The sequence below is a fragment of the Pseudomonas sp. MWU12-2319 genome (assembly GCF_023242525.1).
Lineage (GTDB): Bacteria > Pseudomonadota > Gammaproteobacteria > Pseudomonadales > Pseudomonadaceae > Aquipseudomonas > Aquipseudomonas gingeri_D.
In genome coordinates, this window is record NZ_JALJES010000023.1 from 57672 (window position 1) to 101395 (window position 43724).

Here is a 43724-nt window from a genome sequence, read left to right on the forward strand (position 1 = left end):
GCCAGCGTTGCACGGCGTCCAGCCGTTTGATCGTCACCGCCGGGATTCACGACAAGTTCGTCGAAGCCATGGCCGAGCGCATGCGTTCGATCAAGGTCGGCCACGCCCTCAAAAGCGGTACCGACATTGGTCCCGTGGTGTCCCAGGCGCAACTGGAGCAGGATCTGAGCTACATCAACATTGGCCAGTCCGAAGGCGCACGCCTGGTCTCCGGCGGTGAGCTGGTGACCTGCGATACCGAAGGCTATTTCCTCGCGCCGACCTTGTTTGCCGACAGCGAAGCCTCGATGCGCATCAGCCGTGAAGAAATCTTCGGCCCGGTGGCCAATATCGTCCGCGTCGCCGATTACGAAGCCGCGCTGGCCATGGCCAACGACACCGAGTTCGGCCTCTCCGCCGGTATCGCCACCACTTCGCTGAAGTACGCCAATCACTTCAAGCGCCACTCCCAGGCCGGGATGGTGATGGTCAACCTGCCGACCGCCGGCGTGGATTACCACGTGCCGTTCGGCGGGCGCAAAGGTTCGTCCTACGGTTCCCGCGAGCAAGGTCGCTACGCCCAGGAGTTCTACACCGTGGTCAAAACCAGCTACATCGGTTCGTAATCCGCTTTACCCGCACGGGGCTCTTGCCTGAAGCCTCGTGCGGTACATCACTGAATGTTTTACCCGCGTAAAAAAATAAAGAGTGGGAGTACATCTACATGCAAGCGACCAAGCAGACACATGTCCGCTATTTGATTCTGCTCATGCTGTTCCTGGTGACCACGATCAACTACGCCGACCGTGCCACCATCGCCATTGCCGGCTCCAGCCTGCAAAAAAGCCTCGGCATCGACGCCGTCACCCTCGGTTATATCTTCTCCGCCTTCGGCTGGGCCTATGTGCTCGGGCAGATTCCCGGCGGCTGGCTGCTCGACCGTTTCGGCTCGAAAAAAGTCTACGCACTGAGCATCTTCACCTGGTCGCTGTTCACCGCCATGCAAGGTTATGTCGGCGAGTTCGGTGTCTCCACCGCGGTGGTCGCGCTGTTCATGCTGCGCTTCCTGGTGGGCCTGGCCGAAGCGCCATCCTTTCCCGGTAACGCCCGTATCGTCGCGGCCTGGTTCCCCACTGCCGAACGCGGCACCGCCTCGGCGATCTTCAACTCCGCGCAATACTTCGCCACCGTGCTGTTCGCACCGCTGATGGGCTGGATCGTGTTCACCTTCGGCTGGCAGCATGTGTTCCTGGTGATGGGTTGCCTGGGCGTGGTGTTCTCGCTGATCTGGCTGAAAGTTATCCACAGCCCGCGCCAGCACCCGATGATCAACGACGCCGAGTTCAACCATATTGCCGAGAACGGCGGCATGGTCGACATGGACCAGGGCAAGGCCGCCGGTGGCGGTCCGAAGTGGGACTATGTGCGCCAGTTGCTGACCAACCGCATGATGCTCGGTGTCTACCTCGGCCAGTACTGCATCAACGGCATTACTTATTTCTTCCTGACCTGGTTCCCGGTGTACCTGGTGCAGGAACGCGGCATGACCATTCTCAAGGCTGGTTTTATCGCCTCCTTGCCGGCCATCTGCGGTTTTATCGGCGGCGTGCTGGGCGGGATCATTTCCGATTACCTGCTGCGTCGCGGCCATTCCCTGACCTTTGCCCGCAAGGCGCCGATCATTGGCGGCCTGTTGCTCTCGACCACTATCGTCGCCTGCAACTACGTGGACATCGAATGGATGGTGGTGGGCTTCATGGCCCTGGCCTTCTTCGGCAAGGGCGTGGGTGCGCTGGGCTGGGCAGTGGTTTCCGATACCTCGCCGAAGCAGATTGCCGGTTTGAGTGGCGGCCTGTTCAACATGTTCGGCAATATCGCCTCCATCACCACGCCGATCGTGATCGGCTACATCATCAGCGCCACCGGTTCGTTCAAGTGGGCCCTGGTGTTTGTCGGCGCCAATGCGTTGTTGGCGGTGATCAGCTATGTGGTGATCGTCGGTGAGATCAAGCGCGTCGAACTGCGCGATCCGCCCGCCGGTCCCAAGCTCAATAGCGAGCCCCGTCTGTCCCAAGCCCATTCCTGAGGAGCGGCGTCATGCAGTTGATTGAACATTCCGACTCGCCGCGCTATATCCGCCTGCACGAGCGGGACAATGTGGTGATCGTGGTCAATGACCAGGGTGTACCGGCCGGTACCGAGTTCCCGGACGGCCTGGTGACCCGCGAGCACATTCCCCAGAGCCACAAGGTGACGCTGGTGGATATCGCCGAGGGCGGCGAAGTGATCCGCTACGGCCAGGTTATCGGTTATGCGTTGCTGCCGATTCCCCAGGGCAGTTGGGTCAAGGAAGATCAACTGCGCATGCCTACCGCGCCGCCGCTGGACAGCCTGCCGCTGTCCACCGATGTGCCGGCGGCCCAGGCGCCGCTTGAGGGTTTCACCTTCGAAGGTTATCGCAATGCCGACGGTACCGTCGGTACGCGCAATATCCTCGGCATCACCACCACGGTGCAGTGCGTCACCGGTGTGCTGGACCATGCGGTCAAGCGTATCAAGGATGAATTGCTGCCCAAGTACCCCCATGTCGATGACGTGGTGGCATTGACCCACAGCTATGGCTGCGGCGTGGCGATTACCGCGACCGATGCCTATATCCCGATCCGCACCGTGCGCAACCTGGCGCGCAACCCGAACCTGGGCGGTGAAGCGCTGGTGATCAGCCTGGGCTGCGAGAAGTTGCAGGCCGGCCAGGTGATGCACGAGGGCGACAGCTCGGTGGATCTGAGTGAGCCCTGGTTGTATCGGCTGCAGGATTCCAGTCACGGGTTTACCGAGATGATCGAGCAGATCATGGCGTTGGCGGAAACCCGTCTGAAGAAGCTCGATCTGCGGCGTCGGGAAACCGTGCCGGCGTCGGAGCTGATCCTCGGCATGCAGTGTGGCGGCAGTGATGCGTTTTCCGGGATCACCGCCAACCCGGCCTTGGGTTATGCCTCCGACCTACTGCTGCGGGCCGGGGCGACGGTGATGTTTTCCGAAGTGACGGAAGTGCGTGATGCGATCTACCTGCTGACCTCGCGGGCAGAAAACCTGCCGGTGGCCGAGGCGCTGGTGCGTGAGATGGACTGGTACGACCGCTACCTGGCCAAGGGCGAGGCGGACCGCAGCGCGAATACCACGCCGGGGAACAAGAAGGGCGGGTTGTCGAATATTGTCGAGAAGTCCCTGGGCTCCATCGTCAAGTCCGGCAGCAGTGCGATCAACGGCGTGCTTGGCCCTGGCGAACGTTTTACGCGCAAGGGCCTGATTTTCTGTGCGACGCCTGCCAGTGATTTTGTCTGCGGTACCTTGCAGCTGGCGGCCGGGATGAACCTGCATGTGTTCACCACCGGGCGGGGTACGCCTTATGGGCTGGCGATGGCGCCGGTGGTGAAGGTTTCGACCCGTACCGAGCTGGCACAGCGTTGGCCGGACCTGATCGATATCGATGCCGGGCGGATTGCCACCGGGCGGGCAACGATCGAGGACCTGGGTTGGGAGTTGTTCAACTACTACCTGGATGTCGCCAGCGGCCGGAAAAAGACCTGGGCCGAGCAGCACAAGCTGCACAACGACATTACCTTGTTCAATCCGGCGCCGATTACCTGAGTCTCAAGGACGCCATCAATCCTGTAGGAGCATGGCTTGCCAGCGAAGGGGCCCGTAAAATCGCCAAAAGCTTCGCGGGCAAGCCCTGCTCCTACAGGTTATTTGGCGTTTTCAATATCTCACTTCCTTAACTGACTGGTATTTGAGCAACCCCGCTCGCCACATTGTGGTGTTTTTAAAACACCGACCAACCAATCCGCTCGCTCAGCAGCTCCAACGCCGCCATCCCCACCAACGAGTTGCCCGCCACATTCAGCTCCGGTGCCCAGACGCACACGGTAAAGCGTCCCGGCACCACCGCGACAATCCCTCCACCGACACCGCTCTTACCCGGCAAGCCGACGCGATAGGCAAAGTTCCCGGCCTCGTCATACAGCCCGCTGGTGGCCATGATCGAGTTGACCTGCTGGGTCTGGCGCCGGGTCAGGATCTGCTCGCCGCTGTGCTTGCAGAAGCCGTCATTGGCCAGGAAACCGAACGCCCGCGCCAGGTCGATGCAGTTCATGCGCAGGGCGCAGTGGCTGAAATAGCTGCGCAGCACGGCTTCGACATCGTTGTGAAAATTGCCGAATGACTGCATCAGATAGGCCATGGCCGCGTTGCGCGCCCGGTGCTGGTACTCCGACTCGGCCACCTTGCCGTCCACCATGACCTGCATATTGCCCGACAGGCGCCGGGCGAAATCGCGCATCGACAGTGCCGGCGCGGCGAAGCGCGATTGATTGATATCGCAGATCACCAGGGCGCCGGCGTTGATAAACGGGTTACGTGGGCGACCGCGTTCGAACTCCAGCTGCACCAGCGAGTTGAACGGCTGTCCGGAGGGTTCATGGCCCAGCCGCTCCCAGATGGCCTCGCCGGAGTGGTTGATCGCCTGCACCAGGCTGAAGACCTTGGAAATACTCTGGATCGAGAACGGCGTCTGTGCGTCGCCGGCGCAGAACATTTCGCCGTCGTTGCCATACACGGCAATACCCAACTGATTGGCCGGCACATCCGCCAGCGCCGGAATGTAATTGGCCACCTTGCCCTGGCCGATCAAGGGCCGGACTTCATCGAGGATCTCGTTCAACAGCGCTTGCATGCTCGGGCTCGCAGTCACTTCCCGCCGGGTTGCGGGGCTACATGCTGCTAGACGCCGCGTGCGGGCTTCGGAGCACAGTTTTTACGCTCGGGGTTGAGCCGTTGGCGCCTGTGTGGACCGGATCAGTTCGTACTCGTTGAGACCGGAGCAGAGGCGGGGGTAAACTGCCTGCCCCGTGTAATGTCTGTTGGCTGGAGCCGGTAATGCGCAAAGATAAGAAACAGGTGATTGGTGACGAGATCGGCGATGCGCAGATCAAGTTGTTTCTCGATTTCGAGCCGGTCGACGCCACTTCGCCGTCCCTGCACAAACTGATCAAGGCCTACCGTGGACTGCGTATCGACGATTTCGAGCGCTTCCTGGGGTTCTTCAAGGAAGCCGGTTACGACCTCGACGGTAAAGACGAGCACGGCCAGGACTTCGTGAGCCTGATCCGCGACCAGCGTAATGCCGGCGACTATATCGAGTTGATCGACAAGGCTCGCGGGTAAGATTCAAGACCGCGTTGCCTGCATCGCGAGCAAGCTTGCTCCTACAATGCTGCGGCGAACCGACATTTCGCGTACGGCGCCATTCCTGTAGGCGCAAGCTTGCTCGCGATGAACGATAACGCGGGCTTTCGTTGAATCCTGACCAAAAAAAACGCCCCGCTCTTCAACCGAAGAGCGGGGCGTTTTTTGTCAGCGATCACCTCAAGCGTAGCTTTCGGTCTCGCTGCTCGGCTCAACCAGTTCCAGGCGGACGTTGTTCTGCGCATTGATCTGGCGATACAACGCTGCATCCGTCTCCAGGACTTTTTCCCGTGCCGGGAAGATTTCGTGGAGCTTGGCTGCCCACTCACCCTTGGCCTTGTCCGCGAAGCAGCGCTCGATCAGTTCCAGCATGATCGACACGGTCACCGAAGCGCCCGGCGATGCACCGAGCAGGGCGGCCAGCGAGCCGTCCTTCGCCGCCACCAGTTCGGTACCGAACTGCAGGACGCCGCCTTTCTTCGCGTCTTTCTTGATGATCTGCACCCGCTGGCCGGCCGTTTCCAGGCGCCAGTCCTCGGCTTTCACCTCCGGGTAGAAGCGGCGCAGGGATTCCAGGCGCTGCTCCATGGACTGCATCACTTCGCTGATCAGGTACTTGGTCAGGTCCATGTTGTCACGGGCCACGGCCAGCATCGGGCCGATATTGCCGGCGCGTACCGACAGTGGCAGGTCCATCAGCGAACCGTGCTTGAGGAACTTGGTGGTGAAACCGGCATAAGGCCCGAACAGCAGGGATTTCTTGCCATCGACCACGCGGGTGTCCAGGTGCGGCACGGACATCGGTGGCGAACCCACGGCGGCCTGGCTGTAGACCTTGGCCTGGTGGTGCTTGACCACATCCGGGTTGTCGCAGCGCAGCCATTGGCCGCTTACCGGGAAGCCGCCGAAACCCTTGCTTTCCTCGATGCCCGAAGCCTGCAGCAGCGGCAGCGCCGCGCCACCGGCACCGAGGAAGACGAACTTGGCATCGACGTCACGGCTGTTGCCGCTGTTCACATCCTTGATGCTTACGGTCCAGCCGGCGCCATTGCGCTTGAGGCCGGTGACGCGCTTGCAGTACTTGACCTGGGCATCGGGTGTGCTGGTCAGGTGCTTGAGCAACTGATTGGTCAGGGCGCCGAAGTTGACGTCGGTGCCTTTCATCACGCGGGTCGCGGCAATCGCCTCGTCGGCCGCGCGGCCCGGCATCATCAGCGGCATCCACTCGGCCATCTTCGCGCGGTCTTCGGTGTACTCCATCTCGGCGAAGGCATGGTGCGGATGCATGGCTTCAAAGCGCTTCTTGAGGAACTCCACGCCTTTTTCGCCCTGGACGAAACTCAGGTGCGGCACCGGGCTGATGAAGGATTTGCACGAGCCGAAGGTGCCTTTCTGGGTCAGATAGGCCCAGAACTGCTTCGACACCTCGAACTGGGTGTTGATGTGCACGGCTTTCTTGATGTCGATGGAGCCGTCAGCCGCCTGCGGCGTGTAGTTCAGCTCGCACAGCCCGGCATGGCCGGTGCCGGCGTTGTTCCACGGGTTGGAACTCTCCGCGGCACCGGAATCCATCAGCTCGACGACTTCCAGCTTGATCGCGGGGTCGAGCTCCTTGAGCAGCACCGCAAGGGTGGCACTCATGATGCCGGCCCCAACCAGGACCACATCAACTGCTTCGTTATGCGCCATTAACGCGTCTCCAAAATCTGCAGCACCACATTGACGGCATGGCTGCCGGGCATGGGCGGGGCACGTTTGACGTTAGCCCAGCAATGACCCGACCAGGATGGCCATGTCCGATTCTTCGCAATTTCTTGCAACTTCAGCGGACGCTGCCGGTGGGCCCAAGGTGCGTATGAACGCATGTGTGGGCAACACGGGCAATTCGACTTATGGTCAAGAGCGTCCGATTCGTGCAACCAAATCCGTAAGCGAACAGGCGTCAAGCACCTGTCGGGGTGTATCGGGTCCTGTGTGATGAGGCCGTTGGGGACGCTGATGGTGCCTGTTCAGACGCGAAACTATTCATTTGTTCGCCACACTCTCGTGAAGTTGTGAAAACCCGTTTTTTCACGCTCTTTTGAAGACGTGAACCTCAAAAAAGGGCTGCCGCGGTCTGTCACCGGGCCCGCGGTGCGAATACCCGCCGGGAAGGGCAGGCGGCACGGGCCAACAACTCAGTGAGCGAGCACAAGGGCAGCTCTGGCAGATTCGCTGAAAACGGTGGTTTGCGCAGGTAACAGCAAGCTCGCCGGCTTCACTCGATCTGTGTGGGCGGCTCTCTGTGGGCAATACGAAGGTGCCGATGCAAGCGCATTGGCGGTGCTGCGAGGCCCGATCAGGAGACGTCCTTATAATCGGGGGGAGATTGTAACTAAGAAACGGGGGGAAATGGTCGTGTTTAATGACTTTTATTCGACATCTGGTCAGATGCCGGGCAGCGGCATCGTTCAGAGGCCGTGCGCAGGGTTGCAGAACCCTGTGACAGGCTTGTGACGGGAACGCTGGCCGGCCGGGTTTGTCAGACTTTTCAGCAAGCCGTGGTGGCGCTGGTGAGCGACGCCCGGGCCCCGCTATACTCAGCGTCTGAATGATGCCTGGTCCTTGGAGAGATGAGCATGTTGCAACGCCTGTTGTTCGGTTTGATCACTGTAACCAGTTTGACACTTGTCGGCTGTGCCAACAGCCCGCAACAACTCAGCCCGCAGCCCACGCTCACTACTCAACTGGCGCCGGTCGGTCATGGCCAGCCGGTGGTGGTGCGGGTGGTGGACGGTCGTCGTTCGCCGGTATTGGGCACGCGGGGCGGTCTGTACCCTGAAACCAGCGCGATTACCGTGCAAGGCGCCGACCTGATCCCGAAACTGCAGGCCCAGGCTGAAGCGGCCGTGCGCCTGTTGGGTTTTACCCCTTCGCCGAATGCGATGAATGCGCCGACCCTGACCGTGACCTTGTCCGACCTGACCTATCAGTCGCCGAAAGAAGGCGTCTACGTGACCGAAGCGACCATCGGAGCCAACTTCCGCTCCGATGTGACCAACGCCAACCGTCGTTACAGCGGTAGCTACGGGGCGTCGTTGAACCAGCGTTTCGGCATGGCGCCGAACGAAGAGTCGAACACCAAGTTGATCAGCGACGTGTTGAGCGATGCGCTGACCCGGGTGTTCAAGGACCCGAAAATCGGCCAAGTGCTGAGCGAGTAAGCTGAGTGGTGTGGAGCCGGCTCACGCCGCCTCCACATAAAGATCCAGCATGCTCACTCCGGTCAGCAGATCGGCTTCCGGCAGGTCGGCGTGCTGGTGCCCGCCCAGGGCGCAATAGACCAGCCAATGGCGGTCCTGGACATTGAACGACATGGCGTCCACCAGGGCTTGCTGTTCGTCACTGGGGGCGATCAGATAAAGCCGATCCTGGTTTTCTGCGTGCAGCATGACAAGCTCCGTGGGCTATCGAGGGGCGACAGACTGGCTTGTTAAGGTGACGTTCCGGTGACAACGGAAATTAACCCGACCAACAGAAACAACAACGGCGCCCGTGGGCGCCGTTGTTGTTTGCAGATCGTGGCTATGGAAGCCCCAGACCGGCTTTGACCCGATACTGATTACGCACCGGCGTGGCGTATTGCTGCACCAGGTACGGACGGTGCTCGACCGGGCAGGCGTCCAGGCGTTCCTGCCATTGCGCCTGGGCCTTGGCCAGTTCGTCGGCGGCAAACACCTGGGCGGCGCCCGGTACCTGCAATTGCGGATCGGCGTTGCTCCACTGGGCATACGCCAGGTAATGCACCGGGAACAGGCGATAACCTTCGAGGATCTGCCGGTCCATTTCCGTGGCCAGGACCTTGGTGTCCTCGAACTCACCGGTCAGTGGCGCGGCGAAATTCACATGGACCCGGCCCTTGTAGCCGGTGATGCCCTTGGCGATGCTGACGTCATCCTCGCCTGGCGCCTTGGTGTAGCTGCCGGTGGTGGCGCGGATATACAACTCGCGGGCCTTGGCCTGGTCGCAGGGATCATATTCGTAGCTGATGGACACGGGAGTCAGGTTCAGCGAACGGATGACCTCGGCGAACGGCTCGTCCTTGCGGCTCATGTGGAACATTTTCAGGATCGCCGATTCGGTACGGTCATCACCGTCCTTGGCCCGGCCTTCGGCCTGGGCGATCCAGATCGACTGGCAATCATGACGGATCGAATGGTTGATATAGGCCGAGAGCAATTGATAGGCGGCCATCTTTTCCCGCCGTCCGGCGATCGAGCGGTGCACGATAAAGCTCTTGTTCAGGCGCATCAGGTCGCTGACAAACGGCTTCTGCAGCAGGTTGTCACCGATGGCGATACGCGGTGTGGGCAAACCGGCGTGATACACGGCATAGTTGACGAACGCCGGGTCCATCACGATGTCCCGGTGGTTGGCCAGGAACAGGTAGGCCTGGCCTGACTTGAACTGTTCGACGCCGGTGTAGGTGACGCCGTCGGTGGCGCGCTCGATGGTCTGGTCGACGTAGACCTCGACCTTGTCCTGCAAGGTGGCGACCGAGGTCACGCCGGCGAACTCACGGCGCAGGCGGTGGGCGATCAAGGGTCTGAGCAGCCAGCCGAAGGCACCGGCCAGGCGCGGGAAGCGGAAGTGGGTGAGGATATCTAGAAACGCCTGGTCGCCGAACAGCCGGGCCATGACGGCCGGTACTTCACTGTCGTCGTAAGGTCGGATGGTATCGAATTCGCCCATATTCTCTCTTGTTGGAAACGGCTAGGGTAAGTAGAGGTTTGAGTGATAAATAACAAAGCCCGGTCTGGAAAATAAAGCCCAGACATAAAATAGCCTTGCAAATAGACCGGCGATTATACGCACAAGTCACTTCGGAGGCCGCGATGCTGGAAACTGAGCGTTACGAATGTCCCTATTGTGGTGAAATCGGTGAGGCGGTCCTGGATCTGACTGGCGGCGACCAGAGTTATATCGAGGACTGTGCGGTGTGTTGTCGACCGATCACCTTTGTCCTGCAGACCGATGGCGAGGAATGGATGCTCGACGTTTACAGCGAGAACGAGCGATGAGGGCGCCCCCATGCAGCGTATCTACGAGCCGGAAAACCTGATGGAAGGCGAGCTGCTGCAAGGCATGCTCGCCAGTGAAGGGATTCAGGCGCACCTGGCGGGGCGTGACTTGCTGGGTGGGGTGGGAGAGTTGCCGGTCTTCGGCTTGCTGGCCCTGGCGGTGGACAATGACCAGGCGCAATGCGCGCGGGAACTGATCGCCGCGTACAATGCGGCGTTGCCGCTGGCCGGCGACGAGCCGGAGAGTTTTCCGGATGTGCTGGTCTGTTAGTTTCTTGAAAGCACCGCGCACCTTGTGGGAGCCGGCTTGCTGGCGATGGCGTCCGTCAGGGCGCTGCAAGGCTCAAGGGCCTCATCGCAGGCAAGCCAGCTCCTACAGGGGCTGTGTTGTACCTTGATTGCCCCGCGTTTTTGAAAAGAGCCGTATTGCCCCATGTGTGGACGTTATGCCCTGTTTCGCTGGAACCCCACCTTCGCGGCCTTGCCCGGCTTTCCCGCCGACCAGCAGGCGCAGTGGAATATTTCGCCCAATGATTCGGTGCTGATCCTGCGTGTCGCCGAGGGGCAGCGTGAGCTGGCCCGTGCCCGCTGGGGGCTGACCCCGGCGTGGCTGACCGATCTGTCGAAGACACCGGCCCATGCCCGGGCCGAAACCCTGGCCGAGCAGCCGATGTTTCGCCAGGCGTTCCGCGAGCGGCGTTGCCTGCTGCCGGCCAACGGTTTCTACGAGTGGCGCGGAACCCAGCGCAAGCGGCCTTATTGGCTGACGCCGGCGGAAGGGTCGAGCCTGTTTTTTGCGGCGATCTGGGAGGCCTATCCGGTGGATGGGCATGTCTGGTTGAGCACCGCGGTGGTGACCCAGGCGGCGTCGAATCAACGGCGGCCGCTGATCCTGGATGCGGCGGGGCAGGAAACCTGGTTGTCGGCGCAGGCCTCCATGACGGATTTGCAGGCGCTGCTGGCCAGCCCCCAGGCGCCCTTGCGCGAGCGGGTGCTGGCCAATCTGGTGAACGATCCGAAGCTCAATGCGCCGGAGTGCCTGACGCCGGGTTGATTCGGTGAAGTCCTACACCCTGAACTGATTGATCAATCGCCGCTGCTGCTCCGCCAGCTTGGTCAATTGCGCACTGGCCGCGCTCGACTCGTCGGCGCCGCCCGCTACTTCATTGGCCACCTGGCCGATATTGATCACGTTGCGGTTGATGTCGTCGGCCACCGCGCTCTGTTCCTCGGCCGCGCTGGCGATCTGGGTGTTCATGTCGTTGATCACCGACACCGCCTGGGTGATGCTTTCCAGCGCCTGGGCCGCCTTGGCCGCGTGCTGCACGCTTTCGTCGGTCTTGGCCTGGCTGTCTTCCATGACCTTGACCACGTCGCGGGTGCCTTGCTGCAACTGCTGGATCATCGACTGGATTTCTTCCGTGGCCTTCTGGGTCTTCTGCGCCAGGTTGCGCACTTCATCGGCCACCACCGCAAAGCCTCGACCCTGCTCGCCGGCCCGGGCGGCTTCGATGGCGGCGTTGAGCGCCAGCAGGTTGGTCTGTTCGGCAATGCCGCGGATGGCCGTCAGGATTGCATTGATGTTCTCGCTGTCCTTGGCCAGGGTCTGCACCACGCTGACCGCGCGGCCGATCTCCAGGGCCAGGGCGCCGATGGAGGTCGAGGTGTCCTTGACGATGCGCATCCCGTCGCTGGCGGCCATGTCGGCATGGCTGGCGGCCTGGGCCGCCTGGGTCGCATTGCGCGCCACGTCCTGGGCGGTGGCGGTCATTTCCTGCACGGCGGTGGCCACCTGGTCGATCTCGGCCATCTGCTTGTGCACGCCCTGGTTGGTCCGGATCGCGATATCCGCGGTGTGTTCGGAGGAGTCGCTGACACTCTGCACCGAGGTCACCACCTGGGTGATCATCGCCTGCAACTTGATCAGGAAGGTGTTGAAACCCTTGGCGATCGAGCCCAGTTCGTCGGCACGGTCGCTGCTCAGGCGCCGGGTCAGGTCGCCTTCGCCCTGGGCGATGTCGTCGAGCATGGCGACCATCTGCTTGAGGGGACGGGCGATGCCGTGGCCCACCAGCCAGATCACCAACAGTCCCAGGCCAGCGATCACCAGGCCGACCATGGCCATGCCGAAGACATCGGCCTTGCGCTGGGTGTCGAGGTCGCCTTGCAGCTTGTGCAGGTCAGCCATGACGGCGTCCAGCGGCAGCTGCATCATCAGGGTCCAGCGCGCGTCGGTCTGGCCGATGCCGAAGGGCAGGTAGAGCTCGATGGTGCCTTTGTCCTTGTCGACGTTATAGGTCACTTCGCCGCGATTGAGCTTGCCCATGGTCGCGACCTTGTCGGCCCCGAGCACGTCCCCGGCCTTCTCGCCGAATTTGCTTGAGTCCTTGGTGTAGGCCACCAGGCGACCATTGCTGCCCACCAGCGCCATGTTGCCGGCACCGCCATAGAGTTTCTGGTTGGCGGCCAGCAGCATGTCCTGAATGAAGTTCACCGACAGGTCGGCGCCGACGATGCCCTGGAACGCGCCGTTGAGCAGGATCGGCTGGATAAAGGAGGCAAGCATGACCATCTTGTCGCCGACCTTGTAGGGCGCCGGGTCGATCACGCAGGACTTCCTGGTTTCCTTGGAGCACAGGTAGTACTCGCTGGCGCGGATGCCGGTGGAGAGCAGTTTCTGGTCGTCCACATCCACCAGGCTCGACTCGCCGAGGGTGCCGTCGTCGTTACGGAACCACCAGGGCAGAAAGCGGCCGTCCTTGGGGTCGATACCGGCGACCTTGGTGTCGACATAGGCGGCGTCGTTGTGGTCCAGGGCGTTCTTTTCCCAGCCGATATAGGTGCCGAGGATCTTCGGGTTCTGCTGGACGTTTTCCTTGACCAGGCTGATCAGTTGTTCGCGGCTGAGGCTCAAGGCGGGCTTGCCGTCGGCGCCGGTGGTGCCGATCAGGCTGTTGACCCGGACCAGGCCGCCGGCAATCAGCAGCGGCGCTTCGAGTTCGCGCTGGATCTGGCTGACCTGGGTGCGGGCCAGCGCATCCAGGCGCTGCTGGATCACCTGTTCGAATTGCGCCTGGGTGCGCTGTTGCACCATGTCCTGGGTCCTGGCCCCGGAAAACAGGGCGTAGACCACCAGGGCCCCGACCACGCTGAGGATAATGGCCCCGGCCAGGGCCGCGACGGAAAACTGGATCGACTTGAATTTCATGGGAGCCCCGGACGCAAGGAGTGACATCTGCCAATTTGTATCGGCTGCATTTTTCACGAGCATGAGGGGCCAGTGACGAAATGACTGCTTTGGATGTGTGCAGGTCGCAAATGGATAGGTACGCAGGCCCGCTCCGCGCGGCTTTGTCGGATTTATGAATCTTTTCCTACGGGAGGTGCGTGATGTATCCGAAATTGATGTGCTACACGTCGTTTGTATCTGGCATTGATACAAATCACCGCCTAGGATAGCCGCAGTTTTCAGGGAGAGTGTTCATGGCTAGAGCTTGGGTGTTGGGCGCGTTGAGCGCGAGTTTGCTGTTGGGCGGATGCCAGGCTGTTAACACCACCAACGCGGGGGCGGTCGGGGTTGAGCGCAAGCAGTACATGTTCAGCCTGCTGTCGAGCCAGCAAGTCGACCAGATGTACGCGCAGTCGTATCAGAAGACCCTGGGGGAGGCGGGTGGCAAGGGTGTTCTGGACAAGACCAGCGCCAATGCCAAGCGGGTCCAGGCGATCGCCAAGCGCCTGATCGCCCAGGCGCCGACCTTCCGTCCGGATTCGGCGCAATGGCAGTGGGAGGTCAATCTGATCAAGAGTGACGAGCTCAATGCCAACTGCGGTCCTGGCGGCAAGATCATCTTTTACAGTGGCCTGATCGATAAGCTCAAGCTGAGTGACGACGAGATTGCCGCGGTGATGGGCCATGAAATTGCCCACGCCTTGCGCGAGCACGGGCGTGAAGCGATGTCCAAGGCTTATGGGGTCGAGATGGCGAAGCAGGGCGCGGGCGCCTTGTTCGGCCTGGGACAGGACAGCCTGGCGCTGGCCGATACCGTGGCCAACTACGGCATGACCTTGCCCAACAGCCGGGCCAATGAGAACGAGGCGGACCTGATCGGCCTGGAGCTGGCGGCTCGCGCCGGCTACAACCCGAACGCGGCCATCAGCCTGTGGAACAAGATGGGCAAGGCGGCTGAAGGTGCGCCGCCGGAGTTCATGAGCACCCACCCGGCGTCCGATAGTCGTATTGCTTCGTTGGAGGCAGCGATTCCGAAGGTGATGCCGTTGTATCAGCAGGCCAGGAAGTCCTGACCCTGTGTAGCGAGAGGGCAAACCCTCTCGCCACAAGGAACCTGCTTTAGATCCAGCCGCTGCTCTGCATCGCCTTGTACACCGCGACCACCGCGAGGATGAAGAACGCTGTCGCCGCCAGGCGACGGATCAGGGTCAGCGGCAGCTTGTCGGCGGCGAAGTTGCCCGCCAGTACCACCGGGACGTTGGCAATCAGCATACCCAGGGTGGTGCCGATGATCACCAGCCACAGCTCCGGATACTGCGCCGCCAGCATCACCGTGGCGATCTGGGTCTTGTCACCGATTTCCGCGAGGAAGAACGCGATCAGGGTCGTCAGGAACGGGCCGAACTTGCGCGCCGTGGTGGTCTCGTCATCGTCGATCTTGTCCGGCACCAGGGTCCACAGGGCGGTGGCGGTAAAGCTCGCCGCGAGGATCCAGTGCAACACCGCATCGGAGAAGAAACTGCCGAACCAGGCGCCTACCGCGCCGGCTGCCGCATGGTTGGCCAGGGTCGCCGCCACGATACCGGCAATGATCGGCCAGGGCTTGCGAAAGCGTGCAGCCAGAATGAGCGCGAGCAACTGCGTCTTGTCGCCGATTTCGGCCAAGGCAACGATTGCGGTGGGGACGAGCAGGGAATCCAGCATCAGGTTTTCCTAAGGGGCGGGTCGACACGGCTATGACACGTACAGCCTCCCCGCCCCGGGTAAGGTGTTCGTGTCATAGGTCTTGTCAAACCCCGGGCCCGTCTGTGCGGACCGTGGGTCGCATGCGCCATGGCCTGTTGACCAAGTATGTTGACGCATGCCGGACGAGCGTGGCGCTCGTGGGAGACTACTCCCCTAGGACGGAGCGGATTCTGCCTAGGCGGAATCCATTGCGCAAGCCTTCTTTTTCAACCGCGCTTGGCGCTGTAGACCCGGAAGCCCTGTCCCTCGGCCTTGGTCACGCAGCGTCCGAGATGCTCTTCGATCAGTGGCTGATAACGTAGGAAACTGTTCGCCACCAGCCGAAGTTCGCCGCCGTTTTTCAGATGTTTTGCTGCTTTTCGCAACAAATTCTCCGTCGCCAGGTAATCGGTGTGAACCCCGACATGGAACGGCGGATTGCTCAGGATCGCACTCAAGCCCATGGGCGCGGCGTCGATACCGTCACCGGTCAACACCTCGGCGTCGAGGCCGTTGGCGGCCAGGGTCAGGCGACTGCTGGCGGTGGCAAAAGCGTCGACGTCGAGCAGGATCACGTGGTTGTGCGGGTAACGCCGCTTCACGGCCGCGCCGAGGACACCGGCGCCGCAACCGAAGTCCAGCAGGTTGCCGCTCGGCAGTTTGTCCAGGTGTTCCAGCAACAGGGCACTGCCGCGATCCAGCCGGCCGTGGCTGAATACCCCGGGCAGGCTGACCACCTTGAGCGACCCTTCGGCCAGGTCCAGCTGGTAATGTTGCGCCAGGCTTTCCAGCGTTTTGGCGACCGGTGCTTCGGCCACGGTGACCTGCCACAGCTGGCAATGTCGGGCGCTGTCGAGCTTGCGCGGCTTGCCGAAGGGGTTGAGCTGCTTGGCCGCGCCTTCGATACCGCTGCGTTTTTCCCCGACCAGGAACACCTCGCCACCCGGCAGGCGCGAGGCGATGGCGTTGAGCAGGTAGTCGGTCAGGTCCTTGGACTTGGGCAGGAACACCACGGCGCTGTCGAACGGGATCTCGGGGATATGCACGCCAAAATGGCTGCGGCCTTCGAAGCGCGCCTCCAATGCCGCCTGATCGCCGGCGTGCCAGCACCAGCCGTGGGCGTTGGGCAGGCGTCCGAGCAGGTCGTCGGCGGGCAGCCCGGCGAGCAACAGCTTGCCCTGGAAATAATCGGCCTGACGAAGCAGTACTTCACTGCGCGGATCCATGGTCTGCTCCCTGAAAAAAGTGCCGCAGTCTATCAACTGACAACCCGCAACGCTGCCCCGTTGAAGAAACCCAGGGCGTTTTCCGCCAACTGGCCGACAATTCGTTGCCGGGCCTCGCGGCTGCCCCAGGCGTTGTGGGGGGTGACGATCAGGCGCGGAATGTCGCCGGCCAGCAGCGGGTTGCCGTTGGTTGGCGGTTCGACGCTCAGCACATCGGTGGCGGCGCCGCCCAGGTGGCCGCTGCGCAGGGCGTCGGCCAGGGCCAGTTCGTCGATCAGGCCGCCGCGGGCGGTGTTGACCACAAAGGCCCCGGGCCTGAGCTGCGCGAGTTCCGAGGCACCGATAAAGTGGCGGGTGTATTCGTTGAGCGGGCAGTGCAGGGTCAGCGCATCGACCTGCGGTAGCAATTGTTCCAGCGGTACGCGATCGGCCCGGGCCGGGCGACCGGGAATCTGCCCGAGCAATACACGCATGCCGAAGGCTTCGGCGAGCCGCGCCACCGCGCCGCCGAGTTCGCCATGGCCGAGCAGGCCGAGGGTCTTGCCCTCCAGTTCGACAATCGGGAAGTCCAGCAGGCAGAACTGCTTGGCCTGCTGCCAGCGGCCTTCACCGACGGCTTTCTGGTAATCGGTCAGGCGCGTGGCCAGGGCCAGCAGCAACATCAGGGTGTGCTGGGCCACCGACGGCGTGCCATAACCCTGGCAGTTGCTCACGGTAATGCCCTGGGCGCGGGCGGCGGCCAGGTCGACATTGTTGGTGCCGGTGGCGCTGATCAGGATCAGCTTCAGCTCGGGGCAGGCGGCCAGGGTGGTGGCGGTCAACGGGACCTTGTTGCTGATGGCGACGCTGGCGCCTTTCAGGTGTTCGATGACCGTCTCCGGCGTGGTCGTGGCATACAGGCACAGCTCGTCGAAGCAGGCCCGCAGCGGATCGAGGTCAAGATCGCCGAGATCCAGGGAAGGGTGATCGAGAAATACCGCGCGGCGGGAGTTGCTCATCAACTGTACCTTTTGTGCTATTGGATGAACGCGTAAGGTGACGAGCCTAACAGACATATTCAGTTACCGAGGAGCCCATCGCCGTGTCCATCTACCTGACGGAATTCCTGACCGTTGCCCTGATTCACCTGCTGGCGGTGGCCAGTCCCGGCCCGGACTTTGCCGTGGTGGTGCGCGAGAGCGTGACCCATGGTCGACGTGCCGGCACCTGGACCGCGCTGGGCGTCGGCACGGCGATTTTCCTGCATGTGGGCTACTCGCTGCTGGGGATCGGCCTGATCGTGTCGCAATCGATCGTGCTGTTCAACGCCTTGAAATGGCTGGCGGCGGCCTACCTGCTGTACATCGGTTTCAAGGCCATCCGCGCCAAGCCGGCCCAGCCGGTGAGCGACGAGCTGGCCTTGCAGGTCGGTGAGCGCACCGCGCGCGGCGCCTTCACCTCGGGCTTTGTGACCAATGGCCTGAACCCCAAGGCCACGCTGTTTTTCCTCTCGCTGTTCACCGTGGTGATCAACCCGCACACGCCGCTACTGGTCCAGGCCGGCTACGGCGTTTACCTGGCCGTGGCCACCGCGCTGTGGTTCTGCCTGGTGGCGATGCTGTTCAGCCAGCAGCGTGTACGCGCCGGTTTCGCCCGCATGGGCCACTGGTTCGACCGGACCATGGGCGCGGTGCTGATCGCCATCGGCGTGAAGCTGGCCTTCACCGAGATGCATTGATCGAACTGAACTGGTTCAGGGCATTCAGGTAGTCCCGCGGGTTGTCGCCAAGCAGGCGACGAAACATCGAACTGAAGGCCCGGGCGCTGCCATAGCCCAACACCTTGGCCACGTGCTGCACGCTTTCCCCGGCGATCAGGCGTGGCAAGGCCTCCATCAGGCGCAGTTGCTGGCGCCAGGCATTGAAATTCATCCGCACTTGCTGCTGGAACAGCCGCGCCAGGGTCCGGGTGCTGGCGCCGACCTGCTGTGCCCAGTCTTCCAGGCTGTTGGGGTGATCCGGGGTTTCCAGCAGGGCCAGGCAGATCCGTTGCAGGCGCCTATCCGTTGGCATCGGGATATGCAGCGGCAGGTTCTCCAGGGCCGCCAGCTCCTCCAGCATCAGTTGCTGGATCAGTGGGTTGCTCGCCTGTTCCGGCCCTTGCACCGCACGCACGATCAACTCCCGCAGCAACGGCGTCACCGCCAGCACACAGCAACCGTGGAGGTTGGCCGGGGAATACTCGGCGGCGATAAATAACGACCGCATGCGCACTTCGCCGCTCATGAAAATCTCATGCTCGACCCAGGGCGGAATCCACACGGCGCGGGTTGGTGGGATGATCCACGCGCCTTCGGCGGTGACCAGGCGCATGACCCCGCACACGGCATAGAGCAACTGCGCTTCCTGATGGACGTGCAGTTCCTGGTGTGCACCGTCGACGTAGTCGCGGGGATAGGCGCTGACTGGGCCGTGTAGGAAGTGGCTGATTAGCATGTCTGATTCTACAAGTCTGTCTGGTTTGATGAGTTTGTTGGCAGAAATGCGTTTTGCCGCCAACTTAGCATAACGGACCGATAACAATCCTGACGTGTGTGCCGCGATGAACCAACCCCGAAACGTAATCCGCTACATCAATGCAGCTCATGTGATCGACCACATGTTCATGCTGATTTATCCCGCCGCCGTGCTTGGCATGGGCCAGGCCTTTGGTCTCGACTTCGCCCAGATGATCGGCCTGTCCCTGGGCGGCTTCATTGCCTTCGGCGCCTGTTCGCTGCCGGCCGGCTGGCTGGGGGACCACTGGAGCCGGCGGAGCATGATGCTGCTGTTCTTCTTCGGCATCGGCGCCGCATCGATCTTTACCGGCCTGAGCAGCACGGCACCGATGCTGACCCTGGGGCTGACCCTGGTGGGCGTCTTCGCCGCGATCTACCACCCGGTGGGCACGGCGATGCTGGTCAGCTACGCGCAGAACCGTGGCCGTGAAATCGGCGTCAACGGCATGTGGGGCAACCTCGGCGTGGCGTTTTCGGCGCTGGTCACCGGCTTTCTGGTGGCGCAGTTCGGCTGGCGTTCGGCGTTTATCCTGCCGGGGGCGGTGTCGATCATCCTCGGTGTGCTGTTTGCCTTGCAGGTGCGCGAAGAACCGATCCCGCTGCAGCCCCATGTGAAACTGCGCAACGCCAGCGGCCAGCAGATTTCCATGGTCATGGTGTTCAGCGTCCTGGCACTGGTCACGGCCACCGGCGGGGTGGTGTTCAATGCCACCACCATGACCTACCCGAAACTGTTCCAGGAGCGCCTGCATGAGTGGCTCGCTTCGCCGCAGTTGCTCGGGGTGATCGTCAGCCTGGCCTACGCCTTTGGCGCGGTGGCGCAGTTGAGCATCGGGCGGATGCTCGACCGCATGAGCCTGAAGTGGCCGTTCGTGGTGCTGACCCTGTGCCAGGCACCCTTGCTGTTCGGCCTGGCCTACGTCGACGGCCTGTCGGTGATGGTCCTGGGCGCGGCGCTGATGTTCGTGGTGTTCGGCCAGGTAACGGTGAATGATGCGATGGTCGCCAATTTTGTCGCGCCGCAGTGGCAATCGCGGGTCTTTGCCTTGCGCTACTGCCTGTCGTTCGGGGCCAGCGCGACGGCCATTCCATTGATCGCCTTTGTCGAACCGCGCCAGGGTTTTGCCGGCCTGTACCTGATCCTCGCGGGCTTTGCCGCACTGACCTTTGTCGCCGCGCTGGTGTTTCCGCGCACCCCGGCCCAGCAGCCCGCCGGACAGCCGGCCTGAGTCTTGGCGGAGGTTCAAGTGGGTGCTGGCTGTGAGCTAGCACTCACGTTCGTCTGCAAATCATTCCTTTGGGTGATTTAGTGGATGCGCGGTGGCTCTAGAGTGCCTATCTTTAGCTTCGACCGTGCAGACAGACCAAGGAAGCTCCATGTTGCAGACTCGTATCATTCCGCCCGCCGAAGGGGCTTATCAATACCCCCTGTTGATCAAGCGCTTGCTGATGTCCGGCAGCCGCTACGAGAAAACCCGCGAGATCGTCTATCGCGACAAGCTGCGCTACAGCTATCCGACCTTGAGCGAGCGCGTCGCCCGCCTGGCCAACGTACTGACGGCGGCGGGGGTCAAGGCCGGCGACACCGTCGCGGTGATGGACTGGGACAGCCATCGCTACCTGGAATGCATGTTCGCCATCCCGATGATCGGCGCGGTGATCCACACCATCAACGTGCGCCTCTCGCCCGAGCAGATCCTCTACACCATGAACCACGCCGAGGACCGCTTCGTGCTGGTCAACAGCGAGTTCGTCGGCCTGTACCAGGCGATCGCCGGGCAACTGACCACGGTGGACAAGACCCTGCTGCTCACCGACACCGAGGACAAGAGCGCCGAGTTGCCGAACCTGGTGGGTGAATACGAGCAACTGCTGGCGGCGGCGAGTCCGGTCTACGACTTCGAGGATTTCGACGAGAACTCGGTCGCCACCACCTTCTACACCACCGGGACCACCGGCAATCCGAAAGGCGTGTACTTCACCCATCGCCAACTGGTGCTGCACACCATGGGCGTGGCGACCATCATGGGCAGTATCGACAGCGTGCGCCTGCTGGGTACCAACGACGTCTATATGCCCATCACCCCGATGTTCCACGTGCACGCCTGGGGCCTGCCCTATGTGGCGACCATGCTCGGGCTCAAGCAGGTCTATCCCGGCCGCTACGACCCTGAGCTGCTGGTGGAGCTGTGGCGCAAGGAAAAGGTCACGTTCTCCCACTGCGTGCCGACCATCCTGCAGATGGTGCTCAACGCCAAGGCGGCCCAGGGCACCGACTTCAAGGGCTGGAAGATGGTGATCGGCGGCAGTGCGTTGAACCGCACGCTGTATGAGACCGCCAAGAGCAGGGGCATTCAACTGACCGCCGCCTATGGCATGTCGGAGACCGGTCCGCTGGTGTCCTGTGCCCACCTCAGCGAAGAATTGATGGCCGGCAGCGAGGACGAACGCACCACCTACCGGATCAAGGCTGGCGTGCCCGGGCCGTTGGTGGAGGCGGCGATTGTCGACGAGGACGGCAACTTCCTCCCGGCGGACGGCGAGACCCAGGGCGAACTGGTGCTGCGCGCGCCCTGGCTGACCGAGGGGTATTACAACGAACCGCAGAAGGGCGCCGAGCTCTGGGCCGGCGGCTGGCTGCACACCGGCGACGTGGCGACCCTCGACAGCCTGGGGGTGATCGATATCCGCGACCGGATCAAGGACGTGATCAAGACCGGCGGCGAGTGGATCTCCTCCCTGGCCCTGGAAGACCTGGTCAGCCGCCACCCATCGGTACGTGAAGTCGCGGTGGTGGGCATTGCCGATCCGCAATGGGGCGAGCGTCCGTTTGCCCTGCTGGTCTTGCGTGAAGGCCATGAAATCGGTGCCCGGGAGCTCAAGGAACACCTCAAGCCCTTCGTCGAGCAGGGGCACTTGAGCAAGTGGGCGATTCCGAGTCAGATCGCCCTTGTTACGGAAATTCCCAAGACCAGCGTCGGTAAACTGGACAAGAAGCGCATCCGTATTGATATCGTTCAATGGCAGGCCAGCAACAGCAGCTTCCTCTCGACCCTTTGAGGTGTCCCCACCACGCCCGAAAGGGCGTGGCAGCCCCACCAAGCAAGTGCTTGGCTTGTCGAATCCGAATTTTCAGTCATTCTTGCCCGCCGCTTTTCAGCGGTTTGGCGAACGCATTGTTTGTGCAGTGACCTCAGGGTGCAAATCACACTTTAGAGGGATCAAGCGGTACTACCTGCTGGATATAGTCCGCTGACGGATTTTCAGGAGTGGGGCGGGCCAGCGATAAGCCGCCACTTCGGGCGAGGGTTGGGAGTGTCTGCTTCCCTTTCGTCCGAGGCGTTCCTGAAGGTACTCACTGCCAAAACAATAAAGCACATGGAGTATGTCGATGATCGCGCTAAACCCGTTCTGGCGCCGGGCGAAACTGCCCTTGGCCGTCAGCCTCGCCTCTACACTCGCCGGTCCCGCCTTTGGCGTCAGCTTCAATGTCGGTGAAATCGAAGGCAGCTTCGACTCGTCCCTGTCCCTGGGGGCCAGTTGGTCGACGCAGAATCCCAACAAAAACCTGATTGGCGTCAACAATGGCGGCGCGGGGTTGTCGCAGACCTCCGATGACGGGCACCAGAACTTCAAGGCCGGGGACACTTTTTCGAAGATCTTCAAGGGTGTGCATGACCTTGAATTGAAATACGGCGATACCGGCGTGTTCGTGCGTGGCAAGTACTGGTACGACTTCGCCTTGCAGAACCAGGACCTCGACTTCAAGAACGTCAGCAACGACGGTCGCCAGGAAGGTGCCCGCTCTTCCGGCGCGGAAATCCTCGATGCCTTCGCCTATCACAACTACAGCATTGCCGACCTGCCGGGCACGGTGCGCCTGGGCAAGCAGGTGGTGAGCTGGGGTGAAAGTACCTTTATCGGTGGCGGCATCAATGCGATCAACCCGATCGATGTGTCCGCGTTCCGTCGTCCGGGGGCCGAAATCAAGGAAGGCCTGATTCCGGTCAACATGTTCTACATGAACCAGAGCCTCACCGATAACCTCTCGGCGGAAGGCTTCTACCAGATCGGCTGGGATGCGACGGTCACCGACAACTGCGGCACCTTCTTCTCGCAGTCGGATATTTCCTCCCATGGCTGTAACAACAACCTGCGGGTCTTGAATTCGACCGCCACGATCAGTCCGGCCCAGCAAGCAGGCCTACGGCCGTTTGGTGTCGATATCAACGGCGAGGGTGTGTTGGTTCGGCGCACGCCCGACCAGGATCCCAGCAGCGGCGGTCAGTTCGGCTTGGCCATGCATTACAACTTCGAGCCGCTGGACACCGAGTTCGGCGCCTATTTCATGAACTACCACAGTCGCGCGCCGATCTTCAGTGCCAAGGGCGCCTCCCAGGCGGTTTTCAATGCTGCTCCGGGTTTCGGTGCCGCGGCCCCCTTGGTGGTGGCCGGCAACTCCAGCTACTTCATGGAGTACCCGGACAATATCCGCCTGTATGGCTTGAGCTTCTCCACCACCTTGCCCACCGGCACGGCCTGGAGCGGTGAGTTGAGCTACCGGCCGAATGCGCCGGTGCAGATCAGCTCCACCGATATCCTCTATGCCGGTGTCACGCCATTGCCGGGCCTGGGGAATGCCTCGATCCTCAAGGGCTCGCCGGGTCAGACGATCAACGGCTATAACCGCAAGGAAATCACCCAGTTCCAGACCACCTTCACGCATTTCTTCGACCAGGTCATGGGGGCCAGTCGCCTGACCCTCGTCGGTGAAGCGGGGATCACCTATGTGGGCGGTCTGGAAAGCCGTGACAAGGTTCGCTACGGTCGGGATCCGGTCTATGGGCCGGGCACCTTGCCCAATGGTTTTTGCCCAACCCTCAATGGCAGCACCATCGCTGGCGCGGGTCCCGGCGCGGATGCCAGCAACCGCAGCACCAACTGCAACAACGACGGCTTCACCACCGCCACCTCCTGGGGTTATCGCGCCCGGGCCATCTGGGAATACCCGGATGTCTTCGCCGGGGTGAACCTCAAGCCCAACGTGGCCTGGTCCCATGACGTGAAAGGCTACTCGCCGGGCCCTGGCGGCAACTTCGAACAAGGGCGCAAGGCGGTCAGCCTGGGCCTCGATGCCGAGTACCAGAACACCTACACCGCGAGCCTGAACTACACCAACTTCTTCGGCGGCGACTACAGCACGGTGGATGACCGTGACTTCGTGGCCCTGAGCGTTGGCATGAACTTCTAAGACCGTTGCACTTGAAGGAATAACAACAAGATGAAAATCACCAAGAATCTGCTTCAGGTCGGTGTGTTGGGATTGTCGTTGCTGGCCACCGGCGTAATGGCGGCGGTGTCCGCCGACGAGGCGGCGAAACTGGGCGCAAGCCTGACCCCGATGGGCGCGGAAAAGGCCGGCAACGCCGCCGGCACCATCCCGGCCTGGACGCCGATGGCCAAGACCATCGGCACGGTCGACAGCAAGGGTTTCCTCTCAGACCCCTACGCCAATGAAAAACCGCTGTTCATCATCACCGCGCAGAACGTCGAGCAGTACAAGGACAAGCTGGCCCCGGGGCAATACGCGATGTTCAAGCGTTACCCGGAGACCTTCAAGATGCCGGTCTACCCGTCCCATCGCGGCGCCACCGTACCGGATGATGTGTTTGCCGCGATCAAGGAAAACGCCACCAGGACCAACCTGGTCAGCGGCGGCAACGGCCTGGAAAACTTCAAGACCGCGGTGCCGTTCCCTATCCCGAAAAGCGGTGTGGAAGTGATCTGGAACCATATCACCCGCTATCGCGGCGGCAGCGTGACCCGCCTGGTGACCCAGGCCACGCCCCAGGCCAACGGTTCGTACAGCCTGGTGTATTTCCAGGACCAGTTCGTCTTCCGCGACAAGATGAAGGACTACGATCCGGCCAACCCGGGCAATATTCTCTTCTACTTCAAGCAGAAAGTGACCGCGCCGGCGCGTCTGGCCGGTGGCGTGCTGCTGGTCCACGAAACCCTCGACCAGGTCAAGGAACCGCGTTCGGCCTGGGTCTACAACGCCGGCCAGCGCCGTGTGCGCCGGGCCCCGCAAGTCTCCTATGACGGCCCGGGTACTGCCGCCGACGGCCTGCGCACCTCCGACAACCTGGACATGTACAACGGCGCGCCGGACCGCTACGACTGGAAGCTAGAAGGCAAGAAGGAGATGTACATCGCCTCCGACAGCTACAAGCTCGATTCGCCGCAACTGAAGTACGCCGACATCATCAAGGCCGGGCATATCAACCAGGACCTGGCGCGCTACGAACTGCGCCGCGTCTGGCACGTGGTCGCGACCTTGAAGGAAGGCCAGCGGCACATCTATGCCAAGCGTGACTTCTATATCGACGAAGACACCTGGCAGGCGGCGGTGATCGACCACTACGACGGTCGCGGTCAGCTCTGGCGTGTCGCCGAAGCCCATGCCGAGAACTACTACGACAAGCAGGTGCCTTGGTACGCCCTGGAAACCCTCTACGACCTGCAGTCCGGCCGCTACCTGGCGCTGGGCATGAAGAACGAAGAGAAGCAGGCATATGACTTCGGCTTCACCGCCACCACCAGCGACTTCACCCCGGCCGCCCTGCGCCAGGACGGCGTTCGCTGAAACCCCGTTGCAAGCGCAGGCGCATCCTGCGTTGAAACGCCCCGGCTGATTCGGGGCGTTTTTTTGCTCGCGGGATATGTGTGGCTAAATATTTCAGATTCGATGCTTTTCGACAAAATTACGACAATAAGCCTTCATTACGGCGCTTTTTACCGCTAGTCTGCGGACATCTGCCTGCCGATAACAGCCCTTCAACAAGAGCCGGCCATGACTGATCTGTCCCGTGTGCAAGGTCCCGTGGGCCCGGCCATACCTGCCCTGGAAGGACGCTTCTACCGTCCGCCACTGCCGGACGGCTATGTATTGCGGCCGCGCCTGTGCGAACGCCTCGGCGCCGGGTTACACGGCCGCCTGCTGCTGATCAGTGCCCCGGCCGGCTTCGGCAAGAGTTCGCTGGCGGTGGAGTTCTGCCAGGGCCTGCCCGGGCATTGGCAAAGCCTGTGGCTGGGGCTCAGCCCGCGGGACAACGATCCGGGGCGTTTCCTCGAGCGCCTGCTCGATGGCCTGCAACATTACTTCCCAGGCGTCGGCAGCCAGGCGCTGGGCCTGTTGAAAATGCGCCAGCGCCATCAACCCTTCGCTTTCGAGGAATGGCTGGACGGCCTGCTCGACGAACTGGCATTGCATCTCTCCAGCACCGCGCCGCTGTTGCTGGTGCTCGACGACTACCATCTGGCCCAGGGCCCGGTGCTGGATCGTTGCCTGCAGTTCTTTCTCAATCACCTGCCCGCCGGTCTGCTGGTGCTGGTCACCAGTCGACAGCGGCCGGAGTGGCACCTGGCGCGCCTGCGGTTGTCGCGGCAACTGCTGGAATTGAACGAGCAGGACCTGCGCCTGACCCACGACGAATCCCTGGACCTGTTCGAGCGCCACAGCAGTTCCTTGCGTGGCGAAGCGCTGAACAACCTGATCGAACGCAGCGAGGGCTGGGTGGCCGGCCTGCGCTTCTGGCTGCTGGCTGCCGCCCAGGCCAGCAGCGATATGGCGTTGCCCCAGGTCCTGCAAGGGGGGACCGGGCTGATTCGCGACTACCTGCTGGAGGAGGTGATCGATTGCCTGCCGCCCGAGGTCCAGGCCTTTCTCTACGACACCGCGCCCCAGGAGCGCTTTTGCAGCGAACTGTGCGACGGGATTCGCGAATCCCACGACAGTGCGCAGATCCTCAGCTATCTGCAATCACACCAGGTGTTCCTGGTACCGCTGGACGAACACGGCCATTGGTTCCGTTATCACCACCTGTTTTCCGACCTGCTGCGCAGCCGCCCGCCGAGCAATGCCCTGGTCCCCGCCGCCAGCCTGCATCTGCGGGCCTGCCGCTGGTTCAGCACCCAGGGCCTTTTCGATGAAGCGGTGGAACAGGCACTGCGCGCCGGGCATCTGGATGTGGCGGCCAACCTGGTGCAGAACCTCTCGGAAGAACAACTGCTGGCCGAGCAGAACGTCGGCATGCTGCTGCGCTGGAAAACCGACTTGCCCGACCGCCTGCTGGTCAGCACGCCGCGGCTGATCGTGCTCTATGCCTGGGCCTTGGGCCTGGCCTGCCAGCTGGACGCGGCCGAAGAACTGGCCAGCCATCTGAGCCGCTTCCTGCCCGCACCTTCGGCCACGGCGCAGAAGTCCATGCTTGCGCAATGGCTGGCCCTGAGCGGGATCATCGCCCGTGGTCGGGGCGATCGCCAAAAGACCCAGGCCTATTGCGGCGAAGCCTTGCTCAGCCTGCCGCATAAACGTTACGGCCAGCGCCTGGTGTGCCTGTCGACCCTGTCCAACCTGGCGATTGCCGATGGCGACCTGTGGCGCGCCCGTGGCCTGAATCGTGAGTCCCTGGAGCTGGCCCAGCGGGTCGGTAACCCCTTGTTCGAGGCCTTGGCCCATTACGACCGGGCGCGGGTACTCCAGGCCCGTGGCGAGGTGCTGCGCGCGCTGGATGAGGTCCGCCAGGGCTTGCGGCGCCTGGAGGGGTTATCCGCCCAGCGGTTGTACGCCGCCCGTGCCCGGTTGACGCTGTACGAGGGGTATCTGCTGACCCTGCGCCTGCAACCCGAAGCCGGGCGCATTCGCCTGCTTGCCGGCCTTCACGAGGCGCGGGCCTGCCGGGATATCAGCGTATTAGTCGGGCATTGCGTGATTGCCAGCCAGGACGGGCGCAATGGCGAGTTCGCCAAGGCCTTTGCCGAACTGGCCGAGGCCGAGCGCTTGATGCATATCTGGGACGTGCCGCCGATCTACTACCTGGCAATGATCACCCTGATGAAATGCCAACTGTGGCTGGCCCAGGGCCGTATCGACCTGGCCGAAGTCTGGCTGGGGCGTCTGGAACAGACCTATAACGGCGATCAACCGGCGGCGGCACCGGAGTTCCATCTGCAACTGCCCCTGCATATCCAGTTGCAGCAGGCGTTGCTTGAAGCCTTGCGCGACAAACCGGCGGCCGCGCGGCAGCGGTTGGCTAAGCTGGTGGAGCAGGGCCAGGCCAGCGGCGGCCAATTGCTCAGCGTGATGGCCTGGAACCAGTGGGTGCTGGTGTTGCTGGCGACGGCGCGGGAGGCCGAAGCCCGGCCGCTGTTCGCCCGCGCGGTGGAGGCCACCACGGGCGGCGCGCTGTTGCCGTTCCAGGCCCTGGTGAAGGCGCATCCGGAGTGGATGCGCGAGCAACTGTTACACGGCCCCGACACGCCGCTGCGACAAAGCCTGCTGGCGCTGCTGCCGGCCCCGACGGTGCGTGAAGCGGGGGAACTGGCGCAGCCGGTCGAGAGTCTGAGTACCCGTGAGCTGGCGGTCCTGCACTTGATCGCCCAGGGTTGTTCGAACCAGGAGATCAGCGACCAGTTGTTCATTTCCCTGCACACAGTGAAAACCCATGCCAGCCATATCAACAGCAAGTTGGGGGTCGAGCGGCGGACCCAGGCCGTGGCGCGGGCGCAGGAGCTGGGGTTGCTGGGCGAATCGCGCTGAGCGCTTCGGCCTACCGTTCGCCCCGCGAGCCGTCGAAGAAGCTTCGACGGGGTGGCTATGTGCCTTGCGTCAGCTATAACCAATAGACGTCAGCACTCACTTTCAACGCCTTGAACGACTGAAGGCTGACGAGGGGGGAGGAACGGCGCCACGTCAGCGCTCTTTGGTCATGAATTACAAAGGAATTGCCTGGGAGCAAGGAATGCGCGAGTCCACATTTAGTCCCTCTCCGGTTGTCCTGATCGTTGACGACCAGGCGACCGAAGCGATGATTCTCCGCGAGTCGGTGCGGGACCTGGCCCAGGTGCATGTCGCCACCAGTGGCGAGGAAGCGCTGCGAGTGGCACGCCAATGCCGTCCCGATGTGGTCCTGCTGGATATCGAGATGCCCGGCATGAACGGCTTTGAGGTCTGCAAGGCGCTGAAGGCCGATCCCAAGCTGTCCGACGCCGCGGTGATTTTCGTTACCTCCCATGCCCAGGCCGATTACGAGCTCCAGGCCTTGGGCTACGGCGGTATCGATTTTATCCAGAAACCCCTGAATATCCCGGTGGCCAGGGCGCATATCAACGCTCATATCACCCTGCGCAACGAAGCCAAGCGCCTGGCCAACCATGACGCCCTTACCGGCTTGCCCAATCGCATGCTGTTGCAGGATCGTGCCGAGCAGGCGCTGAAAATGGCCCGACGCGATCACGGGCGGCTGGCGATGTTGTTGCTGGACCTGGACAATTTCAAGGCTATCAACGACTCCATGGGCCATTCGGTTGGCGACCAGATGCTCAAATATGTGGCGACGCGCCTGTCGATGCTCCTGCGCGGCATGGATACCCTCAGTCGCCAAGGCGGCGACGAGTTCATCATCCTGCTCTCGGAGGTGGACGGTTTCGAGGCGGTGGGCGATTTCGCCGAGCAGGTGCTGGCGGCCATTTCCAGCCCGTTTTCATTGCAGGGCACGCGCTACGACCTGAGCGCCAGTATCGGCATCGGGGTGTTCCCGGAAGACAGCGATGATCTCGAATCGCTCTACCGACATGCCGACGCCGCGATGTATCAGGCCAAGCTGGCGGGGCGTAACCGCTACCTGTTTTTTTCTCCCGGTATCGAAAGCGGCATGCGTGCCCGCCACTTGCTTGAACGGCATATGCGCGCGGCCATCGAGGAGGGGGTGTTCGAGGTGTTCTACCAGGCCAAGGTCGATGCCCAGGACCAGTGCGTGGTCGGCATGGAGGCACTGATCCGCTGGCGCAACGGCGACGGCAACCTGGTCTCGCCAGCGGACTTCATTCCGCTGGCCGAAGAAACCGGGCTGATCATCCCCATCGGCAAATACGTGCTGCTCCAGGCCTGCAAGGACACCTGCAAACTCCATGAGCTGGGCTATCCGGTCTGCGTCAGTGTGAACATCAGCGCCGTGCAGTTTCGCGAAGAGTCGTTCCTTGGCATGGTCAAGGGCATCCTCCTCGACTCGGGCCTGGAGCCGCGCTGGCTGGAGCTAGAAATCACCGAAGGGGTCCTGGCCCGGGACATCGACAACGCCCGCGAAACCCTGGTGGCGCTCAAGGAATTGGGCGTGCACGTGGCCATCGACGATTTCGGCACGGGGTATTCGAGCCTGGCCTATCTCAAGCGGTTTCCCATCGATGTGTTGAAGATCGACCAGAGCTTTGTACGCGACATGCTTACCGACAAGAGCGACCTGGCCATTGTCGAGGCGATCATCAAGTTGGGGCAGGCACTGGGCCTTGAACTGGTGGCCGAAGGCGTGGAGACCCCGCAACAGGCCGCCCTCCTGCTGGAACGGGGTTGCCGGATCATGCAGGGCTATCTGTATTGCCGACCAATTCCGTTTACCCAGATATGCGCCTTCCTGTCTTCATGGCCACGAACGGCATGAGGGCCGTGGGGCCAGTTGCCGCCGATCGATATCCCGACCCTCGGGATCGCCGCACTGCTCAAGGGAGCCCCAGTGTTGAAACGAGCTAGCCTGTCTGCCCTGAATGGGCGTGTCGCGATGATCCTGGCCCTTGGGCTGGTGGCGACGGTCGTGGGATGCCTGATCCTGCACAATAGCAATGAGCAACGTACCCGCGAAGCCCTCGACGCCGAGGCCGAAAGTGCGGTGCAGTCGGTGTTGACCCGGCTGCAGCTTTACCAGTACGGCTTGCGCGGTACCCGTGGCGCGATGATCACCGCCGGCGTGGATGGCATGACGCGGGAGATTTTCCACCGCTATAGCCAGATGCGTGACGTGCCCAAGGAGTTTCCCGGGGCCCGCGGGTTCGGCTTTATCCGCCGGGTACCGGTTCAGGAACTGGATGCGTTTGTGCGCCGGGCCCGGGCCGATGGTGCACCGGACTTCACTATTCGCCAGTTTGCGCCTCATGACGGCGACCTCTATGTGATCCAGTACCTGGAGCCGAACGCCGATCAGTCGGCGGCCTTCGGCCTGGACATCGCCTCGGAGGCCGACCGGGCCGAGGCAGCCCGGGGGGCTGCACGTAGCGCAAGCGCGCGCATCACATCGCCGATCACGCTGGTACAGGCGTTGGGCAGCCCGGAACAGTCGTTCCTGATCCTGTTGCCGATCTACAAGGACGGTATCGTCCCGCCCACCGAGGCGGAGCGCGAGGCGGCGGTGGTGGGCTGGGGCTACGCACCTTTGCTGATCGAGAGTGTGCTGGGCGGTTTGTTACCGGAAAGCGAGGCCGTGAACCTGCGGCTCACGGACATTACCGTGCCGGGGAAGGAGCAGCAGTTCTACCAGACGAGCTATGCGGCGGGGGCGCAGCCGGTGGGGTTGATGACCCAAACCCTGGAGCGCGACATCTTCGGTCGGCGCTGGCAGGTCCAGTTGGAGGCGTTGCCGCTGTTCGCCCAGCGCCTGCACCTGGTGTCGCCAACGGTGGTGTTTTTCCTCGGTGTCCTGGCGACCTTGCTACTGGCCGCGCTCGCGGCCATTGCCGGGATCAGCTCCCAGCGTCGTCTGCAGGTGATCACCGAGCAGGCGCGGCTGGCCTCGATCGTCGAGGGCTCGGCGGACGCGATCATCGGAAAGACTCTGCAAGGTGTGGTGACCAGTTGGAACAAGGGGGCGCAGAAGCTGTTGGGTTATACCGCGCAGGAGGCGGTGGGCCTGCCGCTGGTGAAGCTGATCGTACCGCCCGAGCTGGCTCCGGAAGAGGTCGATATCCTGGCGCGTATCGCACTCGGCGAGACGATTACCAACTTCGATACCCTGCGGCGGCGCAAGGACGGTTGCAATATCCATGTGTCGGTCAATGTTTCCCCCATCTGCGACGAACACGGTCGGGTGGTCGGTGTTTCCAAGATTCTTCGCGACATCAGCGCGCAGAAGGCCGCCGAGGCGCGGATTCTCGAACTCAACTCCAGCCTCGAAGAGCAGGTGGCGGCACGCACCTCGGAGCTGCGGCGGATCAATCTGCTGTTCAGCAGTGTGCTGCGTTCGGCCTCCGAGGTGTCGATCATCGCCACCGATCTGGACGATGTGATCAGTGTGTTCAACGAAGGCGCCGAGCATATGCTCGGTTATCGCGCCGAAGAGTTGCTGGGCAAGACCACGCCGGCACTCCTTCATCTCGAACAGGAAGTCACCCGCCGTGGGGCTGAGCTCAGCATTGAGTATGGGCAGGTCATCGAAGGTTTCAGGGTCTTTACCCACAAGCCGGAGTTCGAACACTCGGAGACCCGCGAGTGGACCTATGTGCGCAAGGATGGCTCCCATGTGCCGGTCAGCCTGGTGGTGACGTCCCTGCGCGACGACGAAGGGCAATTGATCGGTTACCTGGGCATCGCCGTCGATATCACCCAGCGCAAGGCCGCCGAGCATCAGCTTGAGTTGAGTCTGCAAGCGAGCCGGGTGATCCGGGATCAATTGTTGATGGCCGCCGATGTGGCCGAGTTGGGTATCTGGACCTGGACCCTGGCGGACAATGGCTTGCAATGGAACGACCGGATGTTCGAGTTCTACAGCCAGCCGCTGACCCTGCGTGATAACGGCTTGAACTATGCGCACTGGTACGAGCGGGTTCACCCCGAGGACGTCGAGGCGGCCGCCGCGCAGTTGGCGGCCGCCGTCGCCGGGGAGGGCGTGTATGACCCGATCTTCCGCGTGCAGGCGCCGGACGGCCGGATACGTTTCATTCAGGCCGGCGCCCAGGTCGAGCGTGATGCCCAGGGGCAAGCCCTGCGGGTCACCGGTATCAACCGCGATATCACCGCCCAGCGCGAGTTGGAGTCCTATCTGCTGCGGGCCAAGAACCAGGCCGACAGCGCCAGTGCGGCCAAGTCGTTCTTCCTGGCCAATATGAGCCATGAAATCCGCACGCCGATGAACGCGGTGCTGGGGATGTTGCAGTTGGTCCAGCACACCGACCTCAAGGCCCGCCAGCGCGACTACGTGGTCAAGGCCCAGACGGCGGCCAGATCGCTGCTCGGGCTGCTCAACGACATCCTCGACTACTCCAAGATCGAGGCCGGCAAACTGCGCCTGGACCCCCACCCCTTCGAGCTCGAGCCGCTGATGCGCGACCTGGCGGTGGTGCTCGCGGGTAACCAGGGCAGCAAGGAAGTCGAGGTGATGTTCGACCTGGACTCCGACCTGCCCGGCAGCCTGGTGGGCGACAGCCTGCGCTTGCAGCAGGTGCTGATCAACCTGGCCGGCAACGCCCTGAAGTTCACCCAGCAGGGCCAGGTGGTGGTCAGTATCCGACAGTTGAAGCGCCTGCCGGGCTCGGTGAAGGTTCGGGTCGAGGTGTGCGATACCGGCATCGGTATCAGTGCCGAACAACTGCAGCGGGTGTTTGACGGTTTCGCCCAGGCGGAAGCTTCGACCAGCCGCCGTTTCGGCGGCACCGGGCTGGGCCTGGTGATCTGCAAGCGCCTGGTCGGCCTGATGGGCGGTGAGTTATTGGTCGAGAGCGAGGTGGGGGTCGGTAGTCGGTTCTGGTTCGATATCAGCCTGGATGTGGCCCGCGAGGAGGCCCTGCGGCTGTCCTGTCCCGGTGTCGATTCGACGATGCGCCTGCTGGTAGCCGACGACAACTCCATGGCCTGTGAACTGCTGCTGCGTACCGTGCGCTCCCTGGGTTGGACCGCCGACACGGTGAGCGGTGGCACGGCGGCGGTCGAGGCCGTGCGCGCAGCGCAATTACGCGGCGAACCCTACGATGTGGTGCTGATGGACTGGCGCATGCCGGATATGGACGGCCTCAGCGCCGCCCGCTTGATCAGCTTGCAGGAACGGGCCGCGCCGCCACCGATGGTGATCATGATTACCGCCTACGGGCGTGAGGTCCTGGCGGATGTACACCACGAAGGCGATGCGCCCTTTGTGGGCTTTCTCACCAAACCGGTGACGCCGCGGCAGTTGGCCGATGCGGTCCAACGTGCCTTCAGCACCAGCGAGCCGCTACCCGAGGCCTTGCCCGGGCCGGTCAGGCCCCGGCGCCTGGCCGGCTTGCGCTTGCTGGTGGTGGAAGACAACGCCCTCAACCGTCAGGTCGCCGACGAGTTGCTGAGGGGCGAAGGTGCCCAGGTCATCCTGGCGGAAGGTGGGTTGGAGGGCGTCAGCCAGGTGATGTCGGCGTCGACGCCGTTCGATGCGGTGCTGATGGATATCCAGATGCCGGACATCGATGGCCTGGAAGCGACGCGGCGGATTCGTCGCCACCCGCATTTTGCCCTGTTGCCGATCCTGGCGATGACCGCCAACGCCTCCAGCAGCGACCGTGAGGCCTGTATGGCGGCGGGCATGAACGATCATGTGAGCAAACCCATCGACCTTGAACAACTGGTGCTGAAGTTGCGCGTCCAGACCGGGCGCGAGGCGCCTCAGCCGTTGATGATGAGTGAGGTGCGCCAGTATTCGACGGAGTCGGTGATCGAACCACGGGATTCGATCATGAGCCGCTTCGGTGGCAATCTCGAACTGATCTGCACCGTCCTTTACACCTTTGGCGCGGAGCTGGAAAAACACCTGGCGTTGCTTCCGACACACCTGCAGGACCGTGACGGGCCGGCGGTGGCGGCGGTGCTGCATGCGATCAAGGGCAGTTCCGGCACTGTCGGTGCGCGGGCCTTGTCGCAGCGTGCCAGTGCCCTTGAACGCGAGCTGATGTATGGTGATGCGGCGGCGGTGCTGCGGGTGCTGGAGGACCCGCAATGGTTGCCGGAACTCAAGGAACTGCTGGTGCGCAGTGTCGAGCAGTTGCAGACGGCGTTTGGCACCGGGTATCGAGGGGATTCGCCCAGGGAGGTGGCTTCGGGGCCGTTCTCTTGAGCCTTGGTCCTGGTTTGGAGAGGGATTGGACTCGCATGCTTGATGAAACTGTTTAGACCTTTACTGCAGCGACCGGTGGCCTTGCTGTGGGGAGGGCTGGCGCTCTCGGCCATCGGTGATGAGTTGTTCGCGATTGCTGTTGCCTGGATGGCGGTGCAGGTCGCGGGCAGCGATGCCAGTTGGCTCGGTGCCTTGCGCGGCACGGCCGCATTGGCGGGGGCATTGCTGGGCGGGATCTGGGCCGAGCGCTGGGACCATCGACGCACGATGATCGGCGCCGATCTGGTGCGCGCCGGGTTTGCCCTGATACCGATGCTGGCTTGGGCGTTGGGCTTTATGAGCCTGTGGACCCTGGCGATACCGGTCATGCTGATGATGATCGTCAACTCCCTGTTCGAACCGGCGTTGCGCGCCAGCCTCCCCCGGATTGTCGCGGCGCCGGGGCAGTTGCAGGCGGTCAACGCGCTGTTCGACGTGATCCTCCGGGTGGCGCGGGTGATCGGGCCGATGCTGGCGGCGGCCATCACCCTGCTGATTCCGCTGGAGCAACTGTTTACCCTCAACAGCCTGACGTTCCTGATCTCGGCCTGGGCGCTGATGAAGCTGGGCAAGGCCCTGCCGCGTCAACCGGCCAAAATGATCAGCCGGCGCGCCGCGTTTGCCGCCGGTTGGCGCAGCCTGGTCGGCCGGCGGCGGATGCAGGTGGTGTATGTGTGTGCCGGGTTGGGCAACGTCGCCTGGAGCCTGGGGATGTCCATCGGCATGGCGCTGGCGGTGGTCAAGTATGATATCCAGGGCTTTGGCTTCCACGGCTTTGCTGTCTACGGCCTGATCATGGGGGCTTATGGCGCGGGCAACCTGATCGGCATTTTTGTCGTCGGCAACCTGCAGATCCGTCGCCTGTATGGTGGTTTCAGCTTCGGTTCGGTGCTCAATGGCCTGGGCATTGCGATCATTGGCGCGGCGGTGCTGTACCTGCCGGCGGAGCACGTCCTGGCCGGCATGATGTTCGGCGCCGGTCTGGCCGCGCTTGGCGGTCCGGTGATCGATATCTCGTTTATCCTGCTGATTCAAACCACTTTCAGGCAGAGCGAAATCGCCGGTCTGGCCAGGCTGCGTTTTGCCGCGATGGGGGCCTCGATCCTGATTGCCGGCGCGTGTGGCGCGGCGCTTTATGCGCGCTTCGAACCGGGCAGTGTCATCGTCGGGAGTGGGATTCTAGAAGTTATCGCTGGTGTGTTGGTGTTGCTCGTGCCCAAGGGCAGTGGCCGTGCCGGCGTGAACAGCGATGAATTAAGCCAGACACAGTATTGTCCCCAGCAGCAGGAATGAACCCCGGGCTGAATCAAACCCTACTAACTTCACAGTGAACACCTATGGACGCTGCAAAACCTAGCCTGATTCGCGAAACCTTCCCCGTCGGCCCCTTGCAGTGCAACTGCACGCTGATCGGCGACCCGATCACGAAAAAGGCCATTGTCGTCGACCCGGGCGGCAACCCGGAACTGATTCTCGCCCGGCTCGAAGCCCATGGGCTGAAACTGGTCAGCATCATCCATACCCACGCGCATCTGGATCACTTCCTGGCCTCCGGCCAACTCAAGGAAAAAACCGGCGCGACCCTGCACCTGCACAAGGAAGACCAGTTCCTCTGGGACAACCTGGAAATGCAATGCAACCTGTTCGGCGTGCCTTACGTACCGGTGCCGTCACCGGACCAGTGGCTGGCCGATGATGAGGAATTGGCCTGCGGCTGCGGGGTGGCCCTGCATACGCCGGGGCATACCCCGGGCTCCATGAGCTTCTGGTTTGCCGAGGCCAAACTGTTGATTGCCGGTGACACGCTGTTTCGTCGCGGGATTGGGCGCACGGATCTGTGGGGCGGCGACCAGGCCACGATCATGCGTTCGATCAAGCAGCGTCTGTACACCCTGGACGAAGAGGCGACGGTGGTCACCGGGCACGGCCCCGACACCCACCTGGGCGAGGAGATGCGTGAGAACCCTTTTGTGCGCGGCTGAAAAGTTTCATGGAATTTTTACCATTCGTCATGTTCCAAGGCCAGCAGGAGTCTATTGTCATCGACTGTTGCACCTTAAATGAGTAGGAGCCTGATTCATGTTCACCTCGCGTCGCTTGATTATCGTCGCTACCGCCGTCGCCCTCGTGTCCGGCTGTGCATCGCAAAACCCAAACCCGTATGACAGCCAGGGACAGGCACAGCAGCAACAAAGCTCAGGGGGCATGAGCAACACCGCCAAGTACGGCGGCATTGGCGTGCTGGCCGGGGCCGCGGCCGGTGCGCTGATCGACCACAAGAACCATGGCAAGGGAGCGCTGATCGGTGGTGCCCTGGCTGGCCTGGCGGGTGCCGGTTACGGCTACTACGCCGACCAGCAGGAAAAGAAACTGCGCGAGAGTATGGCCAACACTGGCGTCCAGGTGCAGCGCCAGGGTGATCAGATCAAGTTGATCATGCCCGGCAGCATTACCTTCGCAACCAACTCCGATGCGATCGCCAGCAGCTTCTATCAGCCACTGAACAACCTGGCCAACTCCCTCAAGGAGTTCAGCCAGAATCAGATCGAAATCGTCGGCTACACCGACAGCACCGGCAGTCGCCAGTTGAATATGGACCTGTCCCAGCGCCGCGCCCAGAGCGTTGCCAACTACCTGACCTCCCAGGGGGTCAGCGGGGCCAATCTTTCGGCTCGCGGTGCCGGCCCGGATAATCCGGTGGCCAGCAACGCCGATGTCAACGGTCGGGCGCAGAACCGTCGGGTGGAGGTCAACCTGAAGGCGATTCCCGGCCAGAACTACGGCCAGCCTCAGGGCCAACCTCAAGTTCAGCCGTATCCGCCACAAGGCCAGCCGCAGTACCAGCAGCAGGGCCAACAGTACCAGCAACAAGGTCAGCCGCAATACCAGCAGGGCCAGCAGTACGGTCAGCCGGTGCAGCAATACCCTTGATTGCCTGACTGAACCCCTGGTGTAAAAAAGCCCGCCCGATCACTGATCGGGCGGGCTTTTTAATAGCGCTGGAAACCGGCTTATTTTTTCAGGCCGTAGTGCTCATCCAGCATGCCGGGCGCATTGGGCGCCTTGGGGGCGTAGTCACGTGGCGGCTCCTGGCTGCGCGGTGGTGTCAGGCGTTCCCGAGGGCTCTGTACCGCATCGGCGTGCAGGGCGGCGAGCAGGCGTTGGCGGGTCTGTTCGTCGAGGGCCAGGCGGTTGGCACCCTCGGCGAGATGGTCTTGCACTTCCTGGTAGCTCTGGGTGAGTTTTTTCACCAGGTTCGCGGTGCTGTTGAAGTGGGTGACCACTTCGTTCTGATAACTGTCGAAACGTTCCTGGATATCGTCCAACTGGCGCTGCGTGCTGCTCGGAGCGGCACTCGGAACCAGACGGGCGACCAGGAAACCAATGGCGACACCGGCAACCAGGGCAAGAGTCGGCAACAACCAAACTAAGAGCGAGTGTTCCACGAGTCCTTCCTCTATAAACGGCTTTGCTTTACGTTAACGGCTCGGACCTGCGCTGTATACCGCGATCTTAAGGTCGCAGTCATGTCAGGCACAGACTTTTAGCTAGACGAGTCGACCCCTTGAGAGGTCACGGAGTTCCTTCCTTGCTGATGCGTGAAACCCCTGTATTGATCGATGGCCCTGTCGGCCAACTGGAAGCCTTGTACCTGGATATCCCCGAACCACGGGGCCTGGCGCTGATCTGCCACCCCAATCCGGTGCAGGGCGGCACGATGCTCAACAAGGTCGTCTCGACCCTGCAGCGCACGGCGCGAGATGCGGGCCTGATCACCTTGCGCTTCAACTATCGCGGCGTCGGCGCCAGTGCCGGCAGCCACGATATGGGCCACGGCGAAGTCGATGACGCCCAGGCCGCCGCGCAATGGCTGCTCGAACGGCACCCGGACCTGCCCTTGACCCTGTTCGGTTTTTCCTTTGGCGGTTTTGTCGCGGCGAGCCTCGGCGGTCGCCTGGAAGCCCAGGGCCAGACCTTGCAGCACCTGTTCCTGGTGGCCGCGGCGGTCATGCGTTTGCAGGCGGTCGACCGTCTGCCGGAAAACTGTCCGCTGACCCTGATCCAGCCGGAAACCGACGAAGTCATCGATCCGCAGCTTGTCTATGATTGGTCCGCCGCGCTGGAACGTCCCCATGAGCTGCTGAAAGTGGCAGAATGCGGACACTTTTTCCACGGCAAGCTGACCGATCTCAAGGATCTGATCCTGCCGCGCCTCTCGAATTGAACAAGCGACCCTCCATGACCACACGTACGCGCATCCTTACCGGTATCACCACCACGGGCACGCCGCACCTGGGCAACTACGCCGGCGCTATCCGCCCGGCGATCCTCGCCAGCCGTGACAGCAACGCCGATTCGTTCTACTTCCTGGCCGACTACCACGCCCTGATCAAGTGCGATGACCCGCTGCGCATCCAGCGCTCGCGCCTGGAAATCGCCGCGACCTGGCTGGCCGGTGGCCTGGATGTGGACCGCGTGACCTTCTATCGCCAGTCGGATATCCCGGAAATCCCCGAGCTGACCTGGCTGCTGACCTGTGTCGCCGCCAAGGGCCTGCTGAACCGTGCCCATGCCTACAAGGCCTCGGTGGACAAGAACGTCGAAGGCGGCGAAGACCCGGATGCCGGGATCACCATGGGCCTGTACAGCTACCCGGTGCTGATGGCCGCCGACATCCTGATGTTCAACGCCCACCAGGTGCCGGTCGGTCGCGACCAGATCCAGCACGTGGAAATGGCCCGCGACATCGGCCAGCGCTTCAACCACCTGTTCGGCCAGGGCAAGGAATTCTTCGTCATGCCCGAAGCGCTGATCGAGGAAAGCGTCGCCACGCTGCCGGGCCTCGACGGCCGGAAAATGTCCAAGAGCTACGACAACACCATCCCGTTGTTCAGCAGCGCCAAGGACATGAAGGAGGCGATCTCGCGGATCGTCACCGACTCCCGTGCGCCGGGCGAAGCCAAGGACCCGGACAATTCGCACCTGTTCACCCTGTTCCAGGCGTTTTCGACCCCGGCGCAGGCTGCCGAATTCCGTGGCGAGCTGCTGGCGGGCCTCGGTTGGGGCGAAGCCAAGAGCCGCCTGTTCACCCTGCTGGACAACGATCTGGGCGAGGCCCGCGAGCGTTATCACGAGCTGATCACCCGTCCGTCGGACCTGGAAGACATTCTCCAGGCCGGGGCGAAGAAAGCCCGTAGCGTCGCCACTCCGTTCCTCGGCGAACTGCGCGAGGCGGTGGGCCTGCGCTCCTTCGTCAACCAGACCCAGGTGGCCGCGAGCAGCAAGAAGAAAGCCGCCAAGGCTGCGCGTTTTGTCAGCTTCCGGGAAGACGACGGCAGTTTCCGTTTCCGCCTGCTGGCCGCCGATGGCGAACAACTGCTGTTGTCGCGGCACTTTGCCGATGGCAAGGCCGCCGGTGCGGTGACCAAGCAATTGCAAGCCGGCCAGGCCCTGGATATTCGCAGCGAGGCCGGGCGTTTCAGCGTCTGGCTGGAAGGCGAGTGCGTGGCCGACAGCGCCGAGTTCGCCGACGAAGTGTCGCGTGACGCGGCCATCGAGGCGTTGCGGGTCGCGTTGACCCCGGCACAGGATTGATTCGAGGCCTTCCCGACCAAGGGTTGATTGCCATTCCCACGGGCCGTCGCTAAAGTGACGGCCCGTTTTTGTTACCTTGCTAACGAAATTATGACGCCCCTAGAACGATATCAAGCTGATCTGAAACGCCCCGAGTTCTTTCACGACGCGGCCCAGGAAACGGCAGTGCGCCATTTGCAGCGCCTGTACGACGACCTGATCGCGGCCTCGCAGAACAAGCCGGGCCTGCTCGGCAAACTGTTCGGCAAGAAAGACCAGGCGCCGGTCAAGGGCCTGTATTTCTGGGGCGGCGTCGGTCGCGGCAAGACCTACCTGGTGGACACCTTCTTCGAAGCGCTGCCGTTCAAGGAAAAGACCCGCACGCACTTCCACCGCTTCATGAAGCGGGTGCACGAAGAAATGAAGACCCTGACCGGCGAGAAAAACCCGCTGACCCTGATCGCCAAGCGCTTTGCCGCCGAGACCCGGGTGATCTGTTTCGACGAGTTCTTCGTTTCCGATATCACCGACGCGATGATTCTCGGCACCTTGATGGAAGAGCTGTTCAGGAACGGCGTGACCCTGGTGGCCACCTCGAACATCGTGCCGGACGGTTTGTACAAGGACGGCCTGCAACGCGCGCGCTTCCTGCCGGCGATCGCCCTGATCAAGCAGAACACCGAGATCGTCAACGTCGACAGCGGCGTCGACTATCGCCTGCGGCACCTGGAGCAGGCCGAGCTGTTCCACTTTCCGCTGAACGAAGCGGCCCAGGAAAGCCTGCGCAAGAGCTTCCGCGCGCTGACGCCGGAATGCACCCAGGCCGTCGAGAACGACGTACTGATGATCGAGAATCGCGAGATCCGCGCGATCCGTACCTGCGACGACGTGGCCTGGTTCGACTTCCGCGAACTGTGCGACGGCCCGCGCAGCCAGAACGACTACATCGAACTGGGCAAGATTTTCCATGCCGTGTTGCTCAGCGGTGTCGAGCAGATGAGCGTCACCACCGATGATATCGCCCGGCGCTTTATCAACATGGTCGACGAATTCTACGACCGCAACGTCAAGCTGATCATCTCGGCGGAAGTGGAACTCAAGGATCTCTACACCGGCGGGCGCTTGAACTTCGAGTTCCAGCGCACCTTGAGCCGTTTGCTGGAAATGCAGTCCCACGAGTTCCTGTCGCGGGCGCACAAGCCTTAACCGCCATCCCCGGCGCGGCCCACGAGCCGCGCAGTATTGGGGGTTACCCGGCGGTGGGGAAGGTCAAGACCTCTCCATCCCTGGGAATCAGCAGGCGCGCTTCGACGCCGGCCACCTGCGCCGCGTCGGCCAGCGAGCGGCGTTTCACCGGGCAGTGGCTGAGGGCTTCCAGGTGATTGGCGATCACCAGGCCCGCTGACCGCTGGGTGAACTCGATCACCTCTTCAATGCCCATGATGATGTCCCCGCCCAGATCGAAACGCGCGCCGCCCGCCGGCACGACGGATAACTGTGGCCGATGCTCGGCGACGAACGCCTTGACGGTCGGGGTGAGCAGGGTATCGCCGCTCAGATAGAGACTGGGCTCGCCGGGCATTTCAATCAGATAACCCACCCCGTGTTCCATCAGCTTGCCCACCAGTCCCTGGCCGTGGGTGCAGCGAACCGTACGGATCTGACCATCGAGGAAGGGGCTGGGGTGTTCGTGATCGCTGGGCAGCGGCTGCACGTTCAAGTCGTGGGTGGCCAGATAGGCCGCGTCGTGGGGCGTGCAGATCACCGGTGTGCCGGTGTCGCGCAGCCATTTTTTCGCGGCGCGATCGAGGTGATCGAAGTGGCCTTTCTGGCAATGGGTGATCAGGCAATGGGTGACCGACTGGAGTGCCTCCGTGGCCGATACCGGCAATTCGACCAGCGGGTTGCGATTCCTGGCGCGAAATACGCGTAACGATGGCAGGGCGTTTTTACGCGCGAGCATCGGGTCGACCAGAATACGATGGCGGCCGAACTCCAGGATAATCGTCGCATTGCGTAGCTGATGGATGTGCATGCTCATACCTCTGGGAAGAGGTTGCATTGTCTTCGACCGGGCGGTCACGCAGAATGGCGGGATTGGACATAATGGATTCAGTTTCTGCCATGAGCCGGCCTCTTCGAATTGGATTACTGCTGTACCCGGGTTGCATACCGTCGGGGCTGCTGGCCTTTGCCGATCTTTTGTATGCCGCCAACCGTCGCGCTTCGCAGACGCTCTTCGAAACCGTGTTTGTCGCCTTGCAGGCAGGCCCGGTGGCATGTGCCGGTGGTGTGTCGTTGCAGGTGTCCCAGGCCTTGTCGGAGGCGGACGTTGATGCGCTGCTGATTGCCGGCTTCTGGGCCGAGTCTTCCCGGCAGGTCGAGAAGGTCGTGAGCGATAACAACGCTTTGGTGTTGGCCTTGGCGGCTTGTTCGAAGCGGGTGCAGTTGTGGAGTTATTGCACGGGTGTCTGCCTGATCGCCGCGAGCGGGCGGCTGGAGGGGCAGGCGGCGACGGTGACCTGGTGGCTGGCGGGTGCCATGGCTCAGCGTTATCCCAAGGTGGACTGGCAGAGCCAACGTCACTGGGTGATCAATCCGTCGACTGCGACGGCTTGCGGGGTGACGGGCTATTTGCCGATTGCGCAGGCGTTGATCGAGCGGGCGATCGGTCAGGAGCTGTTTCACGACCTGGCCAAATTGATGGTGTTGGCGCGTCCGGTCCAGGCGCATCCGGCCTTTGCGGCGATGAGCCTGATCGAGCAGTCGAGTTCGTTGTTGCGGCAGTTGCACCGGTGCGTTGAACAATCGCCGGCGGAACAGATCACCGTGCAGCGGTTGGCGGAGCAGTTGGGTTTGTCCCCGCGCACGTTGGCGCGCAGGGTGAGTGCGGAAACCGGTGTTGCGGTGGCGGCCTATGCGCGTTGTATCAAGCTCAACCAGGTCAGTGAGCGGCTGATGCTGACGTCCACGGCGGTCAATACCATCAGCGCTGATTTGGGGTTCAGCAGTGATTCGAATTTGCGGCGGATGTTCAAGGAACTGACCGACTTGACCCCGCTTGAGTACCGGCAGCAGTTTGGGCGGCGTTGAGGGCCTCTTCGCTGCGATGCGGCGTCCCGACAAGCCAAACTCAGCGTCGGACACAGATCTTTTGTACGGCATGGACCTGTAGGAGCAGGGCTTGCCCGCGAAGCTTTTGGCGTT

At 62.4% G+C, this 43724-nt stretch carries 35 protein-coding genes and 1 riboswitch (1 of these 36 only partly in view); of the genes, 24 read left to right on the forward strand and 11 right to left on the reverse strand.

All coding sequences use genetic code 11. From position 1 onward, the window contains the following. From M5C01_RS28420 to garD, 3 genes are all read left to right on the forward strand, one after another. Positions 1 to 605: the 3' portion of an aldehyde dehydrogenase family protein gene (locus M5C01_RS28420; RefSeq protein ID WP_177099434.1), read on the forward strand. 841 nt of this gene lie to the left of the window's left edge; 605 of the gene's 1446 nt are visible here — the last part of the coding sequence; the start codon falls outside the window, past its left edge; its stop codon occupies positions 603 to 605. A 98-nt stretch (positions 606 to 703) separates the two neighbouring features. Then, positions 704 to 2065: an MFS transporter gene (locus tag M5C01_RS28425; protein WP_152741204.1), complete on the forward strand. Its 1362-nt coding sequence runs from the start codon at positions 704 to 706 to the stop codon at positions 2063 to 2065. 11 nt (positions 2066 to 2076) lie between these two features. Beyond that, complete coding sequence (gene garD / locus M5C01_RS28430) at positions 2077 to 3630, forward strand: galactarate dehydratase (RefSeq protein ID WP_103494735.1); 1554 nt, start codon at positions 2077 to 2079, stop codon at positions 3628 to 3630. Positions 3631 to 3805: 175 nt separating this feature from the next. Here garD and glsB read toward each other — a convergent pair whose 3' ends face one another. After that, positions 3806 to 4714: a glutaminase B gene (gene glsB, locus M5C01_RS28435; RefSeq protein WP_103494736.1), complete on the reverse strand. Its 909-nt coding sequence runs from the start codon at positions 4712 to 4714 to the stop codon at positions 3806 to 3808. 203 nt (positions 4715 to 4917) lie between these two features. Here glsB and M5C01_RS28440 point away from each other — a divergent pair, with 203 nt between their 5' ends. Next, positions 4918 to 5205 (forward strand): PA4642 family protein, encoded by a 288-nt coding sequence (locus M5C01_RS28440; protein WP_103494737.1) that lies wholly within the window; start codon positions 4918 to 4920, stop codon positions 5203 to 5205. Positions 5206 to 5406: 201 nt separating this feature from the next. Here M5C01_RS28440 and mqo read toward each other — a convergent pair whose 3' ends face one another. Then, on the reverse strand, positions 5407 to 6915 hold the full coding sequence (mqo, locus tag M5C01_RS28445) for a malate dehydrogenase (quinone) (protein ID WP_152741203.1): 1509 nt from the start codon (positions 6913 to 6915) through the stop codon (positions 5407 to 5409). A 929-nt stretch (positions 6916 to 7844) separates the two neighbouring features. Here mqo and M5C01_RS28450 point away from each other — a divergent pair. Beyond that, positions 7845 to 8429, forward strand: coding sequence for a YajG family lipoprotein (locus M5C01_RS28450; RefSeq protein WP_103494744.1), 585 nt, complete (start codon positions 7845 to 7847; stop codon positions 8427 to 8429). A 21-nt stretch (positions 8430 to 8450) separates the two neighbouring features. Here M5C01_RS28450 and M5C01_RS28455 read toward each other — a convergent pair whose 3' ends face one another. Together M5C01_RS28455 and M5C01_RS28460 are read right to left on the reverse strand one after the other, a co-directional pair. Continuing rightward, complete coding sequence (locus tag M5C01_RS28455; RefSeq protein WP_100941253.1) at positions 8451 to 8657, reverse strand: hypothetical protein; 207 nt, start codon at positions 8655 to 8657, stop codon at positions 8451 to 8453. Positions 8658 to 8790: 133 nt separating this feature from the next. Next, positions 8791 to 9957, reverse strand: a complete 1167-nt coding sequence (locus tag M5C01_RS28460) for a 1-acyl-sn-glycerol-3-phosphate acyltransferase (protein ID WP_152741202.1) — start codon at positions 9955 to 9957, stop codon at positions 8791 to 8793. Between the two features lie 143 nt (positions 9958 to 10100). Here M5C01_RS28460 and M5C01_RS28465 point away from each other — a divergent pair, with 143 nt between their 5' ends. The 3 genes from M5C01_RS28465 to M5C01_RS28475 all read left to right on the forward strand — a co-directional run bounded on the left by M5C01_RS28465 (position 10101) and on the right by M5C01_RS28475 (position 11340). Then, a complete protein-coding gene (locus M5C01_RS28465) occupies positions 10101 to 10286 on the forward strand; it encodes a CPXCG motif-containing cysteine-rich protein (protein WP_103494740.1) in 186 nt (61 codons plus the stop codon). 10 nt (positions 10287 to 10296) lie between these two features. Continuing rightward, complete coding sequence (locus tag M5C01_RS28470) at positions 10297 to 10557, forward strand: DUF2007 domain-containing protein (RefSeq protein WP_152741201.1); 261 nt, start codon at positions 10297 to 10299, stop codon at positions 10555 to 10557. Positions 10558 to 10719: 162 nt separating this feature from the next. Beyond that, positions 10720 to 11340 carry an SOS response-associated peptidase gene (locus tag M5C01_RS28475; RefSeq protein WP_152741200.1) on the forward strand — a complete coding sequence of 207 codons (621 nt, stop codon included), beginning with the start codon at positions 10720 to 10722 and terminating at the stop codon, positions 11338 to 11340. A 12-nt stretch (positions 11341 to 11352) separates the two neighbouring features. Here the strand turns inward: M5C01_RS28475 and M5C01_RS28480 are convergent, their stop codons facing one another. After that, positions 11353 to 13494, reverse strand: a complete 2142-nt coding sequence (locus M5C01_RS28480; RefSeq protein ID WP_152741199.1) for a methyl-accepting chemotaxis protein — start codon at positions 13492 to 13494, stop codon at positions 11353 to 11355. Between the two features lie 275 nt (positions 13495 to 13769). Between M5C01_RS28480 and M5C01_RS28485 the strand changes: the two genes are divergently transcribed. Further along, entirely contained in the window at positions 13770 to 14588 is an 819-nt protein-coding gene (locus tag M5C01_RS28485; protein WP_152741198.1) for a M48 family metallopeptidase, read from the forward strand. A gap of 46 nt (positions 14589 to 14634) precedes the next feature. Here M5C01_RS28485 and M5C01_RS28490 read toward each other — a convergent pair whose 3' ends face one another. From M5C01_RS28490 to M5C01_RS28500, 3 genes are all read right to left on the reverse strand, one after another. Continuing rightward, entirely contained in the window at positions 14635 to 15219 is a 585-nt protein-coding gene (locus tag M5C01_RS28490) for a TMEM165/GDT1 family protein (protein WP_103494490.1), read from the reverse strand. Positions 15220 to 15307: 88 nt separating this feature from the next. After that, positions 15308 to 15427, reverse strand: a riboswitch (yybP-ykoY riboswitch). A 40-nt stretch (positions 15428 to 15467) separates the two neighbouring features. Continuing rightward, a complete protein-coding gene (locus tag M5C01_RS28495) occupies positions 15468 to 16466 on the reverse strand; it encodes a class I SAM-dependent methyltransferase (RefSeq protein WP_152741197.1) in 999 nt (332 codons plus the stop codon). Between the two features lie 32 nt (positions 16467 to 16498). Next, positions 16499 to 17464: a 2-hydroxyacid dehydrogenase gene (locus M5C01_RS28500; protein ID WP_152741196.1), complete on the reverse strand. Its 966-nt coding sequence runs from the start codon at positions 17462 to 17464 to the stop codon at positions 16499 to 16501. Between the two features lie 89 nt (positions 17465 to 17553). Here M5C01_RS28500 and M5C01_RS28505 point away from each other — a divergent pair, with 89 nt between their 5' ends. Next, positions 17554 to 18183, forward strand: a complete 630-nt coding sequence (locus M5C01_RS28505) for a LysE family transporter (protein ID WP_103494602.1) — start codon at positions 17554 to 17556, stop codon at positions 18181 to 18183. On the opposite strand, the gene M5C01_RS28510 is transcribed toward M5C01_RS28505, so the two are convergent. Then, positions 18167 to 18940, reverse strand: a complete 774-nt coding sequence (locus M5C01_RS28510; RefSeq protein ID WP_152741195.1) for a helix-turn-helix transcriptional regulator — start codon at positions 18938 to 18940, stop codon at positions 18167 to 18169. The genes M5C01_RS28505 and M5C01_RS28510 overlap by 17 nt on opposite strands. Before the next feature lie 106 nt (positions 18941 to 19046). Between M5C01_RS28510 and M5C01_RS28515 the strand changes: the two genes are divergently transcribed. The 10 genes from M5C01_RS28515 to M5C01_RS28560 all read left to right on the forward strand — a co-directional run bounded on the left by M5C01_RS28515 (position 19047) and on the right by M5C01_RS28560 (position 37874). Continuing rightward, positions 19047 to 20231: an MFS transporter gene (locus M5C01_RS28515; RefSeq protein WP_152741194.1), complete on the forward strand. Its 1185-nt coding sequence runs from the start codon at positions 19047 to 19049 to the stop codon at positions 20229 to 20231. 148 nt (positions 20232 to 20379) lie between these two features. Next, on the forward strand, positions 20380 to 22062 hold the full coding sequence (locus M5C01_RS28520) for a fatty acid--CoA ligase (RefSeq protein ID WP_103494495.1): 1683 nt from the start codon (positions 20380 to 20382) through the stop codon (positions 22060 to 22062). Between the two features lie 331 nt (positions 22063 to 22393). Beyond that, a complete protein-coding gene (locus tag M5C01_RS28525; RefSeq protein ID WP_152741193.1) occupies positions 22394 to 24253 on the forward strand; it encodes a DUF1302 domain-containing protein in 1860 nt (619 codons plus the stop codon). A 30-nt stretch (positions 24254 to 24283) separates the two neighbouring features. After that, positions 24284 to 25648 (forward strand): DUF1329 domain-containing protein, encoded by a 1365-nt coding sequence (locus M5C01_RS28530; RefSeq protein WP_152741192.1) that lies wholly within the window; start codon positions 24284 to 24286, stop codon positions 25646 to 25648. A gap of 207 nt (positions 25649 to 25855) precedes the next feature. Then, the gene (locus M5C01_RS28535) at positions 25856 to 28603 is read left to right on the forward strand and encodes a LuxR C-terminal-related transcriptional regulator (RefSeq protein ID WP_152741191.1); all 2748 of its coding nucleotides are present in this window, start codon (positions 25856 to 25858) and stop codon (positions 28601 to 28603) included. A gap of 202 nt (positions 28604 to 28805) precedes the next feature. After that, positions 28806 to 30500 carry an EAL domain-containing protein gene (locus M5C01_RS28540; RefSeq protein ID WP_152741190.1) on the forward strand — a complete coding sequence of 565 codons (1695 nt, stop codon included), beginning with the start codon at positions 28806 to 28808 and terminating at the stop codon, positions 30498 to 30500. A 117-nt stretch (positions 30501 to 30617) separates the two neighbouring features. Continuing rightward, positions 30618 to 34904, forward strand: coding sequence for a hybrid sensor histidine kinase/response regulator (locus M5C01_RS28545; RefSeq protein WP_248764422.1), 4287 nt, complete (start codon positions 30618 to 30620; stop codon positions 34902 to 34904). 42 nt (positions 34905 to 34946) lie between these two features. Further along, on the forward strand, positions 34947 to 36236 hold the full coding sequence (locus M5C01_RS28550) for an MFS transporter (protein WP_103494500.1): 1290 nt from the start codon (positions 34947 to 34949) through the stop codon (positions 36234 to 36236). Between the two features lie 44 nt (positions 36237 to 36280). After that, positions 36281 to 36925 carry an MBL fold metallo-hydrolase gene (locus M5C01_RS28555; RefSeq protein ID WP_152741189.1) on the forward strand — a complete coding sequence of 215 codons (645 nt, stop codon included), beginning with the start codon at positions 36281 to 36283 and terminating at the stop codon, positions 36923 to 36925. Between the two features lie 97 nt (positions 36926 to 37022). Beyond that, positions 37023 to 37874: an OmpA family protein gene (locus tag M5C01_RS28560; RefSeq protein ID WP_152741188.1), complete on the forward strand. Its 852-nt coding sequence runs from the start codon at positions 37023 to 37025 to the stop codon at positions 37872 to 37874. Between the two features lie 80 nt (positions 37875 to 37954). Here M5C01_RS28560 and M5C01_RS28565 read toward each other — a convergent pair whose 3' ends face one another. Continuing rightward, positions 37955 to 38389 (reverse strand): DUF1043 family protein, encoded by a 435-nt coding sequence (locus tag M5C01_RS28565; protein ID WP_103494503.1) that lies wholly within the window; start codon positions 38387 to 38389, stop codon positions 37955 to 37957. Positions 38390 to 38538: 149 nt separating this feature from the next. On the opposite strand from M5C01_RS28565, the gene M5C01_RS28570 reads away from it, so the two are divergent. The 3 genes from M5C01_RS28570 to zapE all read left to right on the forward strand — a co-directional run bounded on the left by M5C01_RS28570 (position 38539) and on the right by zapE (position 41723). Continuing rightward, positions 38539 to 39168, forward strand: coding sequence for an alpha/beta fold hydrolase (locus M5C01_RS28570; RefSeq protein WP_152741237.1), 630 nt, complete (start codon positions 38539 to 38541; stop codon positions 39166 to 39168). A gap of 14 nt (positions 39169 to 39182) precedes the next feature. Further along, positions 39183 to 40538 carry a tryptophan--tRNA ligase gene (locus M5C01_RS28575; protein ID WP_103494504.1) on the forward strand — a complete coding sequence of 452 codons (1356 nt, stop codon included), beginning with the start codon at positions 39183 to 39185 and terminating at the stop codon, positions 40536 to 40538. A gap of 90 nt (positions 40539 to 40628) precedes the next feature. Further along, the gene (zapE, locus tag M5C01_RS28580) at positions 40629 to 41723 is read left to right on the forward strand and encodes a cell division protein ZapE (protein ID WP_103494505.1); all 1095 of its coding nucleotides are present in this window, start codon (positions 40629 to 40631) and stop codon (positions 41721 to 41723) included. 43 nt (positions 41724 to 41766) lie between these two features. Here the strand turns inward: zapE and M5C01_RS28585 are convergent, their stop codons facing one another. Continuing rightward, complete coding sequence (locus tag M5C01_RS28585; RefSeq protein ID WP_152741187.1) at positions 41767 to 42552, reverse strand: MBL fold metallo-hydrolase; 786 nt, start codon at positions 42550 to 42552, stop codon at positions 41767 to 41769. A 71-nt stretch (positions 42553 to 42623) separates the two neighbouring features. On the opposite strand from M5C01_RS28585, the gene M5C01_RS28590 reads away from it, so the two are divergent. Continuing rightward, the gene (locus M5C01_RS28590; RefSeq protein ID WP_248746377.1) at positions 42624 to 43610 is read left to right on the forward strand and encodes a helix-turn-helix domain-containing protein; all 987 of its coding nucleotides are present in this window, start codon (positions 42624 to 42626) and stop codon (positions 43608 to 43610) included. The last annotated feature ends 114 nt before the right edge of the window (positions 43611 to 43724 follow it).

What these genes read in the sequence shown, in the direction of transcription:
- M5C01_RS28425 (WP_152741204.1), top strand. Translation starts at nt 704, where the DNA reads ATGCAAGCGACCAAGCAGACACATGTCCGCTATTTGATTCTGCTCATG.
- garD (WP_103494735.1), top strand. Translation starts at nt 2,077, where the DNA reads ATGCAGTTGATTGAACATTCCGACTCGCCGCGCTATATCCGCCTGCAC.
- glsB (WP_103494736.1), bottom strand. Translation starts at nt 4,714, where the DNA reads ATGCAAGCGCTGTTGAACGAGATCCTCGATGAAGTCCGGCCCTTGATC.
- M5C01_RS28440 (WP_103494737.1), top strand. Translation starts at nt 4,918, where the DNA reads ATGCGCAAAGATAAGAAACAGGTGATTGGTGACGAGATCGGCGATGCG.
- mqo (WP_152741203.1), bottom strand. Translation starts at nt 6,915, where the DNA reads ATGGCGCATAACGAAGCAGTTGATGTGGTCCTGGTTGGGGCCGGCATC.
- M5C01_RS28450 (WP_103494744.1), top strand. Translation starts at nt 7,845, where the DNA reads ATGTTGCAACGCCTGTTGTTCGGTTTGATCACTGTAACCAGTTTGACA.
- M5C01_RS28455 (WP_100941253.1), bottom strand. Translation starts at nt 8,657, where the DNA reads ATGCTGCACGCAGAAAACCAGGATCGGCTTTATCTGATCGCCCCCAGT.
- M5C01_RS28460 (WP_152741202.1), bottom strand. Translation starts at nt 9,957, where the DNA reads ATGGGCGAATTCGATACCATCCGACCTTACGACGACAGTGAAGTACCG.
- M5C01_RS28465 (WP_103494740.1), top strand. Translation starts at nt 10,101, where the DNA reads ATGCTGGAAACTGAGCGTTACGAATGTCCCTATTGTGGTGAAATCGGT.
- M5C01_RS28470 (WP_152741201.1), top strand. Translation starts at nt 10,297, where the DNA reads ATGCAGCGTATCTACGAGCCGGAAAACCTGATGGAAGGCGAGCTGCTG.
- M5C01_RS28475 (WP_152741200.1), top strand. Translation starts at nt 10,720, where the DNA reads ATGTGTGGACGTTATGCCCTGTTTCGCTGGAACCCCACCTTCGCGGCC.
- M5C01_RS28480 (WP_152741199.1), bottom strand. Translation starts at nt 13,494, where the DNA reads ATGAAATTCAAGTCGATCCAGTTTTCCGTCGCGGCCCTGGCCGGGGCC.
- M5C01_RS28485 (WP_152741198.1), top strand. Translation starts at nt 13,770, where the DNA reads ATGGCTAGAGCTTGGGTGTTGGGCGCGTTGAGCGCGAGTTTGCTGTTG.
- M5C01_RS28490 (WP_103494490.1), bottom strand. Translation starts at nt 15,219, where the DNA reads ATGCTGGATTCCCTGCTCGTCCCCACCGCAATCGTTGCCTTGGCCGAA.
- M5C01_RS28495 (WP_152741197.1), bottom strand. Translation starts at nt 16,466, where the DNA reads ATGGATCCGCGCAGTGAAGTACTGCTTCGTCAGGCCGATTATTTCCAG.
- M5C01_RS28500 (WP_152741196.1), bottom strand. Translation starts at nt 17,464, where the DNA reads ATGAGCAACTCCCGCCGCGCGGTATTTCTCGATCACCCTTCCCTGGAT.
- M5C01_RS28510 (WP_152741195.1), bottom strand. Translation starts at nt 18,940, where the DNA reads ATGCTAATCAGCCACTTCCTACACGGCCCAGTCAGCGCCTATCCCCGC.
- M5C01_RS28515 (WP_152741194.1), top strand. Translation starts at nt 19,047, where the DNA reads ATGAACCAACCCCGAAACGTAATCCGCTACATCAATGCAGCTCATGTG.
- M5C01_RS28520 (WP_103494495.1), top strand. Translation starts at nt 20,380, where the DNA reads ATGTTGCAGACTCGTATCATTCCGCCCGCCGAAGGGGCTTATCAATAC.
- M5C01_RS28525 (WP_152741193.1), top strand. Translation starts at nt 22,394, where the DNA reads ATGATCGCGCTAAACCCGTTCTGGCGCCGGGCGAAACTGCCCTTGGCC.
- M5C01_RS28530 (WP_152741192.1), top strand. Translation starts at nt 24,284, where the DNA reads ATGAAAATCACCAAGAATCTGCTTCAGGTCGGTGTGTTGGGATTGTCG.
- M5C01_RS28535 (WP_152741191.1), top strand. Translation starts at nt 25,856, where the DNA reads ATGACTGATCTGTCCCGTGTGCAAGGTCCCGTGGGCCCGGCCATACCT.
- M5C01_RS28540 (WP_152741190.1), top strand. Translation starts at nt 28,806, where the DNA reads ATGCGCGAGTCCACATTTAGTCCCTCTCCGGTTGTCCTGATCGTTGAC.
- M5C01_RS28545 (WP_248764422.1), top strand. Translation starts at nt 30,618, where the DNA reads ATGATCCTGGCCCTTGGGCTGGTGGCGACGGTCGTGGGATGCCTGATC.
- M5C01_RS28550 (WP_103494500.1), top strand. Translation starts at nt 34,947, where the DNA reads ATGAAACTGTTTAGACCTTTACTGCAGCGACCGGTGGCCTTGCTGTGG.
- M5C01_RS28555 (WP_152741189.1), top strand. Translation starts at nt 36,281, where the DNA reads ATGGACGCTGCAAAACCTAGCCTGATTCGCGAAACCTTCCCCGTCGGC.
- M5C01_RS28560 (WP_152741188.1), top strand. Translation starts at nt 37,023, where the DNA reads ATGTTCACCTCGCGTCGCTTGATTATCGTCGCTACCGCCGTCGCCCTC.
- M5C01_RS28570 (WP_152741237.1), top strand. Translation starts at nt 38,539, where the DNA reads ATGCGTGAAACCCCTGTATTGATCGATGGCCCTGTCGGCCAACTGGAA.
- M5C01_RS28575 (WP_103494504.1), top strand. Translation starts at nt 39,183, where the DNA reads ATGACCACACGTACGCGCATCCTTACCGGTATCACCACCACGGGCACG.
- zapE (WP_103494505.1), top strand. Translation starts at nt 40,629, where the DNA reads ATGACGCCCCTAGAACGATATCAAGCTGATCTGAAACGCCCCGAGTTC.
- M5C01_RS28585 (WP_152741187.1), bottom strand. Translation starts at nt 42,552, where the DNA reads ATGCACATCCATCAGCTACGCAATGCGACGATTATCCTGGAGTTCGGC.
- M5C01_RS28590 (WP_248746377.1), top strand. Translation starts at nt 42,624, where the DNA reads ATGGATTCAGTTTCTGCCATGAGCCGGCCTCTTCGAATTGGATTACTG.